The following is a 57671-nucleotide window of genomic DNA, read 5'->3' as shown; positions in this document are numbered from 1 at the left end:
GCCGCCCGACTTGATCGTGCCGGCGGAGGCGTCGGCGCCGCGCATGAAGGAGACCGGGCCCGAGGCGTTGCCGCCGGAGGAGAGGAGCTCCTTGGAGGAGCGGATACGGGACAGGTTCAGGCCCGCGCCCGAGCCGCCCTTGAAGATCATGCCCTCTTCCTTGTACCAGTCGAGGATCGACTCCATGGAGTCGTCGACGGACAGGATGAAGCAGGCCGAGACCTGCTGGGGCTGGGCGGTGCCCACGTTGAACCACACGGGCGAGTTGAAGCTGAACACCTGGTGCAGCAGGGCATAGGTGAGCTCGTGGTCGAACAGCTCGGCGTCCGCGGCGGAGCCGAAGTAGCCGTGCTCCTCGCCCGCCTTGCGGTACGTGCGCACGACCCGGTCGATGAGCTGCTTCAGGCTGTGCTCCCGCTGCGGGGTGCCCACCGCGCCGCGGAAGTACTTACTGGTGACGATGTTGACCGCGTTCACCGACCAGAAGTCGGGGAACTCCACGCCGCGCTGCTCGAAGTTGATCGAGCCGTCGCGCCAGTTGGTCATGACGACGTCACGGTGCTCCCAGACCACCTCGTCGTACGGATGCACGCCGGGAGTGGTGTGGATGCGCTCGCTGCGCAGGCCCTTACCCGCCTTCGACGCCTTGACGCGTGAAGCGCGTGCCGAGCCGCTCGTCGTCTCTGTCATTCCGCCTCCCTTTACGGGCGAAAACGCCCTGATGTGCCGGGTTCTTCCCTCGGCACGGTCTTGTTCTGCCGCCTCGGCGCCGCGAGGCGGCGCTCCGGCACATCCTTGTCCCGGCGGCCGCTCAGTCGGCTGCGGCGGTGGGCGCGGGGACCCCGAGGTCCTCGTCGAGCCCACCGGGAGCGGTGGGGGGCAACTGCTCACGCAGTTCTGTGATGGCCCCTTCGAAGTCCTCAAGGGAGTCGAAGGCCCGGTAGACGCTGGCGAAGCGGAGGTAGGCCACGAGATCGAGGTCCTGGAGCGGGCCGAGTATGGCCAGCCCCACGTCGTGGGTCGAGAGCTCGGCGCTGCCGGTGGCCCTGACCGCCTCCTCGACGCGCTGCCCGAGCTGCGCCAGTGCGTCCTCGGTGACCGGGCGCCCCTGGCACGCCTTGCGTACGCCGGCGATCACCTTGTTGCGGCTGAAGGGCTCGGTGACCCCGCTGCGCTTGATCACCATCAGTGACGCGGTCTCTACGGTGGTGAACCGGCGGCCGCAGTCCGGGCACTGCCGCCGGCGGCGGATCGAGGACCCGTCGTCGGTGGTGCGGCTGTCCACCACACGGCTGTCCGGGTGCCGGCAGAAGGGACAGTGCATGGGTCTTCCACTCCCTCCCTCACCGTCTGGTGAGCGCACGACAAAAGGCTCCGCGGGGCTTTCCACGGATCGCGCCCGATCTCGTGACGACCCTATGACCGTGCACGAGACCACAATTTGTGGTGCCCGGGTCCCATCTAACCACTAGATGTGGGGCTGGTGGACCAGAGGGGGCCCTTCCGCGTGTCGCGCGTGCGTTGACCGCGCGCCGCCCCTGAGCCGTCGCGACGGACCGGGCTCGGAGCGTCTCGGAGTGTAGGCGGCGACCCCGGACAACCCTCGATTGGACTCCCCTGAACGGGCCGGAGGGACACAATGGCAGAACCGGCGGGGCGCGGCACCCTGCGCCGGAGCCAGGTGGCGAGCGGCAATTTTGAGAATCGAACTTCCATTCGATCAATACACCCGGTACCTTGATCACGTCAGCGGATTTATGCAAATTCACTCGAACGTGTGTTTGGCGCAACCTTTCGAAACCCACTACCGTTGTACTAACTGCCCGTGCCGCGAAGCGGGCCGACCGCAGCCCATGCGGTGGAGAACATCTGGAAAGGGGCCGCCGTGACCGCCACCGCAGAGAGCGCCACAGCGACATTGACCGCACTTGACCGCTCCCCGGATCGAATCGGCCCGTTGGACGTGATGAACGAAGAGAACGCCCCGAAGCCCGCGCGCTCACTTCCCGGACGGCCCCCGGGTATTCGCGCCGACAGCTCGGGACTCACCGAACGCCAGCGCCGGGTTATCGAGGTCATCAGAGACTCGGTCCAGCGGCGCGGATATCCGCCGTCCATGCGGGAGATCGGCCAGGCGGTGGGGCTGTCCAGCACTTCCTCCGTGGCCCATCAGTTGATGGCACTGGAGCGGAAGGGCTTTCTGCGGCGCGATCCGCACCGGCCGCGCGCCTACGAGGTACGGGCTTCCGATGCCGGCCATCCGCAGCCCGCGGACACCACCGGCAAGCCCTCCGCGTCCTATGTGCCGCTGGTCGGCCGGATCGCGGCGGGCGCGCCGCTCCTCGCCGAGGAATCGGTCGAGGACGTCTTTCCGCTCCCCCGGCAACTGGTCGGCGACGGCGAGCTGTTCGTCCTCAAGGTCGTCGGTGACTCGATGATCGAGGCCGCCATCTGCGACGGCGACTGGGTGACCGTACGGCGTCAGCCCGTCGCGGAGAACGGCGACATCGTCGCGGCGATGCTCGACGGCGAGGCGACGGTGAAGCGCTTCAAGCGAGACGCCGGCCATGTGTGGCTGCTGCCGCACAACGCGGCCTATCAGCCCATCCCGGGTGACGACGCCACCATTCTCGGCAAGGTGGTGGCGGTGCTGCGCCGGATCTGACCCCCGGCCTCCCCATTCGGGCCCCGGAACCACTGCGCCGGTTCCGGGGCCCCTCTGTGTCAGCGGGCCCCGGATGCGGGACTGTACGGCCCAGGCAGCCCAGCGGGCCGACGCTGCCGGGACTGGCCGGCCCGGGGTGCGGCCTACTCAGACAGAGACGCCCAGGCAGCGGCGGTCAGACCGCCTGCCCAGCTTCCGCCGGCACCTCGCTCTTCCCCGTCCCGGGCTCCGTCCCCGGTGACTGCGCCGTTTCCGCCGTTTGCGCGGCCCGCGCCGTGGCATCGATCGCGGCGAGCGACTTCCGCACCTGATTGCGGTCCGTGGTGTACCAGAGATCGGGCATGGACGACCGGAGGAAGCTGCCGTAACGGGCCGTGGCGAGCCTCGGATCGAGTACGGCGACCACGCCCCTGTCCCCGGTCGCCCGGATCAGCCGACCGGCGCCCTGGGCCATCAACAGCGCCGCGTGGGTCGCCGCCACCGCCATGAATCCATTGCCGCCGTGTTCCTCCACCGATTTCTGCCGGGCGCTCATCAGCGGGTCGTCCGGGCGCGGGAAGGGAATGCGGTCCATCACCACCAGTTGGCAGTTGACGCCCGGCACATCCACTCCCTGCCACAGCGACAGCGTGCCGAAGAGACAGGTGGCCGCGTCATCGGCGAACCGATGGATCAGCTCGCCCAGGGTCTCCTCGCCCTGGAGCAGCACCGGGTGGGTCAGCCGCCCCCGCAGTGCCTCGGCGGCCGTCTGAGCGCCCCGCATGGACGAGAAGAGCCCGAGCGTACGACCCCCGGCCGCCTCGATCAGCTCGGCGAGTTCATCGAGCATGTCCTCGCGGGCACTGTCCCGGCCGGGCTGGGCCAGGTGCCGGGCGACGTAGAGGATGCCCTGCCTGCGGTAGTCGAAGGGCGAGCCGACATCGATGCCCTTCCACGGGGGCACGTCCTCGCCCTCGGTGCCCTCGGGCGCCAGCCCGAGCGAGGCCGCGACCCCGTTGAAGTCGCCGCCCAGTTTGAGTGTGGCGGAGGTCAGCACCACCGACCGGTCGGTGAAGAGCTTCTCGCGCAGCAGCCCGGACACGTTCAGCGGGGCCACCCGCAGCGAAGCCCCGTACCGGTCGTGGCGTTCGCACCACACCACGTCGTACTCCGAGCGCTGGATCAGCCGTTCGCTGACCTCATGGACGTGCTCCACCGAGGCCAGCGCCTGCTTGCGTACCGCGTCCTCGTCCTGCACGGACTTGTCACGGGTCTCGCCGAGGGCGGTGATCACCTGGCGGCAGGCATCGCGCAGCGCGGCCAGCGCGTAGCCGAGATCCTCGGGGATCTCCTCAAGGCGGCCGGGCAGTGCGAGTTCCATCAACCGCTCGAAGCCCTCGCCGGCGCTCAGCAGAGCGTCTGCGGCCTTTTCGTTCACCAATTTGGCAGCGCGCTTGACCGCCCGGTTGACGCCGATCGGCGTGAGTTCGCCGGTGGCGACGCCGGTGACCCGTGACACCAGCTCATGCGCCTCGTCGATGATCAGCACCTCGTGGCTGGGCAGCACCGGGGCGCCCTCGATCGCGTCGATGGCGAGCAGCGCGTGGTTGGTGACCACCACGTCGGCCAGCTTGGCCCGCTCCCGCGCCGCCTCGGCGAAGCACTCCGCGCCATAAGCGCACTTGGTGGCGCCCAGGCATTCGCGCGAGGTGACGGCCACCTGGCTCCAGGCGCGATCGGAGACGCCCGGCCGCAGCCCGTCCCGGTCACCGGTCTCGGTCTCGTCGGCCCAGTCCCGCAGCCGCAGCAGATCCTGGCCGAGCTTGCTGGTCGGCGCCGCCGCCTCGAACGGGTCGAAGAGGCCGTCCTCCTCGTCCTGCGGCACGCCCTCGTGCAGCCGGTGCAGGCACAGGTAGTTGGAGCGGCCCTTGAGCATGGCGTATTGCGGCTCCCGGCGGAGCAGCGGCTGGAGCGCCTGCACGGTGCGCGGCAGGTCCCGCTCGACCAGCTGCCGCTGCAGGGCCAGGGTCGCGGTGGCCACCACGACCGTTTCCCCGTGGGCGAGGGCGGGCACCAGGTAGCCCAGCGACTTTCCGGTGCCGGTGCCCGCCTGGACGAGCAGATGGGACTGGTCGTCCACGGCGGCCTCGACGGCTTGGGCCATGGTGACCTGACCGGCCCGCTCGGTCCCGCCGACGGCGGTGACGGCGGCGTGCAGCAGGTCGGTGAGTGCGGGTGAGGGCGTGGCAGTCATAGGGAGGCAAGCCTACGGTGAGCCACTGACAGCGCGGTCCTCGTGGCCGGTGCGAGAGCGCCGTTGATGCGGGGCACGCGGGACCCGGCGGCACCGCCGCCGTGGCCGGTCGGGGGTCGGCCGGTCAGGGGACGTACAGCGGATTGAGCACGGTGCCGTGGACGGCCGCGTGCGGGCGCTGGGCGCGGTCGCGGTATCCGTCCAGGTGAAGGCGGTTGCGGTTCAGACACAGCCGCTCGATTCTCGGCGTGAGCAGATCGAACATGGCGAAGCGCTCCTTCAGCTCGGGAAAGCGCTCCTGGTGACGCAGGATCTCGTCGCGCACCAGTGCCCAGAACTCCTCTTCGGGGACACCGAGCTGCCGCTCGCACAGGGGCGCGAGATAGCGCAGCACTCCGACGAAGAGACCCGAATGGATGAACTGGGTGAGGAATTCCGGCGGCTCGGTCAGCAGCACGGCGCGGACGTCGGCGGGCATCGTGGCGTGTTCCGGCAGCGCCTCGGAGGAGACGTTGATGTCGTCCACGAAGTCCTTGACCGCCAGGCGTACCGGAATGTCGTGCTCGTCGAAGACCACGATGGCGTTCTCGCCGTGCGGGGAGAACACGGTGCCGTAGCGGTAGAGGAAGTGCAGCAGCGGAGGCAGCAGCGTGGCGAAGAGGTGCCGCAGCCACACCTGTGGGGGCAGTCCGGAGCGTGCCACGAGTTCGGTGGTGAAGGCCCGGCCCCGCGGATCGGTGTGCAGCAGCGCGGCCAGAGTGCGGGCCCGCTCGCCGGTGTCGAGGTAGACGCCCAGCGGCTCGCGCCAGATACAGCCGAGCAGCTCCCGGTATTGGTAGGGGACGGTCGGCAGTTTGTCGTACTGCGGATGGGAGACGCTCACCGAGGCGACCTCGCCGAGCAGGATCACCCGGGCCTCGTCCCGCAGGAAGCGGTCATGGTCGCGCAGGCCGTGCACCCAGGAGGTGACGGCGGGGGCGGCGAGGGTGCGTTCGGTGGGCAGCCCCCGGTAGACGAGGGTGTTGAGAATCGACAGCGGCAGTTTCACGCTGTGCCGCAGCGGACGGCTGACGTTGAGAAACGTCCGGATCGACTGCTGCGGCAGCCGGAGGTCGCTGTCAGTGGTGAGGAGCATGATGGATCCGTCGGCGATCGCGGCTGCGAAGAGCGGGGCGACGGTCTGTTCCCACTGCCAGGGGTGCACGGGCAGCAGCAGATAGTCGTCCGGGTCGCGGTCCCGGCCGGTGATGGTGCGCCGGAAGGTGCTGAGCGTGGCGGGGGTGAGTTCCTCCGCGTAGAGGAGATCGGGGGTGGCCAGCATGGTGGTGCCGCGGTATCGCGCGAGGTCGCGGTGGACGGCGATCCAGGGAAGGCGCTGCTGCTCGCGGGCCTCCGGGGTCCAGCGGGCGGCGTCGGCGTCCGAGAATCCGATACGTCCTTTGTTGGCGACCAGCCAGGGGTGACCGGTCTGGTGCCCTTCGAGCTCCGCGTACCCCAGGTCGGCCAGCTCCGCCGCGGACAGCGCGCCTGAGGCGAGCCGTACGTCGGCGCGCAGCGTCGCCAGCAGTTCTCTGACGAGGTGGCCGAGGGTGTCGCCGGTCAGCCCGAGCACGGTGTCGTGGCCGTGCGCCAGGAAGTGCAGCGGGTCGCCGGTCGGCTCGATGCTGTCCGCGTCCACGTACCAGGAGCCGTAGCAGCCCCGGCGGGCGCGGAACCGGTAGGTGAGGTCCGCGCCGAGGGCGAGCCGGTAGGAGGTGGAACCGACCGAGGGGTCGAGTTCGGGCACGATCACCTCTTCGTAGGCGAACTCGGCGAGCATCTTGGCCAGCAGGCGGCGGGACGCCTGCTGCCAGGCCAGTGAGTCGGACGAGGACGACGGTGCGGCGATCACTGTGGGCTCCTGCGTGGGGGCGACGGGGAGGAGGCGGACGGTCAGATGAGGTGGCGCAGGGCGCGGTCCCGGACCATCAGGGCGGCCCGCTTGCCCGGGAGTTCGATCTCCGCGCGCAGCCGGAAGCCGGAGCTGAGGAATGCCGCGACCGAGGGGGTGTTGCGCAGATCGGGTTCGGCCACCACCCGGGTGCAGGCGGGCCGGTTGTCGAGCACCATCGTGGAGACGGCACGCAATAACGTGCTGCCCAAGCCTCGGGCGCGGTCCCCGGCGCCACCGATCAGCAGATGGATACCGGTGTCGTGCGGCCTGGCCGGGTAGTGCCGGGCCAGCGGGTCCAGGTCGGCGCGGTAGATCTCCCAGTAGCTCATCGGGTTGCCGTCGAGGACGCCGAGACAGGGCACACTGCGGCCGTCGCCGGTCAGTTGGGACCGCAAGTGCTCCTCGGTGACGCAGGGATCCCCGGCCAGCTCCCAGTAGTCGGCGACGGCCGGATCGTTCATCCAGCCGGCGATCAGGGCGAGGTCGCGGCCGAGCCGCACCGGGACGAGCCGGAAGGGCCCGGCGGAGGTCTCGGCGGCCGGCCAGTCGGCGACATGGTCGAGGAGGTCGGCCGGGGCGCGGGGCGGACCGAGCGGGCCAGGCGGCGTGGCGGCGAGGAGAGCGAGAACGTGCGGCGGCAGCTTCAGATCGAGGGTGTCTTCGGTACTGGAGTCGGTGGAGGGCATCATCGGGCCAGGGGATTGGGGATGGTCACGTACACGGACTGGGTGTCGACCGGGCCGACGAGTTCGTCCATGCCGTGCAGCCGGGTCAGCAGATTCGCCTTGCAGCGCAGCCGGGCGCTGTGCAGCAGCCGCTCCGGGAGGCTGCTGCCCTGACCGTCGGCCGCGAGGAAGCGCCGGAAGGCGGCGAGCAGCACCTGTTCGCCGACCAGGCCCTGGGAGCCGAAGGCGCCGATCAGGCCGAGGACGTTGTTGATGCCGAGGTAGTAGGCGAAGCGCTCGTCGGCCACCGCGTCCGCGACGAAGGTGTCGCTTGCCTCGCCGATGCCGGGCAGCAGCCCTTCGAGGGCGGCGCGGCGCGACTCCCGGAAGTAGTAGCCCTGGTTGTCGCGGTAGCGGCCGCCGCAGGGCCAGCCGTCCGCGTCGAGCAGCACCAGCGTGTTCTGCTGGTGTGCTTCCAGGGCGATGCCGGCTTGCCCGTCGAGCCAGAGCACCGGCCGCACCACCACATCGAGGTAGCGCAGGAACCACTCGGTGGCGACCGCCCCGGGCGGTCTACCCGTACGGCCGGCGAGGTCCGCGATGACGGCGGCCAGTCGGGAGCGCAGGGTGGGGGCCGGCACGCCGGGCCACGGCCGGGGCGAGGTGAGCCCGGCCACGCAGTGTGCCTGTGGGCCGGCGCCGAAGGGGTTGTGCCTGAGCATCACGTCCAGGCCGGGCAGCGGCACCCCGTCGGAGGTGTCCGCTCCGAGCCACGCCGGGTCGCGCACGATGTCGAAGCCGGGGTGGGCGGCGTGCCAGGCAGTGGCCAGTCCGGCGCGCAGCAAGCGGTGCACCTCGACGCCGCGAACAAGCTCCTTGCGGAGGTTCTCCCGGCGGGAGTTGGTGATGCGCAGTCCCAGCGAGAGCTTGAGCATCGCGGGCGCGTCCGGCCGGTAGACGGTCCGCACCGAGGAGGTCGGGAACCACGGCTCCCCGAGGGGGCCGAGATCGTGCAGCAGCCCGGCCTCGAAGAGAGCGCGTACGGCGGGTCGGTGGCGGATGTCGCCGGCCTGCCACGGATGCAGCGGCAGCGGCGCCGTTCCGGGCGGCAGGACGAGTCCGGGGCCGGCGAGCGCGGTCAGCAGGTCGACGGCCGGGACCGTACGGCCGCGTTCGGTCCAGGCGGAGTCACCGGTCGCCAGGGAGGCGTCCACCGCGAGCCAGTGCAGGGCGAACCGGCCGCGCAACTCCGGCGAGTAGGCGACGCTCTCCGCCTCACTGAGCCCCTCGCGTCCCTTGGGGGCCGGATGCAGTGGATGCCCGAGGATCAGGGCCTGCTCGGAGTCGAGGAAGGGCACCTCGGGCGCGACGGGTCCGGGCTGTTCGCGGCGCTCGGCGATGAAGACGGCGGTGCGCCGGACCGAATCGGCGACCCGGGCCACCAGATCGGCGCCCTCGGCGGGGTCGCCGCCCCCCTCGCGGGCCAGCAGCGCGGCCAGTTCCACCGCGCTGAGCGGGCGTTGGTCGGCTGTCGCCAGCAGGGCCGGGCCGAAGCGGTGATGTCCTGCCGCGGACCAGTGGTGGACGGCGGCCTGCGCCTCCGAACCGCTGGCCGGCAGGGGAATCCGCAGTAATCCGTCGGCGGGCTGGGTGAGTTCGGTCTCCCGGACCCAGCAGCGCAGCAGATTCTCGGTGCCGACCGCGTCGCCGGCGCGATACGGGTCGGGGTGCGACGGAGGTTCGATGCCGGGGGCGGTACGGGCGGCGCCGACCCGCTGGGACGGCACCTGATGATCGTGCGCGCGGGCTGCGGCCGGGGGCAGGGGTGCGGTCATACCGGGGCTCCACTTTTCGGTGCGGTGGGGGCGGCGGGTGCCGGGATCGGACGGGGTGTGGTGATCGGGCGAGGTATGGCGGTCGGGGGCGGCGCTGCCATCGGGATGGCCGCGCGGTGGTGCCCGGAGCCCGGGGTATCCGGGCTCTCCGGGATCTCCGGGCTATCCGGGGAACCCAACATCGCCAGGGCCCCGGATACCGGCGCGGAAGGCGGGCCGGCGACCGGCTCCGACATTCGCCCGTCGCCGATCCGGGCCCGCGGAGCGAACGGCGACACGGTCGGTCGGCGCTTCAGCGGCCGGCCGCGACGGCAGGGGCCCGCTGGCTGACCGGGGCCCCCGGGCCGGCCAAGACCCCCGGGACGGCCGGGACCACAGCGCCTCGGCTCCGGACTCACGCCGGGCCGCCGTCGGCGCCGGCCAGCGCCGCCTCGATGGCCGAGGCGAGCCGCTCAAGCACCGCCTCGGCCTGCTCGTCGGTGATGGTCAGCGGCGGCAGCAGCCGCACCACACTGGCGTGCCTGCCGCCGAGTTCCACGATCAGGCCGCGCCGCAGCGCCTCCTGCTGAACGCGGGCGGCGAGTCGCGGCGCGTTCGGCAGCGCCCCGAAGTCATCGGGCTCGGCCTCGGCATCGACGAGCTCGACACCGATCATCAGACCGCGGCCTCGGACATCCCCGATACAGGCGTGGTGGGCGGACAGTCCGCGCAGCCGGCACATGATGCGGTTGCCGAGGGTCTCGGCCCGCTCGTCCAGGGCGTTCTCCCGGACGAAGCGCAAGGTGGCGGCCCCGGCGGCCATCGCGAGCTGGTTGCCCCGGAAGGTGCCGGCGTGGGCACCGGGCTGCCAGACGTCCAGCTCGCCCCGGTAGACGATCACGGCGAGCGGCAGGCTGCCGCCGATCGCCTTGGACAGCACCATCACATCCGGCACGATCCCGCTGCGCTCGACGGCCCAGAAGGTGCCGGTGCGCCCGACCCCGGTCTGCACCTCGTCGACGATCAGCGGGATGCCCCGCGCGGCGGTGATCTCCCGCATCCGCCGCAGCCAGGTCTCGGGCGGGGGGATCACCCCGCCCTCGCCCTGCACCGCTTCGAGCAGCATCGCGGCCGGCGGCTGCACGCCACCCTTGGGATCGTCCAGCAGGTTCGCGGTCCAGCGCGCCGACAGCTCGGCGCCCCGTCCACCGCCGGTCCCGAACGGACAGCGGTAGTCGTACGGATACGGGAGCCGGGTGATCCGGGCGTCCATATCACCGGCCGCGGACCGTACCGCGACATCGCCGGTCGCCGCGAGGGCACCGGCGGTCATGCCGTGATAGCCGCCGGAGAAGGCGAGCAGTCCGCTCCGCCCGGTGGCGATCCGGGTCAGCTTGACCGCGGCTTCCACCGCGTCGGTGCCGGCCGGGCCGCAGAACTGGATCCGCCCGTGCTCGGCGAGCTCGGCCGGCAGCGTCTCGAAGAGCGCGGTGGTGAAGCGGTCCTTGACCGGTGTGGCGAGGTCGAGCACATGCAGGGGCGCCCCGGAATCCAGGACGGCTCTGATGGCTTCCAGCACCACCGGGTGGTTGTGTCCGAGGGCGAGGGTGCCCGCCCCGGACAGACAGTCCAGATAGCGGCGCCCGTCCGCGCCCTCCACGGTCATTCCCCGGGCCCGCACCGGTACCACCGGCAGCGAGCGGGCGTAGGTGCGCGCGGCGGATTCACGCTGCGCCTGCCTGCGGAGAATCCCCTCCCCCGCGGTGATGTCGTCCGCCGGTGCCGCCAGTTGTCCCGGCACGCTCGACAAGGCCGCCACGTGTTCTCTCCTCCGGATCGGCATACCGTCTCGTCGTCCCCCGTCCGTACTAACGACGCGGTGACAAACCGATCACGGGCGGTCGCCGGACTTTCGACTCCATCGAGGGCAAAAAGTAAGGACCCACCTCACTGAGGTGGGTCCTTACCTGTCCCGGCACAGGTCCGCGCTGCGAGCCGGTGACCGCCGCTACGAGCGCTGCGAGCGACAGGAGCGCTACGGGTACGTCACGCCCGCGCCGCCAGCGTGAACGGCGCCAGCTCCGCGGCCAGTTCCTCGTGCACCCGCACCTTGAGCAGGGTGCCGTCGCCGGTGTGCTCCTCGGAGAGCACCTCGCCGGCGCCGTGCACTCGGGAGACCAGTCCGCCATGGGTGTACGGCACGAGTGCCTCCACCTCGATGTCCGGCCTGGGCAGTTCGTCGTCGATGAGCGCGAGCAGCTCGTCGATGCCCTTGCCGGTGCGCGCGGAGACCGCGATGGCGTGCTTCTCGTTGCGCAGCAGGCGCTGAAGCACCACCGGGTCGGCGGCGTCGGCCTTGTTGATCACGACGATCTCGGGAACGTCGAGCGCGCCCACGTCCCGGAACACCTCGCGCACCGCGGCGAGCTGCTCCTCCGGCACCGGGTGCGAGCCGTCCACCACGTGCAGGATCAGATCGGCGTCGCCGACCTCCTCCATGGTGGAGCGGAACGCCTCGACCAGGTGGTGCGGCAGGTGCCGCACGAAGCCGACGGTGTCCGCCAGGGTGTAAAGCCGACCGCCCGGCGTCTCCGCCCGGCGCACGGTCGGGTCCAGGGTGGCGAACAGCGCGTTCTCCACCAGGACGCCGGCCCCGGTCAGCCGGTTGAGCAGCGAGGACTTGCCTGCGTTGGTGTAGCCGGCGATGGCCACGGAGGGCACCTTGTGGCGCTTGCGCTCCTGGCGCTTGAGATCGCGGCTGGTCTTCATCTCCGCGATCTCCCGGCGCATCTTCGCCATCTTCTCGCGGATCCGCCGCCGGTCGGTCTCGATCTTGGTCTCACCGGGACCACGGGTGGCCATGCCGCCGCCCGATGAGCCGGCGCCACCGCCACCCATCTGCCGGGACAGCGACTGGCCCCAGCCGCGCAGCCTGGGCAGCATGTACTGCATCTGGGCGAGCGAGACCTGCGCCTTGCCCTCCCGGGACTTGGCGTGCTGGGCGAAGATGTCCAGGATCAGCGCGGTCCGGTCGACCACCTTGACCTTGACGACGTCTTCCAGGTGGATCAGCTGTCCCGGGCTCAGCTCACCGTCGCAGACCACGGTGTCCGCGCCCGTCTCCAGCACGATGTCCCGCAGCTCCACCGCCTTGCCGGAACCGATGTACGTGGCCGGGTCGGGCTTGTCACGGCGCTGGATCACCCCGTCCAGCACGAGGGCGCCCGCGGTTTCCGCGAGTGCGGCGAGTTCGGCCAGGGAGTTCTCGGCGTCGTCCACGGTGCCGCTGGTCCAGACACCGACGAGCACCACCCGCTCCAGCCGGAGCTGCCGGTACTCGACCTCGGTGATGTCCTCGAGTTCGGTGGAGAGGCCCGCGACGCGTCGGAGTGAGGCACGGTCGGAGCGGTCGAACTGGTCGCCGTCCCGGTCGCCGTCGATCTCATGACTCCAGGCCACGTCCTCTTCCATCAGGGCGTCGGCCCGCAGGCTCTCCGGGAGGCGCTGGCGGTTGTCCGAGAAGTCCGAGGAGGAAGAAGAGATGGAGGTCATTGGATCCTTTGGTCGTACGGTTACGGTCCGGCGGCCGTTGGCGCGCCGTGTTCAGACGATGGTCGCACGCCCGGCAGACCCGGTCACGCGGGTTTTCCACAAGGCGTACCCGGTGGGCGGCAAAGAACACTCATCCGACGTATTAATGAACGAATGAGTCACCGGCGGCATTCCCCCACACGGGTTCGCCCACCGGGGTGCGGAGCCGTCCCGGCGAGCGCCGATCGCTGTCGGGCGCCGCGCCCTACTCCGGGTCGGGCCCCGCCACGGCCGACCGGGTCCGGTAGACGTCGTACACCCCGGGGACGGAGCGCATCGCCCGCATCAGGGCGCCCAGTGTCCGGGGGTCGCGCAGTTTCACGGTGTAGGTGTGCCGGACCCGGTGCTCCTGCGGGGGCTCCACCGCGGCGGAGACGATGCCGACGTCCTGCTCGGCGATGACCTCGGTGAGATCGGCGAGCAGTCGGGGCCGGCTGAGCGCCTCGGCGAGCACGGTGGCCCGGTAGCCGCCGACCGGGGCCCCGTCCCGCCATCGCACGGGCATCGGCTCGCGTCCGCTCCCGGTCATCCGGGCGGTGGACGGACACTCGACGCGGTGCACCGCCACGGTGCCGCCGCGGATGAGGAACCCGGTCACCCGGTCCGGCGGCACCGGCGTACAACAGCGGGCCAGCCGTACCGTCGCACCCGGCAGGTCGGAGACGGCGATCGGCTGGCCTCCGGGCACGGCGTCCGGGGCCGGGGCCGGCCGGGCCGCGGGGGTGGGCGCCGGCTGGGCCTCGCCGCCGGCCGGGTGCTGGGTGAGCCAGCGGGTGATCGCGATCCGGGCCGCGGGGGTGATGGCGTGCTCCAGCCAGCCGCGGTCGGGCCCTGAGATGGCGGAGTCGTCCATCACCAGCTGGACGGTGTCCCCGTCGCGGAGCCGGGTGCCCAGCGGGGCGAGCCGTCCGTTGACGCGGGCACCCACGCAGGCGTGCCCCGATCCGCCGTGCACCGCGTAGGCGGCGTCCACGCAGCTGGCGCCGGCGGGCAGCCGGATCGTGCCGGAGGCCTCGCCGCCTCGGCTGGCGAAGACGGTGATCTCCCGGTCCTGGGCGAGGTCGTCCCGCAGCGCCGTCCAGAAGGTGTCGGCGTCGGGCACGGCGCGCTGCCACTCCAGCAGGCGGGCGAGCCAGCCGGGCTGGGTGGGGTCGACCCGCACGCCGCCGTCGGGGCTTTCGCCGTGGTCGGTGTCCGCCGGTGCGGTCGCCTCGGCGCCGGCGTGCGGGTCGCCGAGGGCGATCACTCCGGCTTCTGCGACCCGGTGCATCCGGTGGGTGCGGACCAGGACCTCGGCGATCCGGCCCTGCTCGTCGGCGATCGCGGTGTGCAGCGACTGGTAGAGGTTGAACTTGGGTGCGGCGATGAAGTCCTTGAACTCGGCGATCACCGGGGTGAAACAGGTGTGCAGCTCGCCGAGGACGGCGTAGCAGTCGGCGTCCTCGGCGACCAGGACCAGCAGCCGGCCGAAGTCGCAGCCGCCGAGCCGGGCGCCGCCGCGTTTGAGCAGCAGCCGGTGGACGGAGACCGCGTGCCGGGGCCGGATGTCGATCTCGGCGGCGATGCCGGCCTCGTGCAGCACCCCGCGGAGTTCGTCGGCGACGGCCGCGAGCGGATCCGGGGCGGCGGCGTGCTCCTCGATCATGGCCCTGGTGCCGGCATGCTCCTCCGGATGAAGGATCGCGAAGACCAGATCTTCGAGCTCGGACTTGAGCGCCTGGACGCCGAGGCGTTCGGCCAGCGGGATGAGCACGTCACGGGTGACCTTGGCGATGCGCGCCTGCTTGTCGGGCCGCATCACCCCCAGCGTCCGCATGTTGTGCAGCCGGTCGGCGAGCTTGATGGACATCACCCGGACGTCGCTGCCGGTGGCGACGAGCATCTTGCGGAAGGTCTCGGGTTCGGCGGCGGCGCCGTGTTCGACCTTCTCCAGTTTGGTCACGCCGTCCACCAGGTAGGCGACGGACTTGCCGAACTCCCGCTCGACCTGATCGAGCGTCACCTCGGTGTCCTCGACCGTGTCGTGGAGGAGAGAGGCGGTCAGGGTGGTGGTCTCGGCGCCGAGTTCGGCCAGAATCAGGGTGACGGCGAGTGGGTGGGTGATGTACGGCTCGCCGCTCTTGCGCGTCTGGCCGCGGTGCGAGGACTCGGCCAGGACGTAGGCCCGCCGCAGTCGCTCGATGGCGTCGGGGCCGGCGCCGGGCTGCCGGGCGCGATGGACCTTGATCAGATGTTCGATGGCGTCGGGCAGCCGGTCCCGGCCGGAGCTGCCGAGCAGCGCGGCACGCCCCAGCAGTCGCAGGTCGAGGCGGCGAAGGCCGCGCTTGCGGTCCGCCGCGGTCCGTCCCACGTCGAGCGCGGGCCGTCCCGCGTTCACCGCGTTGTCTGCGCTCATCGGTCCTCCGCCAGCGTGGACCGGCCGCGGAGCCCTCCACGACCCGGGGGCCGCGCCGGTGATTGATGCTACCGAGCCCACCACGTGCGGCAGTCACGCTCTCGCCGAGAGTGATCCCCGTCACCCGTTCGAGCGAAGGTGTACGGGGTTCTCACCCCTATACGTCCTGTTACGCGCCCACCGGCCGCCGGCCGCCTCATCCGGCCAGCCACGCCGGGTCGATGACGCCTTCGGCGACGATCACCGCCGGCCCGGTCATCTCGATCTCGCCGTCGGTGCCCTCGCTGATCACCAGTCGGCCGCCGGGCACGTCCACGGTGTACGTGACGGGCCGACCGGTCAGCGCCGGGTCCAGGCCGTCCCGGCGGGCAGCGGCCACCATCACCGCGCAGGCACCGGTTCCGCAGGAGCGGGTCTCACCGGAGCCGCGTTCGTGCACCCGCAGCGCGACGTGGCGCGGGCCCCGGTCCACCACGAACTCCACATTGGTGCCCGCCGGATAGGCCTCGGCCGGAGCGACGGCGGGCGCCCGCAGCAGATCTCCGGCGTCCTCGAGATCGTCGACGAAGGCGACGGCGTGCGGATTTCCCATGTTGACGTGCAGAGCCGGCCAGCCGTGCCCGTCCACACCGACGGACACCGCGCCGCCGGGGAGGGCGGCGCGGCCCATCCGCACCGTGACCTCGCCCGGAGCGCCGTCCTCGGTGTCCTTGGCGATGTGTATCCGGCGCACTCCGGCGCGGGTGGCGACGGCCAGGTCGCCGGCGTCGGCGAGGCCGGCCCGCTGAAGATATCGGGCGAAGACCCGGATCCCGTTGCCGCACATCTCGGCGATGCTGCCGTCACCGTTGCGATAGTCCATGAACCACTCGGCCTCGGCGGCGAGCGCGGCGGCCTCGGGGTGGGCGGCCGAGCGGACCACCCGCAGCATCCCGTCGCCGCCGATGCCGGCCCGTCGGTCGCACAGCCGGGCCACATCGGCCGCGGACAGGTCGAGCAGACCGTCCGGGTCGGGGACGATCACGAAGTCGTTCTCCGTGCCGTGGCCCTTGAGGAAGGCCAGGGGCGGGGAAGCGGCGGTGCCGGGGCGCGAGTCAGTCACATGTCCGATCGTACGCGGGGGGCGGCGATCGGCGCGGGACCGCCGTGGGCGCCCTGTGGACAACCCCGGCACGGACCACTCCCGGGAGGGTGGGCCTCCGGCTCAGCGGAGCCGGGCGACCCGCCAGACCGCGAGGACCGCGAGCAGCGCGATGGCGACGGCGTATCCGCCGACGAAACGCCAGTCGGGCCGGGCGCCCGATCCCTGGGCTGGCAGTCCGGGCCAGGTCTGGCCGAGCCGCCGGGCGGCCGTGAGCCCCCAGCCGGCGGCGCAGCAGCACAGCAGGAGGCCGAGCATGGCGACCACCGGGCCGGCGTCGCCGGATTCGAAGGCGAGGGGGAAGGCGAACATCAGTGAGCCGCCGACGGCCAGCGCGATGATCGGGGCGAGCTGCCAGAGCCGCAGTCGACGCTGGGGCCGCAGTTCGCCGAAGGACTGCCCTTCCTCGATGGGCGGCAGCGGGTCAGCGGATCCCAGGGGCTCAAGGGGCCCGAGAGCGTCAAGAGGCTCCAGCTCATCGAGAGGGTGCAGTGACCTGGGTGAAGCCAGAGTCTCCCCTGATTCCAGTGATTCCAGGGGTTCGCGTCGATCGAGAGGTTCCCCTGCTTCAAGGGAATCCAGTGATTCGCGGTGCGAACGAGAGTCAGGTGCCCTGCGTTCCTCGGGTGACGCATGGGGCATGCCTGAGTCCGCCGCTGTGTCGCGTCCCGGTGGGATGTCGCGTGGGCCGACCGCCATCGCCACGCGCCCTCCAGAATCTCCGACACCGTAGCTGCCTCGAAGCTCGATGATGGCACGGGCAGGGGGCCGCTCCTTGACGCCGGAGCGTCCCGATGCCATCACGTGATCAGGCTGTGACCGCTTCTTGGAGCAACATCAGCGCCTGGTCGGCGAGTTCCGGGCCTCGGGCGGTCAGCCAACTCACCCTCGGGTCGCGCCGGAACCACGAGTCCTGGCGGCGCGCGAAGCGTTTGGTGGCACGTACGGTCTCGGCGCGCGCCTCCTGCTCGGTGCGTTCGCCGACCAGCGCGCCGAGCACCTGCTGGTAGCCGAGCGCGCGCGAGGCGGTCCGCCCCTCGCGCAGGCCCACCGCCTCCAGGGCGCGGACTTCGGCGACCAGCCCGGCCTCCCACATGCGGTCGACCCGCAGGGTGATGCGCTCGTCCAGTTCGGGCCTGGGGACGTCCACCCCGATCTGCACGGTGTCGTAAACCGACTCGTGGCTCGGCAGGTTGGCGGTGAAGGGGCGCCCGGTGATCTCCACCACCTCAAGGGCGCGGACGATCCGGCGGCCGTTGCTCGGCAGGATGGCGCGGCCTGCCTCCGGGTCGACGGCGGCCAGTCGGGCGTGCAGCGCGCCAGGTCCGCGCAGGTCGAGTTCGGCCTCCAGCCGGGCCCGTACGGCGGGGTCGGTGCCGGGGAAGTCCAGGACGTCGATGGCGGCCCGTACGTAGAGGCCGGAGCCGCCGACCAGGACCGGGACGCGGCCGGCCGCGTGCAGCCGGTCGATCTCGGCGCGGGCCAGCCGCTGGTAGTCGGCGACGTTGGCCGCCTCGGTCACGTGCCAGATGTCCAGCAGGTGGTGTGGGACGCCCTGGCGTTCCTCGGGAGTGAGCTTGGCGGTGCCGATGTCCATGCCGCGGTAGAGCTGCATGGAATCGGCGTTGACCACCTCGCCTCCCAGCGCCTGGGCGAGGGCCACGCCCAGGTCGGACTTCCCGGCCGCGGTGGGTCCGACGACGGCGATCACACGGTTCTTCACGGGGTCAGTCTCGCAAAGTTCCGGGGCGCGCCTCGATCGAACGGTGGTTGCCGTCCGGATCGGACGACGGCCCCGGTCCGTGACGCGGCGGCGGCTCCGGCCCGGCAGGGCGGAATACGGGCAGCGCGCGTATGGTCGACGGAGGAGAGGGCGTCTTGTGATGGTTTGAGCGCCCGTCGGCCTTGCGGACCCAAGGGCGCGAGCCGCCCGTCCGTGGCCGCCGTCTTCAAGGGAAGGTGCCCTGATGAGCTTCATGAACACGCTCAAGGACAAGCTCGGCATGTCGAAGGACAAGGCGGACGGACTGGCGAGCGAGCACGGGGACCGGATGGAGTCCGGCGCCGAGAAGGCGAGGGACAGGATCGACGACCACCGCGGCGAGGACGGCCGGAACGACGACGGCCGGAATCAGGGCAACGATCCCGCCTGACCGGACCGGATCCGCCGCGTGCGGGCACCGAGCCACCTGAACCGGACGGCCGCGGATTTCCACCATCCGCGGCCTGTCCATCTGCCCATACGGGGGGCGACCGGGATTCGGGTCCTGCGGGCGACCGGGATCAGGTCCAGGTCGCGACGTAATAGGCCACCCCGTAGGGCGCCGTCTCGTGGAGCAGATCGCCGCCCAGTCCGGCTCCGTCGGCGGCGCCGGCCAGCACCTGCCAGGGCGCCCGGCCCGCCACCTTGAGGGCGCCGGCGAGTTCCGGGTCGAGGGCGGCCAGGGCGCGGGTGTCCGCGGCGGCGAGGGCGGCGGCCACGACCGTGTCGAAGGGCTCGGCGCGCTCGTCCAGATAACCGGGGGCCTTGACCGTACGACAGGCGCTGCCGTCCCCCATCACCAGTAGCGCGACCCGCGCCGCGGATCCGGCGACGGCCTGCCCGGTGGCGGCGCAGCGCTCCTGCTCCCACCGCTCCCCCACGCCGAGGCCCTCCACGGGGGCGGCGCTCCATCCGCGCAGCAGCCAGCCGGCGATCGCCAGGGACTGCGGCAGCGGGCGGTCGCCGTCCGCTGTCACCGCGTCCTCCGGGCCTGCCGCCGTCGGGGCAACGGCCTCAAGCCCGCCGGCGGACGTGTCGGGGGGCCTTCCGAGCGTCACGTCCAGCGGCACGCCGAAGGAGCGGAAGGATCCGGCCGAGCCCTGTGCGAAGACGCCGTGACCCGACCGCTCCACCGGGCCGACGACCACCAGTCGCTCCGGCCGGGAGGCGGCCAGCACGCCTATCGCGTCCGCGCAGGCCGCCCGCAGCGTGTCCAGTTCGGCCGAGGCACCCGTGGCGACCTCAGGGACCAAGAGCGGCGGACAGGGGCAGACAGCGGCGGCAACGAGCATGATCGGAACCCTACCGGGGGCCTACGACAGCGGGACCTACCCGCAGGCGCAGCCGTCCGCCGCCGCGTTTGAGGCCATCGCCGGCGCCGCGGCGGGCGCGCCGATGGTCGGAATGCCCAGCATCACACCGGCCGGCTGCGGCGCGGGGGCCGCGGTGCGGCGCTCCCAGGCGTCGCCGGCCCGGGTCCGGCGTACCGCGAGCGGCGTGCGCTGCGCGAGCAGGTGGTGCGGCGCCGCGTAGGTGACCTCGACCGTCACCAGGTCGCCCGGCCTGACCGTTTCCGCGGGCCGCTCGAAGTGCACGAGGCGGTTGTCGGGGGCCCGGCCGGAGAGCCGGCGGGTCGCGTCGTCCTTGCGTCCTTCGCCCTCCGCGACGAGCACCTCCAGGGTGCGGCCGACCTGTTTCTTGTTCTCCGCCCAGGAGATCTCCTCCTGGAGCGCGACCAGCCGCTCGTACCGCTCCTGCACGACGGCCTTGGGGATCTGCCCGTCCATCTCGGCGGCCGGCGTCCCAGGGCGCTTGCTGTACTGGAAGGTGAACGCCTGGGCGAAGCGGGCCTCCCGCACCACGTGCAGCGTCGCCTCGAAGTCGGCCTCGGTCTCACCGGGGAAGCCCACGATGATGTCGGTCGTGATGGCGGCGTCCGGCATCGCGGCGCGCACCTTCTCGATGATGCCGAGGTAGCGGTCCTGCCGGTAGGAGCGCCGCATGGCCTTCAGCACCTGGTCGGAGCCGGACTGGAGCGGCATGTGCAGTTGGTGCATCACGTTGGGCGTATCGGCCATCGCGGCGATCACGTCGTCGGTGAAGTCACGCGGGTGCGGCGAGGTGAAGCGGACGCGTTCGAGTCCCTCGATGCCGCCGGTGGCCCGCAGCAGCTTGCCGAACGCCTCGCGGTCGCCGATGTCCGAGCCGTAGGCGTTGACGTTCTGCCCGAGCAGGGTGACCTCGATGACACCCTCGGCGACCAGGGCCTCGACCTCGGCGAGCACGTCGCCGGGACGGCGGTCCTTCTCCTTGCCGCGCAGCGCGGGCACGATGCAGAAGGTGCAGGTGTTGTTGCAGCCGACCGAGATCGCGACCCAGGCGGCGTACGCGGACTCCCGGCGGGACGGCAGCGTCGAGGGGAAGGTCTCCAGCGACTCGACGATCTCGACCTGTGCCTCGTCCGCGATCCTGGCCCGCTCCAGCAGCACCGGCAGTTGGCCGATGTTGTGAGTGCCGAAGACCACGTCGACCCAGGGGGCCCGCTTGACGATGGTGTCGCGGTCCTTCTGCGCCAGGCAGCCGCCGACCGCGATCTGCATGCCGGGGCGCGCGGCCTTCTTGGGCACGAGCTGCCCGAGGTTGCCGTAGAGCCGGTTGTCGGCGTTCTCGCGCACCGCGCAGGTGTTGAAAACGACGACGTCCGCGCCGTCGGCGCCCTCGGGGGCGCGGACGTACCCCGCCTGCTCCAGCAGGCCGGAGAGCCGTTCGGAGTCGTGGACGTTCATCTGACATCCATAGGTGCGGATCTCGTAGCTGCGGTGAAGGGTGTCCTGCGCGGTCATGCCTCCAGGGTAGGCGCTTCCCGGGTGTCCCCCGAACGGAGTTGTCCGCGGCCGGCGGCTGACGCCTTCCGCGGAGCGATCCCGGCTGGCAGGATCGCGGTGCATGGACCTCCCGCGCCTCGGCGGACGACTGCGGACGACGCTGGGCGGCTGGTCGCCGGGGCGGCGGCGGGCCGTACAGGCGGTGCTGGCGGCGGCCTCCGCCCTGGCGCTGCTGCTCTGGTGGCTATTGCCGTCGAACGGCCCCTCGTATCCCAGGAGGCCGATCTCCTTCGCGACCGGGGTCGCCACCGGTGTGTACGAGACCTACGGGGTGATGCTCAAGAGCGATCTGCGGACCGCTCTCCCCGGGGTTCAGGTGAACCTGACGCACACCGAGGGCTCGGTGGACAACATCAAGCGTCTGGTGTCCGGCCGCGCCGACTTCACCATCGCCGCGGCGGACGCGGTGGCGAACTACCAGGGCCCCGGCAAGTCCGATCTGCGCGCCTGCGCGCGGCTCTACGACGACTACATGCAGCTTGTCGTACCGCGGGACTCGCCGGTTCGGTCGGCTGTCGGCCTGCGGGGTCTGCGGGTCGGCGTCGGGCAGGCGGGCTCCGGGGTGAACCTGATCACCCGTCGGCTGCTCATGGCGGCCGGTCTGAACATCGACCACGACATCAAGGCGTTCCCGGTCGGTATCGACACAGCGCCCGCGATGCTGCTCAGCGGGAAGCTGGACGCCTTCTTCTGGTCGGGGGGGCTGCCGACCGCCGCGGTGACCGCGCTGGCCGCCCCGGTCGACCGGATCAAGCTGGTGCAGCTCGGCGACCTTGTCGAGAAACTGCACACGATGGGGCCGGCGATGCAGTACTACCGGCAGGCGGTGATGCCCGCCGACGCGTATCCGCTGGCGCAGGACCATCAGCCGGTCGCCACCATCGCGGTGGCCAACCTGCTGGTCACCACCGCGCACGCCGACCCCGGTCTGGTGGAGCGGCTGACCCGGGCGGTGATCGACAGCAGGGACGAGATCGGCAAGCAGGTGCACGCGGCGCAGTTGGTGGATCTGCGGACCGCCGTCTTCACCGATCCGCTGCCGCTGCATGCGGGAGCCGAGCGCTACTACCGGTCGGTCAAGCCCTGATGTGCCGCCAGGAGGGCGGCACGCGTCCGTGCCGCCCGCGGCTGTGGGTCAGGCTGATCGCGGACCGGCGTCATCCCGCCGTCACTTCGGCGGCTCGCGGCACTGTCAAGGTGACCTCAAGTCCGTGCGGGTGGCGCCGTCCATAGGCGACCGTGCCGCCGCCCTGGTTGAGCAGCGCGTGCGCGATGGACAAACCGAGGCCGGAGCCGTGCACGTTCTGGTGGCGGGCGCTGCGCCAGAAGCGGTCGCCGATCCGGGCCAGTTCGTCGTCGTTCAGGCCGGGGCCGCCGTCGGCCACGGTGATGGCGGCCCGGTCGCCGTCCGCCCAGACCCGCACGCCCACCGCCTCGCCGCGCGGCGTGAACTTGAACGCGTTGTCGAGCACCGCGTCCAGCGCGCTGGAGAGCGCCACCGCGTCCGCCCAGCCCAGCACCGCCTCGCCGTCCGGGGACCCGGCGAACTCCATCGCCACGCTGGCCCGGTCGGCGACCGCCCGCCAGGCGGTGGTCCTGACACGGGTCAGCTCGAAGATGTCGGTCAGACCGGCATGGCGGCCGGAACTCTCGGCGACCGCGAGTCCGAGCAGGTCGTCGAGGACCTGGGCGAGCCGGTGGCCCTCCTCCTTCACCGACTCCGCCTCGGTGTTGCCGTCGGGCAGCGCCAGGCCGAGGAGTTCGATGCGCAGCAGCAGCGCGGAGAGCGGGTTGCGCAACTGGTGCGAGGCGTCGGCGACGAAGGCCCGCTGCTGTTCGAGCACCGCCTCCACGTTGTCGGCCATCTCGTTGAACGAACGGACCAGCCGGCGCAGTTCCGGCGGTCCGCCGGCCGCCTCGACCCGGGACTTCATCCGGCCGGTGGCGATCTCGTGGGTCACCCGGTCCAGCGTCGCGACCGGCAGCATCACCCAGCCGGTCAGCCGCACGGCGAGCAGGACCGCGATGGCCATCGCGGCGAACTCCCCCGCCGCCAGCAGCAGCCAGCCGTGCAGGATCCGCGAGCGCAGCGCTCCGGTCGGCGAATCGGTGACGACGACCGCCACCACATCCCCGTCCCGCACGATGGGCGAGGAGATGGCGAGGGTACGGGACTGCCAGGGCAGCACCTGCCGTGGATTGTGCGCGCGGCGGCCGAGCAGTGCCGAGTAGTACGAGTCGTAGAGTTCGCCCGCGCGCGGTATCCGCCACCCCGCTGGGGCGGCGGCCATGACGGTGCCGTCGCGATAGAAGACGCCGACGCTGATGCGGTAGAGCTGCTGGTAGCGGGCGAGTTCGGTGTGCAGGGCGTGCAGGCGCTCGTCATCGGCTGGGTCCAGGGCGTCGGTCCCCTCGTCCCGGGCGGTGACGAACTGGGCGAGAGCGGCGAACCGTGTCGTGTCATCGATTCGGTCGACCACGACACGCTGCTGCTGCGCGGCGGCCTGGCTGGCGGCCAGCGGGAAGCCGAGCGCCAGCAGCACACCTGCCATCAGCACGATCAGCAGCGAGAGCAGTCGGGAGCGCAAGCCGCGGTCCTCTTTCCCGGCCGCCCGGCCGTCAGCGAACCGGGACGACGAGCCGGTAGCCGACGCCGCGAACCGTCTCGATCATGGCCGGGGTACGGAGCTTGGCGCGCAGGGACGCCACATGCACCTCCAGGGTGCGGCCGGTGCCCTCCCACGCCGTACGCCACACCTCGCTGATGATCTGCTCCCGGCGGAAGACCACGCCGGGCCGCTGGGCGAGCAGCGCCAGCAGATCGAACTCCTTGCGGGTGAGCGCGATCGCCTCGCCGTCGACGGTGACCCGGCGGGTCGGCAGGTCGATGGCGATCGGCCCGAGCAGCAGGGCGTCTCCGGCCTCCCCGGCGCCGGGGCCCGGCGCGCCGGGCGGTGTGGCGGGGCCGGTTCCGGAACCGGCGTCGTACGGTCCGCGCAGCGGCGGGCGGCGGCTCACCGCGTGGATGCGGGCGAGGAGTTCGCCCGTGTCGTACGGCTTCACCACATAGTCGTCCGCGCCGAGGTTGAGGCCGTGGATACGGGACCGTACGTCAGCCCGGGCGGTGACCATGATCACCGGGATGGCGCACCGGCGGATGATCTTGCCGCACACCTCGAAGCCGTCCTGGTCGGGCAGGCCCAGGTCGAGCAACACGCAGTCGAAGCCGGGACCTTCGTCGGGCAGCAGCGCCTGGATGGCCTCCTCGCCGCTGCGGGCGTGCCGGACCTCGAAGCCGTGCTTGCCGAGTACGGCGGACAGGGCGGCGGCGACCCGGTCGTCGTCCTCCACGAGCAGCAGTCGCACGCGTCACCTCCGCCCGTCGATCGTGGGGACCGCCACGCGGTCCTCCCGACCGAATCCACGCGGATACGGCGGGGGTGCGTCAAGGGGGTACCGGCTCACCAGGGCGACCGTTACCGAGCCGGTACGCTTCGCGGGCGCCATCCGATGCGCGTCATGTGCGCCCGGCATGCCGACACCGCACCGCGCCGAGCGGTGACCCTCGCTTGACGTGGGCAGGCGCAATAGGTTGCATACGCTTTGTGACCGCACTTCTTCCGGGGGCTGCTGCGTGGACCCGGTGATCGTCGCGGGGGCGGGTCCTACGGGCCTCGCCCTCGCCCTCGCGCTGGCCCGCCGCGATGTCCCCGTCATCCTCCTCGACGAGGCGGAGGTACTGGGCGACGCCGACGGACTGCGGCGGGCACGCACCGCTGTGCTCGGCCCGGCGACGACGGCGCTGGTCGAACGGCTCGGCTTCGCGACCCTTCGGCAGGAGGCGACCACCCTGGCGTCCTGGCGCACCTTGCGCCGCCGCGCCGAAGTGCTGCGCGTCGATTTCGGAGCCGATACGGCGCAGGCCCCGGTCCATATCGCCCAGCACCGGCTGGAGCGCGGGCTGCGGGATGCCCTGCTGACCTGCGGGTCGGTACGGATCGTGGCCGGCTGCCGGGTGGACGCGGTCGAGCAGGACACACGCGGCGTCAGTGTGCACACCCGGGGCGCCCACGACACCTGGTGGCGGGGCAGCTTCCTGGTGGGCTGCGACGGCTCGCGCTCAACGGTCCGCAAGTTGCTGGGGGTCCGCTTCCCCGGCCGCACGGCGGTCGACCGGTACGCGGTGGTGGTGCTGCGGACCGAACTCCCCGAACCCGGCGTGTCCTTGCTGCACCGCGACCCGCCGGGCACCCCGGCCGGGCAGGAGATCACCGCCCGGCCGCTGCCCGACGGAATGTGGCGGCTGGACTGGCTGCTGCCCCCGCAGGGACGGCAGTTGACCTCCGACGCCCTGGTCGAGCGGCTGCGCGCCGCACTCACCGCCTGGGCCGGCCAGGTGGTGCCCTATGAGCTGATCGGGTCGGCGGAGTATCCGGTGCATCAGCGGCTGGCCAGGCGATGGCGGGTCGGGCGGGCGTTCCTCGCCGGGGACGCGGCCCACCTCATGGGCGCGCTCGGTGCGCAGAGCGTCGAGGAGGGGTTGCGCGACGCGGAGAACCTGGCCTGGAAGCTGGCGCTGGCCTGGCACGACGGTGCCTCCAAACTTCTGCTGAACAGCTATGAGGCGGAGCGGCGGGGCGCGGTCGGTGCCCGGCTGCGGGCCACCGATCAGGTACTGCCACTGCTGCGTGCGAGTGGTGCCTGGCAGAGCGTGCGGCAGACCCTGCTCTCCGGGTCGGCTCGCGGCCAGGCGGAGTTGCTGACCGACAGCCATCTCGGGCGGGGCGCCTCGGCCACGTCCGAGGTGTACGGCCGCTCTCCGCTGTCCCTGCCGGCGCCGCGGGTCGGCGCCGGCGGCAAGACGGCGAACCCGTCACCGGCCGCCGGGTGCGATACGCCCATCGGTGGCGTGATCAGCGATGTGCCGGTCACGGCGATGGACGGCACGGTCGGGCGGCTGCGGGACCGGCTCGGGCGGGGGCTTGTCGTGCTCCTGGTCGCCCCGGGCACCGGGGTGTGGGAGTCGCGGCACTGGCTGACCGCCGGGCTGATGCCGAGGCTGGCCTCCGCGGTCGCCGCGCTGCCCACCCGCGCCGAACTTCTGGTCACCGAGACCTACCCGGGTGCCACCGCGCACAGCGTCCTGCTCATCCGGCCCGACGGACGCCTGGTGACGGCCATGATCGGCTGCCGCCCCGCCGAGCTCTACTCCTACGCCGACCTGGCCCGCGGCGGCCCTCCGATGGCAGCCGGGGAAGCCCTTCAGGACGACGACTCGGACGGCCCGGACGGCCCGGACGCGGCTGACGACGGTGGGACCGGCTCCTCCAACCGCACCGGCCGCCGAGAACGCGGCGGCCAAGGCCACGGCGGCGGCCGCTCCGGCGGCGGCGCGGCAGGCCGCCGAGTCGGCGGCCCCGTCCGCTAGGGCGTGTTTTAGAACGGGCCGGCGATGGCCCGATGCCGCAGGGGGTGGCCGGGGACGGGCGTCGGCACCCGGCGGCGCGCTATTCGTTCTCCCACAGCCATGGCTCCTCCTCGCCCTCCTCGGTGGCGCTTTCCGCGGTGAGGGCCTCGCGTACCACTCTGAGGGCCATCCCCTCGGGGTAACCCTTGCGGGCCAGCATCCCGGCGAGGCGGCGGATGCGCTTGTCCCGCTCCAGGCCGCGGGTGCCGGGGAGCCGACGCCGGACCAGTTCGCGGGCGGTCTGCTCCTCTTGTCCGGAGTCGAGCAGCCCGACCGCCTCGTTCACCAACTCCGCTTCCACGCCGCGGTGTTGGAGCTCCCTGGCGAGGGCCCGGCGGGCGAGGCCGCGGCCTCGGTGCCGTGATTCCACCCAGGCGTTGGCGAAGGCCTGGTCATCGATGAGGCCGACATCCTGGAACCGCTCCAGGACGTGCTCGGCGACATCGTCGGGGATCTCCCGCTTCCGCATGGCGTCGGCGAGCTGCCTGCGGGTGCGCGGTGTCCCGGTGAGCAGGCGCAGACACAGGGCCCGCGCCTGCTCCTCGGGATCGAGCGGCGGCTCTCGCGAGGCCCTCGACTCGGAAGAGCCGCCGCGCTTGTGGGAACTGAACGCCATCGCGTCAGCTCTTGACGGCGGTGGCCTTGGTCACCTTCTTGGGTGCCGGGACCTCCACTTTGGCCGGCTCGGCCGGTGCGGCCGTGTCGGCGGCCGGCTGCGCGCCCGGCGCCTCGGCCTGCTTCTTCGGCACCCCCACGCCCAGCTTCTCCTTGATCCGCTTCTCGATCTCGTCGGCCAGATCGGGGTTGTCCCGGAGGAAGTTGCGGACGTTTTCCTTGCCCTGGCCGAGCTGGTCGCCCTCATAGGTGTACCAGGCACCGGACTTGCGGACGAATCCCTGCTCGACACCCATGTCGATCAGACCGCCCTCGCGGCTGATGCCATGGCCGTAGAGGATATCGAACTCGGCCTGCTTGAAGGGGGGCGCGACCTTGTTCTTGACCACCTTCACCCGGGTGCGGTTGCCGACCGCGTCGGTGCCGTCCTTGAGCGTCTCGATCCGGCGGATGTCGAGCCGGACGGAGGCGTAGAACTTCAGCGCGCGGCCACCGGTGGTGGTCTCCGGCGAGCCGAACATCACACCGATCTTCTCGCGGAGCTGGTTGATGAAGATGGCGGTGGTCTTCGTCTGGTTGAGCGCGCTGGTGATCTTGCGCAGCGCCTGGCTCATCAGCCGGGCCTGAAGACCCACGTGCGAGTCGCCCATCTCGCCCTCGATCTCGGCCCGTGGCACGAGGGCTGCCACGGAGTCGATCACGATCAGGTCGATCGCGCCGGAGCGGACCAGCATGTCGACGATCTCCAGCGCCTGCTCACCGGTGTCCGGCTGGGACAGGATGAGGTTGTCCGTGTCGACGCCGAGAGCCTTGGCGTAGTCGGGGTCGAGCGCGTGCTCGGCGTCAATGAACGCCACCGCGCCGCCGGCCTTCTGGGCATTGGCCACCGCGTGCAGGGTCAGGGTGGTCTTGCCCGAGGACTCCGGGCCGTAGACCTCCACCACCCGGCCGCGCGGCAGTCCGCCGACGCCGAGGGCCACGTCCAGGGCGGTCGACCCGGTGGGGATGACCTCGATGGGCTCGTTCGGCCGGTCGCCGAGACGCATGACGGCGCCCTTGCCGAACTGCCGTTCAATCTGTGCGAGCGCGGCGTCGAGCGCCTTCTCGCGGTCGTTTCCTGCCATGGGTTCCACCCGGGATGTCTGGTTCGATCGCTTCACGTCCACGACGCTAGCGTGTGCCACTGACAATGCGCCCGGACGTCGGTTCCGGGCTGTGGACAACTCTCGTGACTCGGGCGGAATCCCCGTGTCCCGACGGGAAAAGCCGTCTGTTTCCCCATAAGAATGCATGTTCGATTTTGATGTCAAGCCGCGCCGCCGGGCCCTCGCCGGAGAGTACGGAACCTCATCCGTCCTTCGGATCGTTCACCTCGTAACGCCGGACGTAGGTGCTGAAGAACCCCTGGAGTGTGGCGGTGGCGGGGATCGCGATGAGGGCGCCGACCACACCGAGCAGGGCGGTTCCGGCGATGACCGAGCCGAAGGCGACCGCCGCGTGGATGTCCACCGTCCGCGCGGTGATCCGCGGTTGCAGCAGGTAGTTCTCGAACTGCTGGTAGACCACGACGAAGACCAGCACCCACAACGCGTCCAACGGGCCTTCGGTGAAGGCGATGAGGACCGGCAGCGCGCCGGCCAGGTAGGTGCCGACCGTCGGGATGAACTGTGAGACCAGACCCACCCAGACCGCGAGCGCGGGCGCGTAGGGCACGCCGAGCAGTTGGAGCAGGACGTAGTGCGCGACACCCGAGATCACCGCCATCAGCGCGCGGGAGTAGAGGTAGCCCCCGGTCTTGGAGACCGCGATGTCCCACGCGCGCAGCATCTCGGCCTGCCGGGCCGGGGGCAGCATCGAGCACAGGGTCCGCCGCAGCCGGGGTCCGTCGGCGGAGAGATAGAAGGTGAAGAGCAGCACCGTGAAGAGCCGGAAGAGGGTGCCGACGACGGTGGTCGAGATGCCCACCACGCTGGTCGGGCCGTGGAGCAGATAGGTGCGCAGCCAGTCCGAGTGCAGCACTCTGTTCCGCAGGTCCCCGGTGTTGAGGTGGGTGTCGAACGTCCGGTTGATCCAGCGGATCACCTCGTCCAGGTAGTGCGGCAGGTTGTGGACGATCGTGCCGACCTGGTCGACGAGCAGGGAGCCCAGCGCCGCCAGGAAGCCGGCCGCGGCGAGCAGCACCCCGAGCATCACCAGTCCGGTGGCCAGTCCGCGGCGTATCCGGTGGGCGGTCAGCCAGTCCACCGCCGGTTCGATGGCCAGGGCGGCGAAGAACGAGATCAGAAGGGTGATGAACAGGCCGACCAGCCGGTCGAAGACCCAGTGGGCGAATTGGAAGCAGGCGAGGAGCGCCAGGGCCAGCACCAGCGCCCGGGGCAGCCAGCGCGGCATCCGGGAGCGCGATCCGCCCGGCTCACTCCGGGGCGCACGCGCCGCCGGGTCCGGGGTCTCGTCGCTGCCTGCCACACCGCAAGTCTGGGTGGTCTCCGATGGTTAGTCCTGATATCAACCCATTCGCACTAGCGCGAGCCGGGCGGGCGCGGGAGCAGGCGGCGGGGGTGCGGGACCAGGCGGCCGGGTTGCCGGGTTGCCGGAGCCTCAGCGATGGGAGGCGGGCACCTCCATCGCCGCGCACACCGCGCGCCAGACGTCCTTGGCCTCCCAGCCGTCCTCCAGCGCTTGGCGCACCGTACGGCCGCCCAGCTCGGACATCACATGATCACGCGCGAAGGTGTCGGCGTAGCTCTCGCCGAAATGCGCGTGCATCCGTTCCCAGAAAATCGTCAACCGCATGGGTTCCATTATCGCGCGGGCGGTACCGCCGCCACGAGGAAGGGGCCTGGGGAACGCGAGGAGGAGTCCGCTCCATCGGCATGACGCCGTGGCCATGACGTGACGTGGCCACGCCATAAGTTTTCCACAGGTCGCGGGCCGGGTCCGGCGCGATGTCGGTGCGGCGAGGGAGGATGGATGGCATGTCCAGAAACGACAGTCTCGCCGCCTTCTCCCCCGCCACCCGCGCGTGGTTCACGGGGGCGTTCCGCGAGCCGACCACGGCCCAGGCGGGCGCGTGGTCGGCCATCGCGGAGGGCTCCGACGTGCTCGTCGTCGCGCCGACCGGCTCGGGCAAGACGCTGGCCGCGTTCCTGGCCTCGCTGGACCGGCTGGCGGCCGTCCCACCGCCGGCCGAGGCCCGCCGCCGCTGCCGGGTGCTGTACGTCTCGCCGCTGAAGGCCCTCGCGGTGGACGTCGAGCGCAACCTGCGCAGCCCGCTCGCGGGCCTGCGGCAGGAATCCGTCCGGCTCGGCCTGCCCGAGCCGGAGGTGCGGGTGGGCATCCGTTCGGGGGACACCCCCGCCGCCGAGCGGCGCGCGCTGGTCACCCGGCCGCCGGACATCCTGATCACCACCCCGGAATCCCTCTTCCTGATGCTCACCTCCGCTGCCCGGGAGGCGCTCAGCGGGGTGGAGACGGTGATCCTGGACGAGGTGCACGCGGTGGCGGGCACCAAGCGCGGCGCCCATCTCGCGCTGTCCCTGGAGCGGCTGGATCAGCTATTGGAGCGGCCCGCCCGGCGGATCGGGCTGTCCGCGACCGTCCGCCCGGTGGACGAGATCGCCCGTTACCTCTCGCCGCAGCGGCGGGTGCGGATCGTGCAGCCGCCGTCGGAGAAGAAGTTCCACCTCTCGGTGGTGGTGCCGGTGGAGGACATGGGCGAGCTGGCCGGGTCCCCGGTGGCCGAGCACAGCGGAGCCGCGGCCGGTCCCGCCGAGCGGGCCTCGATCTGGCCGCATGTGGAGGAGCGGATCACCGACCTGGTGCAGGCGCACCGCTCCACCATCGTCTTCGCCAACTCCCGCCGCCTCGCCGAGCGGCTGTGCAACCGGCTCAACGAGATCGCCTACGAGCGGGCCGAGGGGCAGCCGCTGCCCGAGGCGCACTCCCCCGCCGAGATCATGGCCGAGTCGGGTGCGGCCAGAGGCGCGCCGCCGGTGCTGGCCAGAGCCCACCACGGGTCGGTCTCCAAGGAGCAGCGGGCCCTGGTCGAGGAGGATCTGAAGGCGGGACGGCTGCCGGCCGTGGTCGCCACGTCCAGTCTGGAGCTGGGCATCGACATGGGAGCTGTCGATCTCGTCGTGCAGGTCGAGTCACCGCCGTCGGTCGCCTCCGGTCTCCAGCGGGTCGGCCGGGCCGGCCACCAGGTCGGGGCGGTGTCCACCGGCGTGGTCTTCCCCAAGTACCGCGGGGACCTCGTGCAGTCCGCGGTGGTCACCGAGCGGATGCGCGAGGGCGCGATCGAGGCGCTGCGCGTGCCGGCGAACCCGCTCGACGTGCTGGCGCAGCAGATCGTCGCCATGACCGCCATGGAGAGCTGGGACGTGGACGAGCTGCTGGCCGTGGTGCGCCGGGCGGCGCCCTTCGCCTCACTGCCGCACTCGGCGTACGTGGCGGTGCTCGACATGCTGGCCGGCCGTTACCCCTCCGATGCCTTCGCCGAGCTGCGCCCGCGTCTGGTCTGGGACCGGGTGGCGAACACGTTGACGGCCAGGCCCGGCGCCCAGCGGCTCGCCGTGACGTCCGGGGGCACCATCCCGGACCGGGGCCTGTTCGGGGTGTTCCTCGCCGGGGCCGACCCGAAGAAGGGCGGCGGACGGGTCGGCGAGCTGGACGAGGAGATGGTCTACGAGTCGCGGATCGGCGATGTCTTCACCCTGGGCACCACCTCCTGGCGGATCGAGGACATCACCCGGGACCGGGTGCTGGTCTCGCCCGCGCCCGGGGTGCCGGGCCGGCTGCCCTTCTGGAAGGGCGACCAACTGGGCCGTCCGCTGGAGCTGGGGCGGGCGCTGGGGGCGTGGCTGCGGGAGATCGGGGCGCTGACCCCGGCGGCGGCCAGGGAACGTCTGTCGGCGGCGGGCCTGGACACCTGGGCGGCCGACAACGTGCTGTCCTATCTGGCGGAGCAGCGCGAGGCGTGCGGGCACGTGCCGGATGACCGGACCATCGTGGTCGAGCGGTTCAGGGACGAGCTGGGCGACTGGCGGGTGATCATCCACTCCCCGTTCGGCGCTCAGGTGCACGCCCCATGGGCGCTCGCGCTGGGTGCCCGGCTCCAGGAGCGGTACGGCCTGGACGCCCAGGCGATGCACGCCGACGACGGCATCGTGCTGCGGTTGCCGGACGCCGATCTGCTGGGCCTGGACCTGCTGGACGCCGATCCGGGTCGGCGGGGCAACGAGTTCGATTCGGGACAGTCGCCGGTGGGGGCCGGGGACGTCACCTTCGACAAGGGTGAGGTCGAGCAGTTGGTCACCGACCAGGTGGGTGGCTCCGCGCTCTTCGCCTCACGGTTCCGGGAGTGCGCCGCGCGGGCCCTGCTGCTGCCGCGCCGCACCCCCGGCCAGCGGACCCCGCTGTGGCAGCAGCGTCAGCGTGCCTCCCAATTGCTCCAGGTCGCCTCGGAGTTCGGGTCCTTTCCGATCGTGCTCGAGGCGATCCGCGAGTGCCTCCAGGACGTGTTCGACGTGCCGGGCCTGGTGGAGCTGATGGGTGACATCGAGTCGCGCCGGGTGCGTCTGGTGGAAGTCACCACGGCGGCGCCGTCGCCCTTCGCCCGTTCACTGCTCTTCGGGTATGTGGCGCAGTTCCTCTACGAGGGGGACTCGCCCCTCGCCGAACGCCGGGCGGCCGCGCTGTCACTGGACTCGCGGCTGCTGGCGGAGCTGTTGGGCCAGGCGGAGCTGCGTGAGCTGCTGGATCCCGATGTGCTGGCCGAGCTCGACCAGGAGTTGCAGTGGCTCACCGAGGACCGCCGGGTCAAGGACTCGGAAGGTGTCGCGGATCTGCTGCGGCTGCTCGGGCCGCTCACCACCGAGGAGTTGACGGCCCGGGGCGCGGACCCGGCCTGGGCGGTCGAGCTGGAGACGGCGCGGCGGGCGATCAGGGTGCGGATCGCGGGGGTCGAGCACTGGGCGGCGGTCGAGGACGCCGGGCGGCTGCGGGACGCGCTGGGCACGGCGCTGCCGGTGGGCGTACCGGTGGCGTTCACCGAGCCGGTGAAGGACCCGCTGGGCGATCTGGTGGCGCGATACGCCCGTACGCATGGGCCGTTCACCACCGCTGACGCCGCCGACAGGTTCGGTCTCGGGGCGGCCGTGGCGGACGGTGTGCTGCATCGGCTGGCGGCGGCCGGGCGGGTGGCCCAGGGCGAGTTCCGCCCGGGCGGTGCGGGCCAGGAGTGGTGTGACGCCGGGGTGCTGCGCCGGTTGCGGCGCCGTTCGCTGGCGGCGCTGCGGCAGGAGCTGGAGCCGGTGCCGCCCGCGACGCTCGGCATGTTCCTGCCCCAGTGGCAGCACGTGGGCACCCACAGCCTGCGCGGTATGGCCGGGCTGGCGCGCGCGGTGGAGCAGTTGCAGGGCGCGGCGGTCCCCGCCTCCGCCCTGGAGAAGCTGGTGCTGCCGTCCCGCGTCGCCGGGTACAGCCCGGCGATGCTGGACGAGCTGACCTCCTCCGGTGAGGTGCTGTGGGCCGGGGCGGGGGCGTTGCCGGGCAAGGACGGCTGGGTCTCGCTCTATCTGGCGGACAGCGCGCCGCTGCTGCTGCCCGCGGCGCAGCCGCTGGAACTCGGGCCGTTGCACCAGGCGGTGCTCGAAGCGCTGGACGGCGGGTACGGACTGTTCTTCCGGCAGATCGCCGACCGGGTGCGCGCGGCCGGCCACGAGGTGAACGACCCTCAGCTCGCCGACGCGGTCTGGGATCTGGCTTGGTCGGGCCGGCTCACCAACGACACCCTGGCGCCGCTGCGCGCGCTGCTCGGCTCGGGGCGTACCGCGGGGTCCACCGCGCATCGGGCGGCGCGGTCGGCGCCGCGCGGGCGGTACAGCTCCTTGACCGCCCGGGTCCCGCGCGGCACCGCGTCCCGGGGCGGGCCGCCCACCACCGCGGGACGCTGGTCGCTGGTGCCCGTCGCCGAGCCCGACCCCACGCTGCGGGCGCACGCGCTGACCCACACCCTGCTGGACCGGCACGGTGTGGTCACCCGCGGCGCGGTCGCCGCGGAAGGAGTGGCGGGCGGCTTCGCCGCGGCCTACCGGGTACTGGCGGCGTTCGAGGAGACCGGCCAGGCCCGGCGCGGCTATGTGGTGGAGGGGCTGGGTGCGGCCCAGTTCGCGATGGACGGCGCCGTGGACCGGCTGCGGGCGCTGAATACGGCACGGGAACGGGAGGAGGAGCAGCACGGCAAGTCCCGCACGGTGGTGCTGGCCGCCGCGGATCCGGCCAACCCGTACGGTGCGGCGCTGCCCTGGCCCGAGCAGCCCGCGGGCGTCACCCACAAGCCAGGCAGGAAGGCGGGCGCGCTGGTCGTCCTCACCGACGGGGAACTGGTCCTCTATGTGGAGCGGGGCGGCAAAACGCTGCTGTCCTGGCCGGTGGACGAGATACGGGTACAGGCCGCCGCGGACGCGCTGGCGCTGGCGGTCAGGGACGGAGCGCTGGGCCGGCTCACGGTGGAGCGGACCAACGGGGAGTCGTCCCTGACCTCCCCGCTGGGCCACGCACTGGAGGCGGCGGGCTTCCACGCCACTCCCCGCGGCCTCCGGCTCCGCGAGGGCCACTGACGGCGCCGGCCGCGGGGCCGACCCGGCAGACGGCAACCACCCGCGGGCCGACCCGGCGGGCGGCGTACAGCCCTCCCGGTTGAGCCGGTCGGTGGACGGCCGTCGCCCCTGGACTCCCGGGCACCCCGGTGGCCGGACGGGGAGCGCACACTGCGGCGCCGGTCGGCGGACGGCCGTCACCCCTAAATTCCCGGGCACCGCGGTGGCCGGACGGGGAGCGCACACTGCGGCCTTCCGTTCCCCAGCGCCGGACGGTGGGGACGCCGTCCGGCGGTCAGCCGGCCGGCCGTCGGGTCGGCCGCCCCGGCCGGCGGGCATCCGCTTGGTCGCCGGTCGGGGAGAATGGGGGGATGCCTGAAGGAGACACGATCTGGCTGACCGCGCGGCGGCTGGACGCCGCCTTGGCCGGGGAGCCGTTGGTGCGGGCGGACCTGCGGGTGCCGAAGCTGGCGACCGTTGAGCTGGGCGGTCGGCAGGTGCTGGGGGTCGTGTCGCGCGGCAAGCATCTGATGACGCGGCTGGCGGGCGGGCTGACCCTCCACTCGCATCTCCAGATGGACGGGTCATGGCACCTCTACGCCCCCGGGGAGCGCTGGCGCGGCGGGCCGACGCATCAGGTGCGGGCGGTGCTGGAGACGGCGGGGCGGGTCGCGGTCGGCTATCGGCTGCCGGTGCTCGAACTGCTGCCGACCGCCGAGGAGGACGAGGTGGTCGGGCATCTCGGGCCCGATCTGCTCGGCCCCGACTGGGATCCGGCGCGGGCGCTGGAGCGGATGGCGGGTGCTCCGGAGGTGCCGCTCGGGGAGGCACTGCTCGACCAGCGCAATCTCGCCGGGATCGGCAACGTCTATGTGTCGGAGCTGTGCTTTCTGCGCGGGGTGACGCCGTGGACGCCGTTCGGGGACGTCAAGGCGCCGGAGAAACTGGTGCTGCTGGCGAAGCGGCTGCTGGAGGCGAACAAGTCCCGGCCCGGCCATATCACCACCGGGGACACCCGGCGGGGCCGTACGCACTGGGTGTACGGGCGGGAGCGGCAGCCGTGTCTGCGCTGCGGCACCCCGGTCAGGATGGAAGAGCACGGTCCCGAGGGCCGGCGTCGGGTGGCGTACTGGTGTCCTCGCTGCCAGCCGGGGCCGGCGCCTGCCGGGGGCTGACCCTCGTCGCCGCCTTCGCGGAGCGGCGGCGGGAAGCGGGCGGGCCAGGAGCGGGCACCGCGTGCACGGGTATCAGGCCCAGAGTCCAGCCCGCCGTGACCGCGGCGCCTTCCCAGGGGCCGGGGGCCTCGGGCTGGAGGGCCAGCCGTATCGCCGCCCACCACCACAACAGTCCGGCCGCGACCGCCAGCACCCGCCGGGCCGTCCGCCGGCGCGGCCGAAGTGCACCCATGCCGTCTCCTTATCGGCCGCCGGTGCCCCGAAGGACACCGGCGGCCGTCCCGGCCCCGAGGTCAGGTCGTTCCGCGCCGTACCACCGCGTCGGGTCAGACGTTCTCCGCCTGGAACATCCAGTGCTGCTTCTCAAGAACGCGGGTGATGCCGATCAGGAGATCCTGGGTCACCGGGTCGGGGACATCGGTCGCCTCGATGCGTTCGCGCATCCGGGTGATGACCGCGCCCAGGGCCGCCACCATAATCTCGACGACCTCGGTGTCCTTGACCCAGCCGTCGGTCACCGTGTCGAGCCCGCTGGTCTTGGCAACCGTCCCGGCGCGCCCGTCGGGGGACATCCCGAGGGCGGCGGCCCGCTCGGCCACATCGTCGGACCCGGTCCTGGCGGTGGCGACCACCTCGTCCAACTGGAGGTGGATGGAGCGGAAACGCGCTCCGATGATGTTCCAGTGCACCTGCTTGCCCAGCAGTGACAGGTCCACCAGGTCGACCAGAGCGCCCTGCAAGGCCTCCGCGACGGTCTTCCTGGACTGCTCGGGCAGGGGGCTCTTCACGACAGTCATGCGCTGTTCTCCTCGCGGATCGACGCGTTCAGGTCCGGTTCATCCCCCGCTGACCCTCTTCGCCTACCCTGCCCTGACCCCGTACACATGGCAAAAGCGCGGCGGCCCGTCCGGATTTCCGGGACGGGCCGCCGCGCGAAGCGACAGAACTGACAGAACTGAAGGGACTGACTGAACTGCCAGAAGCCCTGAAGAACTGAGAGCCGGCAGCGGCAGCCTGGGGAGCCGGCCTAGGCGGCGACGACGTCGACGGCCTCGCTGGACTTCTTGGGCGCCTTGATGGTGATCCGCTCATCCGTGGCGGAGGCCACGGAGGTGACGGAAGTGACGGACGTGACCGCGCCCAGCAGGGGCCGCATCGGCGCGGCAGTGGTCTCGGAAGCCGCCGACTGCGAGAGCTCGGCGAGCGACAGATCGTCGCTGACCTCGCGCATCACCTCGGACATCGGCACGCTCAGGGCTTCGCAGATCGCCGAGAGCAGCTCGGAGGACGCCTCCTTCTGCCCCCGCTCGACCTCGGACAGATAGCCGAGCGAGACCCGGGCTGATGAGGAGACCTCACGCAGGGTGCGGCCCTGGCGCTGGCGCTGCCGACGCAGCACGTCACCAAGCAGGCGACGGAGCAGAATCATCGGTGGCTCCCTCCTCGGACCGCGAAACCGCATCTTCCTCGCCCCACCGTACCGCCTCGGGCACCGGCCGTGCGGGGAGCTAAGTCGTGTTCACTCAGGGCTGCAAACATCCCTTCCCCCCGTCTTCTTCCCCATCCTCGGCCTCCGGACTCGCGCCAGGAGCGTTATCCGGGAGTCTGGCTGAATCCCGGACCCGCAACCGTACTCCTCCTCAGCCGCGCCGCGAGCAGTTCCAGCACGGCGGTCACCGAGGCGGTGCGGATCGCGGTACGGTCGCCGGTCAGCCGCAACGCGGCGGTCTCCACCTCGGCGCCCGCCGAGCGGTCCGCGCCGGGCCCCGCGACGGGGCCCGCCACGGCGACGAAGACGGTGCCGACCGGCTGCCCGTCCTGCGGGTCGGGACCCGCTACTCCGGTGGTGGAGATGCCCCAGTCCGCGCCGAGCCGCTCCCGTACCCCCGCCGCCATCTGCCGGGCGACTTCGGCGTCCACGGCGCCGCGCGCGGCCAGCAGGCCCGCGTCCACACCGAGAAGCTCGTGCTTGAGCGCGGTCGCGTAAGCCGTCACGGAGCCGCGGAAGGTCCGGGAGGCGCCGGGCACTCCGGCGAGCTCCGCGGCCACCAGACCGCCCGTGAGGGATTCCGCGACCGCCAGGGTCCAGCCATGACCGTCCAGCAGCCGGAGCACGTCGGCCGCCGCCCGCCCCGCCGCACCGGCCTCCGCCTGCTCCGCCGGTTGACCGGCCGCCCCCGGCTCCGCCGCGGCCCCCGCCGCACCGGCCGCCCAAGCCTCGCCGCCGCTCACGACCGCCGTGCCCGCCGCGCCGCCAGTCCCGCGCGGCGCAGCACGATCGCCTGCCGTACGTAGTCGAGGCCGGTCACCACGGTGAGGATCACCGCGACCGCCATCAGCCAGGCCCGGATCGTGGCCAGCGGGCCGGTCAGCACGAGGATGTACATACCGACCGCCACGCCCTGCGCCAGCGTCTTGAGCTTGCCGCCCCGGCTCGCCGGGATGACCCCGTGCCGGATCACCCAGAACCGCATCAGCGTGATGCCCAGCTCCCTGACCAGGATCACCACCGTCACCCACCAGGGCAGATCGCCCAGCGCGGAGAGTCCGACGAGCGCGGCCCCCATGATCGCCTTGTCGGCGATCGGGTCGGCGATCTTGCCGAAGTCGGTGACCAGGCCGTAGCGCCGGGCCAGCTCACCGTCGAAGAGGTCGGTGATCATGGCCACGGCGAAGGCCGCCCAGGCGAACGCCCGCCACACCGGATCGTGCCCGTCGCCGTGCACCAGTACCAGGAGGAAGCCGGGGACCAGCACCAGTCTGACCATCGTCAGCAGATTGGCGACGTTCAGCAGTCCGGCCTGGGGTGCCTTCGGATCCCCCATGTGGTCGGAGCGGGTGGAACCGGGTGCCGGCCCGGACCCGGGCGGCGGCTCCGATCCCGGCGGCGGTCCGGAGACCCGGGCCACGATGATCGGGGCGGCGGCCTCCGCGGAGGCCGGGGCGAGCACCGATTCGGCCGGCGGAACCGCTGACGAGGCCACCCCCGTCAGCGGAGAGCCCGTGGACCGGGACGGTGGCGTCGGCACGGACGCGGGCGTGGCAGCTCCGCTCATCTGCCCACCCCGTCCCCGTGGTCCCCGTGGCCGGTGCCCTGCACCCCGAGCGGTTCTGCGATCAGGTCCACGCCCTCCGTCCCGGTCACCTTCGCGGTGACGAACATGCCGGGCGCCGGCTCCCACCAGCCACCGGCCGGTGTCAGCACGACCTGGCCGTCGGTCTCCGGCGCCTGGTGGTCGGCCCGTCCGGTGACCTCACCGGTCTCCTCGTCCACCGCCTCGACCAGCACCGTGACCGTGGCGCCCAGCCGTTCCTCGGCGCGCTGCGCGGTCAGCTCCTCGGCGAGCCGGGAGACCCGGGCCAGCCGGGCGGCCACCACGTCCTCGTCGAGCTTGCCGTCATAGCCGGCCGCCTCGGTGCCGTCCTCGTCGGAGTAGCCGAAGACGCCGATGGCGTCCAACCGGGCCGCCCCCAGGAAGCGTTCGAGCTCGGCCAGGTCCTCGGCCGTCTCGCCCGGGAACCCGACGATGAAGTTGGACCGCACGCCCGCCTCGGGGGCCTTGGCGCGGATGGTGTCGAGCAGGTCCAGGAAGCGGTCGGTGTCCCCGAAGCGGCGCATGGCCCGCAGCACGGCGGGCGCCGAGTGCTGGAAGGAGAGGTCGAAGTAGGGGACGACGCCGGGTGTCGAGGTGAGCACGTCGATCAGGCCGGGGCGCATCTCGGCCGGCTGGAGGTAGCTGACCCGGATCCGCTCGATGCCGTCGACCGCGGCCAGTTCGGGCAGCAGCGTCTCCAGCAGCCGGATGTCGCCGAGATCCTTGCCGTAGGACGTGTTGTTCTCGCTGACCAGCATCACCTCCCTGACGCCCTGTTCGGCGAGCCATCGGGTCTCACCGAGGACGTCGGAAGGCCGGCGGGAGATGAACGAGCCGCGGAAGGAGGGGATCGCGCAGAAACTGCACCGGCGGTCGCAGCCCGAGGCGAGCTTCACCGAGGCGACCGGACCGTCGCCCAGCCGGTGGCGCAGCGGGGCGCGCGGCCCGGACGCGGGGGCGATGCCCGCCGGCAGATCGGTGAGGTCGGCCGGCGGTCCCTGCGGAGCGTCCTGGCCGTGCCCCGGCAGTGCCACGCTCGCGGTCTGCCGCTCCGCCGGGGTGACCGGCAGCAGCTTGCGCCGGTCACGCGGGGTGTGCGGGGCGTGGACGCCGCCGGCCAGGATGGTCCGCAGCCGGTCGGAGATGTCGGCGTAGTCGTCGAAGCCGAGCACGCCGTCGGCTTCCGGCAGGGCGTCGGCCAGTTCCTTGCCGTACCGCTCGGCCATGCAGCCGACCGCCACCACGGCCTGGGTACGGCCCTGGCTCTTGAGGTCGTTGGCCTCCAGCAGGGCGTCCACCGAGTCCTTCTTGGCCGCGTCGACGAAGCCGCAGGTGTTCACCACCGCCACGTCGGCGTCGGACGCGTCGTCCACCAGCCGCCAGCCGTCCGCCGCCAGCCGGCCGGCGAGTTCCTCTGAGTCGACCTCATTACGGGCGCAGCCGAGCGTGACAAGAGCGACGGTACGGGGTTCTGGCATGAGCCCAAGACTACCGGGTGGCCCTTCGCCGACTTCCCCGTGCGGCCGGCGGAGCGGATACCCCCGCCGGGCCGGCGGTGTACTCATCCCTGGGTGGGATCGCCCGGGGTGTAGGTGAGATGGGCGACCTCGCCCTTGCCGCCGGCGCGGCCGATGTCCTTGCCGTTGACGAAGAGCTGTACGGCGCCGGCGTTGCCCACGATGAGCTTGATCTTCTTGTCGTCGGTCCAGGTCACCGACTGGCCCTTCTTCAACGAGTCCTGGTAGAGCTGCTTGCCGTTGCTGTCGGTGGCCTGGATCCAGCTCGCGCCGCTCGCCGCGCTGGCCTTGACGGTGACCTTGCCGGGCGGCGCCGCGGCGATGGCGCTGCCGGACGCCTGCGGGGGTTTGGGCACGCCGTTGCCGCGCGGTGTGGCGCCCGGCTTGGTGGTGGTGGCGGCCGGGCTGGTGGGGGTGGATTTCGCGGTCACCCCGCTGTCGCCGCCGCCTTTGACGGCGGTGTAGCCGACGAAGCCCACCACGGCGACGATCGCCGCGATCATGGCCGCGGTCCAGTTGGGCCGGCGCGGTTCGGAACGGATCCGCTCGGCCTCGTAGAGCGGGGCAACCGGCGCAAGGTCGGATGCGGGGACGTGTTCGGCCACATAGCGTTCGACGAGCGGCTCGGGATCGATTCCGACGACGCGGGCGATCGTACGGATGTGCCCACGCGCGTACACATCACCACCGCAGCGGGAGAAGTCGTCCTGTTCGATCGCCTGGAGGATCGGGACGCGGACCCGGGTGGTGGTGCTGACCTCGTCGATGGAGAGTCCCGCCGCGATACGGGCCTGGGCGAGGGCGCGACCGACCGAAGGACGGTCGTCGGATGGCGAGTTGCCGATGGACACGAGGGCGCCTTTCGAGCGTGCAGCCACCTGCTGGAAGTTCAGTCTAGGGGGGGTCGAAAACGCGAGGGCAAGCGGACGGCCGCTTTTTGTCCGCCACTCGGGCTGTCGCCCGCGGTTCCTCCGTAACGACGTGACGTACGACGTTCGCGGGAGAGAAACGGTTGCTCGAAATCTGCCCCGAGTTGCCGAAGGCATACGTCCGACGGTCCGCGGCGGGGCGGAGCGTGGTTACGACGGCGCGTCTCCGCCACGGATCACCGCGAGTACGCCGTCCAGCTCGTCGCCCTTGACCAGGACATCGCGCGCCTTGGACCCCTCGCTGGGGCCGACGATGCCGCGCGACTCCATCAGGTCCATCAGCCGGCCTGCCTTGGCGAAGCCGACCCTGAGCTTGCGCTGGAGCATCGAGGTGGAGCCGAATTGAGTGGAAACCACCAGTTCAGCGGCTTGACAGAGCAGATCGAGATCGTCGCCGATCTCCTCGTCGATCTCCTTCTTCGGACCGCTGCCGACCGTGACGTCGGACCGGTAGGCCGGGGTGAGCTGCGCCTTGCAGTGGTCGACCACCTTGGCGACCTCGTCCTCGGTGACGAAGGCGCCCTGCATACGAATCGGCTTGTTCGCGCCCATCGGCAGGAACAGACCGTCACCTTTTCCGATGAGCTTTTCGGCCCCCGGCTGATCGAGGATGACCCGGCTGTCGGCGAGCGACGAGGTGGCGAAGGCGAGCCGCGACGGCACATTGGCTTTGATCAGACCGGTGACGACGTCGACGCTGGGCCGCTGGGTGGCGAGGACCAGGTGAATTCCGGCGGCACGGGCCAACTGGGTGATACGGACGATGGAATCCTCCACATCGCGTGGCGCGACCATCATCAGATCGGCGAGCTCGTCGACGATCACCAGCAGATAGGGATAGGGCGTCAGCTCGCGTTCGCTGCCCTCGGGGGTCCTCGCCCGGCCGGAGCGCACGGCGGCGTTGAAGTCGTCGATGTGCCGGAAGCCGTACGCGGCGAGGTCGTCGTACCGCAGGTCCATCTCGCGCACCACCCACTGGAGGGCCTCGGCGGCCCGCTTGGGGTTGGTGATGATCGGGGTGATCAGATGCGGAATGCCCTCGTAAGCGGTCAGCTCGACCCGCTTGGGGTCGACCAGCACCATCCGCACCTCGTCGGGGGTGGCCCGGGCCATCACCGAGGTGATCAGGCAGTTGATGCAGGACGACTTGCCGGAGCCGGTGGCGCCGGCCACCAGGACGTGCGGCATCTTGGCGAGGTTGGCCATCACATAGCCGCCCTCGACGTCCTTGCCGAGCGCGACGGTCATCGGGTGGTCCTCGCCGGCCGCTTCCGCGGAGCGCAGTACGTCGCCGAGGTTGACCATCTCGCGGTCGCTGTTGGGGATCTCGATACCGACCGCGGACTTGCCGGGGATCGGGCTGATGATCCGCACATCGGGGCTGGCCACCGAGTAGGCGATGTTCTTGGCGAGCGCGGTGATCCGCTCCACCTTCACCGCGGCGCCCAGCTCGATCTCGTAGCGGGTGACCGTCGGGCCGCGGGTGAAGCCGGTGACGGTCGCGTCGACCCTGAACTCCTTGAAGACCTGGGTCAGCGAGGCCACCACGATGTCGTTGGCGGCGCTGCGGGTACGGCCGGGGCCGCCGCGCTCCAGCAGGTCCAGTGCGGGCAGGGCGTAGGTGATGTCGCCGGAGAGCTGGAGCTGCTCGGCGCGGGGCGGCAGCGGCGCGCCGGCGTCGGCGGTCTGCTTGGTCAGATCGGGCACGGCGCCGCCGGCGGTGGATCCCGCGCCCGGGGCGGCGCCGGAGCCCGGGGCGGCGCCGGTCAGGCCGTCCTCGGCGTCCTCCGCCCGGGCGGCCGGCACCGGCTTTCTGACCCGGCTGGTCAGGTCGGCGACCAGCGGTGAGGGCTGCACCCCGTGCAGCACCGCGCCGTCGAGCGCGGTGGCAGCGGCGGCGGCCACATCCACCGCGTCGGGGCCGTCCCCCGGCCCGGCGCGGCGCCTGGGCCGGCGGCGCGGCTTGGGCTCCTCACCGTCGAGCGCGCTGTCGCGGTCCACGTCGTACGGCTCCGCGCCCGGGTCGGCCGGCTGCTTGGTGAAGCGCAGCGGAATCCGCCGGACCGGGGACTCCTCGACCGGCTCGGCCCGCTCTCCGTCCTCCTCGAAGAAGTCCTCGAGCGGTACGGCGTCGGGATCCGCCACCGGCGCGTAGAGGCCGAGCTTCGTGCCGGCGTACCGGAGCCGCTGCGGGATGGCGTTGACCGGGGTGGCGGTGACCACCAGCAGCCCGAAGAGGGTGAAGAGCAGCAGCAGCGGCACGGCGAGGGCGGCGCCGACCGTGTAGAGGAAGGGGGAGGCGGCGACCCAGCCGATGAGCCCGCCGGCGTCCCGCAGCGCCTGGGCGCCCTGGTCGCGGCTGGGCGAGCCGCAGGCGATGTGGATCAGGCCGAGCATGCCGATGACCAGTGCCGACAGGCCGATCACGATCCGGCCGTTGGCCTCGGTCTGCTCGGGGTGGCGCATCAGCCGGACGGCCACCGCGCCGAGCAGGAAGGGCACCAGGATGTCCAGGCGGCCGAAGGCGCCGGTGATCAGCATCGTCACCAGATCGCCGACCGGCCCGTGCAGATCGGACCAGGTGCCGGCCGCCACCACCAGGGTGAGACCGATCAGCAGCAGCGCCAGGCCGTCCTTGCGGTGCGCGGGGTCGAGGCCGCGGGCGCCGCGTCCTATGCCGCGGAAGATCGCCCCGATGCTGTGGGCCACGCCGAGCCAGACGGCCCGCACCAGGCGGAAGAGCGGGTTCATCGATGACGCCGGCACCGGGGCGGCCTTGGGCGCGGGTCTGCCCACCGCGGCGGCCTTCTTGGCGGGTGCCTTGGTGGGAGCGCTCTTGGCCGCGGGTCTCTTGGCCGCGGTCTTCTTCGCCACAGGCTTCGCCGGGGCTTTCTTGGCGGTGCCGGACGTACGGGGGGCCATGGTGCGAGGTTACCGCCCTTGTGATCGGGGGACACGCCTGCCTGTGGATACGCCCGTTCGTGTCGCCATCCGCCGATAAGACGATTGACGCCGGGTCAGCGGTGCTCAGAGGGACCGGGACTCATGGGCGGTCTCAGACGGGCTCGCCCCGGCTTCGCCTCGGATTCACCCGGACCGGCGGGGTGGGGTCAGGTCGACCACCACCCCGTCGTCCGTCCCATCGGCCTGAGTGAGCCTCACCCGGCGGCGCCGAACCGCCCTAGTCGCCGTTCTGCTGCTTGCCGATCCCGCTTCCGGTGCCCGGCTCCAGCGCGTCCAACGCCCGCCGCAGCCCGTTGAGTTTGCGGTCCAGATGAGCTGCGGTGGCCACGGCCGCCGCGTCCCCCGACTCGTTGAGCTGCTTGCCGAGCGTCTCGGCCTGCTCCTCCACGGCCGCCAGACGGGCCGACAGCTCGGCGATGATGCCCACCGATTCCTTGCCGCCGCCACCGGACGGGCCGCCCGACGGCATACCCTGCTCCAGTTGGAGCCGCAGCAGCGCGGCCTGTTCCCGTAGCTGGCAGTTCTTCATGTAGAGGTCCACGAAGACCGACACCTTGGCGCGCAGCACCCACGGGTCGAACGGCTTGGAGATGTAGTCGACCGCACCGGCCGCGTACCCGCGGAAGGTGTGGTGCGGTCCGTGGTTGATCGCGGTCAGGAAGATGATCGGGATGTCCCGGGTCCGCTCCCGCCGCTTGATGTGCGCCGCGGTCTCGAATCCGTCCATGCCCGGCATCTGGACATCGAGCAGGATCACCGCGAAGTCGTCGGTCAGCAGCGCTTTGAGCGCTTCCTCCCCGGACGATGCCCTGACCAGGGTCTGATCGAGCGCCGAGAGGATCGCCTCCAGCGCCAGCAGATTCTCCGGCCGGTCATCGACCAGGAGGATCTTGGCCTTCTGCACCATGGCCCGCCCTCCTCGCCCCGGCCCTGTGCCGGTCGCCGCCCCCGGGGACAGCTCCGTCATGCCGCCCGTCCTTGTGCCGGTCATGGTAGCCGCACCCCGTCGTTCGCCACACCCAGTCACCGCCAGGTCACTCAACACGCATCGGAAACGTAGGCGGGGACCAGAAGGTTCCCGCATTCCTCAAGCCTCACACCTGATCCGACCGACAGGTCGGCAAAGATACGCCTCCCCGCGCTCCGGCCGCACTACCGGCGCACGTGCCGGCCGTTCGGCCCTCCCGACCGACCACTCCGGTAGGTCGTCCGACGGCCCGCCCGTATCGGCCGGGCCGTCAGGCGGGACTGCCGCACCGTCAGCGTGCGTGCATCCACTGTTCCATGAGGGTCAGCAGCGCGTCGGTGTCCACCGGCTTCGTCACATAATCCGACGCTCCTGAGTCGATGGCCTTCTCCCGGTCGCCCTTCATCGCCTTCGCGGTGAGCGCGATGATCGGCAACCCGGCGAACTGCGGCATCTTGCGGATCGCGGTCGTCGTGGCGTATCCGTCCATCTCCGGCATCATGATGTCCATCAGCACGACCGCGATGTCGTCGTACTGCTCGAGCACCTCGATGCCCTCACGGCCGTTCTCCGCGTAGAGGACGGTGAGCCCGTACTGTTCCAGCACGCTGGTCAGCGCGAAGACGTTACGGATGTCGTCGTCGACGATCAGCACCTTCTCACCGCTGAAGCCGCCGGCGAAGCCGGGGTACGCCTCGCCCGCGCCGTCCTCCGCCCACGGCTCGGGGACGGTGCTCGCGCCCCGGCCGCCGTGCCCGTTCTGGCCCGGGTGCCCGATCTGGCCCGGCCCGTTCTGACCGGCGTGGCCGTGCTGGCTCCCCTGGCCGCCGCCGTGCCCGTCGTGACCGCCCGCGTGGCCGTTGGCGCCGGCCGGGTGCGGGGCGGGCTGGGCGGAGCGGCGGCGCAGCCGGGCCAGGCTGCTGCCCGGGCTGCGGGTCCGGCCGGGGAAGCCCGAGGCCGCCTCCTCGTACTCCCCGCCGTAGCCTCCGGCCGGGAGCTGCGGCAGTCCCGGCAGCGTCTCGCCGAGGCTGAGCGGCAGATAGAGGGTGAAGGTCGAGCCGCGGCCGGGCTGGCTGTCGGCGTGGATCTCGCCGCCGAGCAGCCGGGCGATCTCGCGGCTGATCGACAGACCGAGGCCGGTACCGCCGTACTTGCGGCTGGTGGTGCCGTCGGCCTGCTTGAACGCCTCGAAGATCACCCGCATCTTCCCGGCCGCGATCCCGATTCCGGTGTCGGTGACCGAGAACGCGATCAGCGGCTGGTCGGGCTCGCGCAGGGTGCCGGCCTCCAGGAGCTGCTCGCGGATGGTCTGCGGGACCTCGGGCCCCGCCGGGCGGATCACCAGCTCCACCGAGCCGCTGTCGGTGAACTTCACCGCGTTGGAGAGCAGGTTGCGCAGCACCTGGAGCAGCCGCTGCTCGTCGGTGTGCAGGGTCACCGGCAGTTCCGGCGAGACCCGTACCGAGAAGTCCAGGCCCTTCTCCGCGGTGAGCGGCCGGAAGGTCGCCTCGACGTAGTCGACGAGCTGCACCAGCGCGATCCGGGTCGGCGAGACGTCCATCTTGCCGGCCTCGACCTTGGACAGGTCCAGGATGTCGTTGATGAGTTGCAGCAGGTCGGACCCGGCGCCGTGGATGGTCTGGGAGAACTCGACCTGCTTGGGCGACAGATTGCCGTCGGCGTTGTCGGCGAGCAGCTTGGCCAGGATGAGCAGCGAGTTGAGCGGTGTGCGCAGCTCGTGCGACATGTTGGCGAGGAACTCGGACTTGTAGCGCATCGAGACCGCCAACTGCTCGGCGCGCTCTTCGAGCACCTGCCGGGCTTCCTCGATCTCGGTGTTCTTCACCTCGATGTCGCGGTTCTGCCGGGCCAGCAGCTCGGCCTTGTCCTCCAGTTCGGCGTTGGACATCTCCAGCGCGCGCTGCCGGCTCTCCAACTCGGCCGACCGCTCCTGGAGTTGTTCGGTCAGCTCCTGCGACTGCTTCAGCAGCCCCTCGGTCTTGGTGTTGACCGAGATGGTGTTGACGCTGATCGCGATGATGTCGGTGATCTGGTCGAGGAAGTCCTTCTGGATCTGGGTGAACGGCTGGAACGCGGCCAGTTCGATCACGCCGAGCACCCGGCCCTCGAAGAGCACCGGCAGCACGATCACATGCGACGGGGGCGCGTCGCCCAGCCCCGAGGTGATCTTCAGGTAACCCGGCGGCACATGTTCGATCAGGATGTTCCGCTTCTCCACCGCGGCCTGGCCGATCAGCCCTTCGCCCGGCAGGAAGACCGTGGTCCGCGAGCGCCGCGAGAAGCCGTAGCTGCCGACCAGCCGCAGCTCGTACTCCTCGCCGGGCTCCACGGTGTCCTCGGCGAGGAAGAACGCGCCGTGCTGCGCCGACACCACCGGTGTCAGCTCGCTCATGATCAGCGCGGCCACGTCACCGAGGTCGCGGCGCCCCTGCATCAGCCCGGAGATCCGCGCCAGGTTGCCCTTGAGCCAGTCCTGCTCCTTGTTGGCCAGGGTGGTCTCGCGCAGCCGGACGATCATCGTGTTGATGTAGTCCTGGAGCTCCAGGATCTCGCCGGCCGCGTCCACGTCGATCCGCAGGTTCAGATCGCCGCGGGTCACCGCGGTGGCGACCTGGGCGATGTTGCGGACCTGCGAGGTGAGGTTGTTCGCCATCAGGTTCACCGACTCGGTGAGGTCCTTCCAGATGCCGGAGACGTCCGGCACCCGCGCCTGACCGCCCAGCCGGCCCTCGGTGCCCACCTCGCGGGCCACCCGGGTCACCTCGTCACCGAAGGCGGAGAGCTGCCCGACCATGGTGTTGATGGTGGTCTTGAGCTCCAGGATCTCGCCGCGCGCGTCCACGTCGATCTTCTTCGACAGGTCGCCGCGGGCGACCGCCGTGGTGACCTGCGCGATCTGCCGCACCTGGCCGGTGAGGTTCGAGGCCATGCCGTTGACGGACTCGGTGAGGTCCTTCCAGGTGCCCGCCACACCCGGCACCCGCGCCTGACCGCCCAGGATGCCTTCCGTACCGACCTCGCGGGCGACCCGGGTCACCTCGTCACCGAAGGCCGACAGCGTGTCCACCATGGTGTTGATGGTGTTCTTCAGCTCCAGGATCTCGCCCCGCGCGTCCACGTCGATCTTCTTGGTCAGATCGCCGTTGGCGACCGCGGTGGCCACCGAGGAGATCGACCGCACCTGGCTGGTCAGGTTGTTCGCCATCAGGTTGACGTTGTCGGTGAGGTCCTTCCAGATCCCGGAGGCGTCCCGCACCCGCGCCTGACCGCCGAGCTGGCCCTCGGTACCGACCTCGCGGGCCACCCGCGTCACCTCGTCGGCGAACGCCGACAGCGTGTCCACCATGGTGTTGACGGTGGTGACCAGGGCAAGGATCTCGCCCTTGGCGTCCACGGTGATCTTCCGCGACAGATCGCCCTGGGCGACCGCGTTGGTCACATCGGCGATGTTGCGGACCTGGCTGGTCAGATTGTTGGCCATGCCGTTGACGGACTGGGTGAGGTCCTTCCAGGTGCCCGAGACGCCCTTGACCTCGGCCTGCCCGCCCAGAATGCCCTCGGTACCGACCTCGCGGGCCACCCGGGTCACCTGCTCGGCGAAGGACGACAACTGGTCGACCATCGTGTTCAGGGTGTTCTTCAGTTCGAGGATCTCGCCCTTGGCGTCCACGTCGATCTTCTGCGACAGGTCACCGCGCGCCACCGCCGTGGCGACCTGCGCGATGTTGCGGACCTGGCCGGTCAGGTTGCCGGCCATGAAATTCACCGAGTCGGTGAGATCACGCCACACACCGGCGACACCGGGCACCTGCGCCTGGCCGCCCAGCCGCCCGTCGGTGCCCACCTCGCGGGCCACCCGGGTCACCTGGTCGGCGAAGGACGACAACTGGTCGACCATCGTGTTGATGGTGTTCTTCAGTTCGAGGATCTCGCCGCGCGCGTCCACGTCGATCTTCTGCGACAGGTCACCGCGCGCCACCGCCGTGGTGACCTGGGCGATCTGCCGCACCTGGGACGTCAGGTTGCCGGCCATGAAGTTGACGGAGTCCGTCAGGTCCTTCCAGGTGCCGGAGACCCCGTCCACCCTGGCCTGACCGCCCAGCCGCCCCTCGGTGCCCACATCGGTCGCCATCCGGGTGACCTGCGCGGAGAAGGAGCCGAGCTGGTCCACCATCCGGTTCACGGTGTTCTTCAGCTCCAGCATCTCGCCGGAGACGTCCACCGTGACCTTCTGCGTCAGATCGCCGTTGGCGACCGCCGTGGTGACCTGCGCGATGTTACGGACCTGGCCGGTCAGGTTGCGGAAGGCGGTGTTCACCGAGTCCGTCAGGTCCTTCCAGGTGCCGGCCGCGCCGGACACCTGCGCCTGACCGCCGAGGATGCCCTCGACGCCCACCTCGCGGGCCACCCGCGTCACCTCGTCACCGAACGAGGAGAGCTGGCCCACCATCGAGTTGACGGTGTTCTTCAGCTCCAGCATCTCGCCGGAGACGTCCACCGTGACCTTCTGGGACAGGTCGCCGCCCGCCACCGCCGTGGTGACCTGCGCGATGTCCCGCACCTGGGCGGTGAGGTTGCGGAAGGCGGTGTTCACCGAGTCGGTGAGGTCCTTCCAGGTGCCGGCCGCGCCCGGCACCTGGGCCTGGCCGCCGAGCTGGCCCTTGGCGCCGACCTCGCCGGCCACCCGGGTCACCTCGTCGGCGAAGGTCCGCAGCGTCTCGGTCATCGCGTTGATCGTCTCGGCGAGCTGCGCGACCTCGCCGCGCGCGCCGATGGTGATCTTCTGCGTCAGATCGCCGTTGGCGACCGCCATGGTGACCTGCGCGATGTCCCGGACCTGGGCCGTCAGATTGCCGGCCATGCCGTTGACGGACTCGGTGAGGTCCTTCCAGACACCGGCCACACCGGGCACCTGCGCCTGGCCGCCCAGCTCACCCTCGGTACCGACCTCCCGGGCGACCCGGGTGACCTCCGAGGAGAAGGACGAGAGCTGGTCCACCATCGAATTGACGGTGTTCTTCAGCTCCAGCATCTCGCCGGCCACATGCACGGTGACCTTGCGCGACAGATCGCCCTTGAGCACCGCCTGGGTGACCAGCGCGATGTCCCGGACCTGCGCGGTCAGCCGGTAGGCCATGGTGTTGACGGAGTCCGTCAGGTCCTTCCAGGACCCGGACATCCCCCGCACCTTGGCCTGGCCGCCCAGCTTGCCCTCGGTGCCGACCTCGCTCGCCACCCGCGTCACCTCGTCGGTGAACGCGGAGAGCTGGTCGACGAGACCGTTGACCGTACGGCCGACCTTCAGGAACTCCCCACGCAGCGGATGCGCCGACCCGTCGGCGTTCTGCGCCCGCAGATCCATCCGCTGCACCAGGTCGCCCTCGGCCACCGCGGACAGCACCCGGCCGACCTCGGAGACCGGCCGCACCAGATCGTCCACCAGCGCGTTGGACGCCTCGATCGCCGCCGCCCAGGCGCCCTCGCAGACACCCGTCTCCAGCCGCTCGTTGAGCTTGCCCTCGCGGCCGACCACCCGCCGGACCCGCGCCAGCTCCCCGGTAAGGTGCTGATTACGGTCCGCGACCTCGTTGAAGACCGCCGCGATCTCGGCCAGCGGACCGTCGCCGGACACTTGGAGCCGCTTGCGGAAGTTACCGTCCCGCATCGCCGAGAGCGCCCCCAGCAGCTTGGTGAGAGCGGCCGAGTCGACCTCCACGGTCCCGCTGCCACGGGATCGCCCGTTCTTCGTACGCGTGACTGCGCCCCGCGCCGATGCGCCAGACTCCACCGTGTCCCTCCCGGAGGGTCGACCGAACTGCAGATGAGCAAACTTGCTTCCATACGATGCAAGCCCAGTGTTTCACCCCCGCCCGGCCCGGCCATAACAGTTCGGCAGCATCGCATATGTCACCCGGCACGTTTCCGGGTGGAAACACCCGCAACCGGAGCACGCACGGTCCCCCAGGGTCAGTAACCTGGCTCTGTTGTCGGGGCCCGCCTTCTCGGCGGGCCCACACCTCTGGGGAGCCGCCGATGAGGATTCAGCAGCGCGGCGGCACACCGACGGACGCAGGCGCGCCCGTCCCGCCACCAGCAACAGCAAGGAGATCGGTGATCACGGCGCGGGCAGCGGCCAGCTTCGAACCCGTGGGACGGTCGGTCGCCTTCGCACGGGCGTTCGTCCGCGACACCCTGCACGGCTGGGGCTTCGCCGACGTGGTGGACGACGCCGTCGTCCTCACCAGCGAGCTGGTCACCAATGCCGTGGTGCACGCGGGCACCGCCGCCGACGTGATCTGCCTGCGGTACGAGACGGCGGTCCGGGTCGAGGTCTCCGACCACTATCCGGAACGGGAGATCCCGATACAGTCCCGCAGCCGGCAGTTCCGCGACGCCGACAACGAGGGCGGCCGCGGCCTGCTGCTCTGCGGCGCGCTGGCCAGCCGCTGGGGCGTGGAGTACACCGCCGCGGGCAAGAACGTCTGGTTCCAGCTCGACCTGCCGGAACGTCCCGCCGGCACCCGCGCCTCCGGCCCCGTGGTGCCCCTCGACGAACTGCCCGTCGCCGACGAACGGGTCCGGGTCGCCGTCGTCCAGGCCGACGGCCGCGCCACCATCACCCGCTGGAACGCCGACGCCGCCGACCTCTTCGGCCACGCCCCCGAGGACATAGTCGGCAAGTCCCTCGCCGACATCACCGCCTGGCCCCAGACCCCCGGCACCGGCATCGGCCTCGCCGAGGCCCTCCAGCTCTCCCGCTGGGAGGGCACCTACGGCCTCCGCGCCGCCGACGGCCGGGTGCTGCCCGTCTACGGCTCCCACCTGCGGGTCAGGGACAGCGCGGGCGAGCCCTCCACCGTCTGCCTGCTGGTACGCGCCGAGGAGCGCGCCGTCCTCCAGTCTCCTTCGCGTGGCGCGGCCCACTCCGACTCCGGCCTGGCCCAGCGCGGCAAGAGCAGCGACGCCTTCGAGGTCTTCATCGGCTCCCCGGCCCCGGACGACCTCGACGGCCTGCTCCAGCGCACCGTGGAACGCGCCCGCGACATGCTCGACGGCGACGCCGCCTACCTGCTGCTCGCCACCGACGACGAGACCGAGCTCGAAGTACGCGCCTCCACCGGCCTGCCCTCGGCCCGGCAGCGGTTCGCCCGGGTCCCCGTCGAGGCCGGCACCGGCCGGTACGGCAGCGCCAGGATGCCCGCCGTGCACGAGGACCTCACCGCGGTCCCCGGCGCCGTCCCGCTGCTGTCCGGCACCGGCATGCGCTCGGTCGTCACCGTGCCGCTCAAGGTCGAGGGCCGCCTCACCGGCTCCATCGGGGTCGCCGCTGAAGCCCCGGGACGCTACAGCAACCAGGAGGCCCTCCGGTTGCAGTTCGCCGCCGACCGGATCGCCCTGGCGGTGGAGAGCGCGCGGCTCACCGAGCTGGAACGGCTCCGCCGCGGCTCACTCTCCTTCCTCGTCGAGGCGTCCGACCTGCTGGCCGGCACGCTGGAACGCGACCAGACGCTTGCCCTGATGGCGCAGATGACCGTCCCGACCCTGGCGAGCTGGTGCGCCGTCTACACCATCGCCGAGCAGTCAGAGCCGGAGCTGGCCTTCGTCCTGCACGAGGACGAGGACCGCATCGACGGCATCAAGGCGCTGCTCTCCCAGGTGCGGCCGCCCGACCCGGATCCGACCCCGGGCGCCCGGGTGTGGACCGACCCCTCGGACGTGGCCCACTCCAGCGCCCTGCGGGCCTCCCTGCGCAGCCTCGGCGTCGGCTCGGCCGCGTCGGCCGCCACCAGCAGGGCGAGCACCCCCGGCATCCAGCTCGCCACGGCCGCCGCGGTCGGCGGCGAGACCGTCGTGCTGCCGCTGGTGGCCCGCAACCGGGTCATCGGGATGCTCACCCTCGGCAAGCCCACCGACGAGCGCTTCCGCCAGGAGATCCTGGAACTCGCCGAGGATCTCTCCCGACGAGCCGCCCTCGCCCTCGACAACGCCCGCCTCTACAGCGAGCGCACCGCCATCAGCCAGGCCCTCCAGCGCAGCCTGCTGCCGCCGGAACTGCCCAGGGTGCCCGGTGTCGAGGTGGAGGTCGTCTACCGGGCGGCCGGCGAGGGCAACGAGGTCGGCGGCGACTTCTACGACCTCTTCCCGATCCGCGACGGCTGCTGGGGCTTCGCCATCGGCGACGTCTGCGGTACGGGACCGGAAGCCGCCGCGGTCACCGGCCTGGCCCGGCACGCCCTACGGCTGCTGGCCCGCGAGGGCTTCGGCGGGCCCGCGGTGCTGGAGCGCCTCAACGCCGCCATCCTGGACGAGGGCGCCCGCAGCCGCTTCCTCACCCTGCTCTACGGCGAGCTCTGGCCGCAGCAGGACGGGAGCGCCGTGCTCCGGATGGTCTGCGCGGGACATCCGCTGCCGCTGCGGCTGCGCCCCGACGGCACGGTGGAGCCGGCCGCGGAACCCCAGCCGCTGCTGGGCGTGATGGAGGATCTGGACCTCTTCGAGCAGGCCATGACGCTCGACCCGGGCGATGTCCTGCTCTGCGTCACCGACGGTGTCACCGAACGCCGCGAGGGTTCCCGGATGCTCGGCGACGACGGACTCGCGGACGTGCTGGCCACCTGCACCGGGCTGACCGCGGGCGCGGTCGCGTCGCGCGTGCAGCGTGCCGTGGAACGTTTCGCCTCCGACGCTCCCTCGGACGACATGGCGATCCTGGTCATGCGGGTGCCGAAGTAGAAGAAATTAGAAGAAAGTAGAAGAAGGAACCCGCACATGAGAAAGGCCCCCGCCGGGAGGCGGGGGCCTTTCTTGTCAGAGCCCCAATACGGAATCGAACCGTAGACCTTCTCCTTACCATGGAGACGCTCTACCGACTGAGCTATTGGGGCGCGTCGACGGGACGATCTTAGCCCATGAACTGGGGTGCGGTGAAACCCTGTTCGGGTCCCGGCCGACTACCGGCCCACTCCCGGCGGACTCCCAGCCAACGGAGCACCGCGGTTACCTCCGGCCCACGGTCACACGGGCGGTCACCCGTGCGGCCGGACGTCCGGTCAGAGCAGGCCGCCGAGCGCGTTGCAGGCCCCGGCGATATGAGTCAACTCCCGCTGGGTGATGGCGGGATGCACCGGCAGGGACAGCGCGTCCCCCGCCACCATCTCGGTGTGCGGCAGAAACGTTTCCGAGCGGTGCGCGGGCATCCGATGCACCGGCACCGGGACGCTGACCGTGGCCTTGACGCCACGCATGGCCAGCGCCCGGGCGAAGGTGTCCCGGTCAGGCCGGCCGTTGCCCGGCACCCGCACGGTGTACTGGTGGTACAGATGGTGGGCGCCCGGCTCGACGAACGGCACGATCACCTTGGTGAGAGCAGAGTCCAGGAAGCGCGCGTGCGCCCGCCGCCGGGCCACCTCACCAACGTCCTCGGCGGACTCCTCCGCAGCCACCAGGGCCAGGGCGCGACGGTCGGCCAGCTCGCCCAGCCGGGCCAGCGGCGCGGGGTGCCCGAATACGCTCACCGGCAGGATCGCGGCCGTGCGGGAGGTGACGCCGGCGGCCACCGCTTCGGGGTCGAGGCAGAAAGTCCGCGGGTCGATGTCGGCGAACACCGGCACGGCGCCGGCCAGCCGTACCGCGTCGGCGGGGGCGCTGGGACCGAAGGAAGGGACGATGACCTCGTCGCCCCGGCCGATCCGCAGCTCGACCAGCGCATCGCGCAGCGCGGTGGCCGCTGAGCCGGATGCGATCCTGTGCCGCCGTTCGGCAGTCGTCATCTGCTGCACGTCTCCACACCTCCGCCTATCGGGAGGCCAGAGTCTCGACCCGATATGAACGCAAGGTAACGGACAGCAAAAATGCCTCAGCCCCCGAGACAAAGCTCGGGGGCTGAGGCATTTTCTCAATATTTGTTCGGCGGTGTCCTACTCTCCCACAGGGTCCCCCCTGCAGTACCATCGGCGCTGAAAGGCTTAGCTTCCGGGTTCGGAATGTAACCGGGCGTTTCCCTAACGCTATGACCACCGAAACACCATGAAACACACACCAACCCCGGAGAGAATCCCTCACAGGGGGGTGGTGGCTGATTGTTTCAGAACCACACAGTGGACGCGAGCAAACATGGACAAGCCCTCGGCCTATTAGTACCGGTCAGCTCCACCCATTACTGGGCTTCCACATCCGGCCTATCAACCCAGTCGTCTACTGGGAGCCTTACCCCATCAAGTGGGTGGGAGTCCTCATCTCGAAGCAGGCTTCCCGCTTAGATGCTTTCAGCGGTTATCCCTCCCGAACGTAGCCAACCAGCCATGCCCTTGGCAGAACAACTGGCACACCAGAGGTCCGTCCGTCCCGGTCCTCTCGTACTAGGGACAGCCCTTCTCAAGACTCCAACGCGCGCAGCGGATAGGGACCGAACTGTCTCACGACGTTCTAAACCCAGCTCGCGTACCGCTTTAATGGGCGAACAGCCCAACCCTTGGGACCGACTCCAGCCCCAGGATGCGACGAGCCGACATCGAGGTGCCAAACCATCCCGTCGATATGGACTCTTGGGGAAGATCAGCCTGTTATCCCCGGGGTACCTTTTATCCGTTGAGCGACGGCGCTTCCACAAGCCACCGCCGGATCACTAGTCCCTACTTTCGTACCTGCTCGACCCGTCAGTCTCACAGTCAAGCTCCCTTGTGCACTTACACTCAACACCTGATTGCCAACCAGGCTGAGGGAACCTTTGGGCGCCTCCGTTACCCTTTAGGAGGCAACCGCCCCAGTTAAACTACCCACCAGACACTGTCCCTGATCCGGATCACGGACCGAGGTTAGACATCCAGCACGACCAGAGTGGTATTTCAACGATGACTCCACCACGGCTGGCGCCGCGACTTCACAGTCTCCCACCTATCCTACACAAGCCGAACCGAACACCAATATCAAGCTATAGTAAAGGTCCCGGGGTCTTTCCGTCCTGCTGCGCGAAACGAGCATCTTTACTCGTAGTGCAATTTCACCGGGCCTATGGTTGAGACAGTCGAGAAGTCGTTACGCCATTCGTGCAGGTCGGAACTTACCCGACAAGGAATTTCGCTACCTTAGGATGGTTATAGTTACCACCGCCGTTTACTGGCGCTTAAGTTCTCAGCCTCGCCACACCGAAATGTGACTAACCGGTCCCCTTAACGTTCCAGCACCGGGCAGGCGTCAGTCCGTATACATCGCCTTACGGCTTCGCACGGACCTGTGTTTTTAGTAAACAGTCGCTTCTCGCTGGTCTCTGCGGCCACCCCCAGCTCACACCGTAAAGATGATCACCGGACGTGGCCCCCCTTCTCCCGAAGTTACGGGGGCATTTTGCCGAGTTCCTTAACCATAGTTCACCCGAACGCCTCGGTATTCTCTACCTGACCACCTGAGTCGGTTTAGGGTACGGGCCGCCATGAAACTCGCTAGAGGCTTTTCTCGACAGCATAGGATCATCCACTTCACCACAATCGGCTCGGCATCAGGTCTCAGACTTCATGTCATCCGGATTTACCTGGACAACGCCCTACACCCTTACCCCGGGACAACCACCGCCCGGGCTGGACTACCTTCCTGCGTCACCCCATCGCTTACCTACTACCCCATCGGGTCAGCGGCTCCACCACTCCCCATCACTCCGAAGAGATCAAAGGCGGCTTCACGGCCTTAGCATCAGAAGATTCAGTACTGGGCGTTCCAAAGCGGGTACCGGAATATCAACCGGTTGTCCATCGACTACGCCTGTCGGCCTCGCCTTAGGTCCCGACTTACCCTGGGCAGATCAGCTTGACCCAGGAACCCTTAGTCAATCGGCGCAAGAGTTTCCCACTCTTGTATCGCTACTCATGCCTGCATTCTCACTCGTGAACCGTCCACCACTCGCTTACGCGGCGGCTTCACCCGGCACACGACGCTCCCCTACCCATCCGTACACCCGTTGGGGCTTAACATACGAATGACACGACTTCGGCGGTACGCTTGAGCCCCGCTACATTGTCGGCGCGGAATCACTTGACCAGTGAGCTATTACGCACTCTTTCAAGGGTGGCTGCTTCTAAGCCAACCTCCTGGTTGTCTCTGCGACTCCACATCCTTTCCCACTTAGCGTACGCTTAGGGGCCTTAGTCGATGCTCTGGGCTGTTTCCCTCTCGACCATGGAGCTTATCCCCCACAGTCTCACTGCCGCGCTCTCACTTACCGGCATTCGGAGTTTGGCTAAGGTCAG

37 protein-coding genes, 1 tRNA gene and 2 rRNA genes (2 of these 40 cut by a window edge) are annotated in these 57671 nt (G+C 71.0%); 7 read left to right on the top strand and 33 right to left on the bottom strand.

What is annotated here, in order from left to right; all coding sequences use genetic code 11:
• Positions 1 to 690 carry the beginning of a vitamin B12-dependent ribonucleotide reductase gene (locus OG519_RS26475; protein ID WP_405588756.1) on the bottom strand. 2256 nt of this gene lie to the left of the window's left edge, so the window shows 690 of its 2946 coding nt (coding positions 1–690); the start codon lies at positions 688 to 690; its stop codon lies beyond the left edge, outside the window.
• A 121-nt stretch (positions 691 to 811) separates the two neighbouring features.
• Positions 812 to 1324, bottom strand: a complete 513-nt coding sequence (gene nrdR, locus OG519_RS26470; protein ID WP_405588753.1) for a transcriptional regulator NrdR — start codon at positions 1322 to 1324, stop codon at positions 812 to 814.
• 561 nt (positions 1325 to 1885) lie between these two features.
• Here nrdR and lexA point away from each other — a divergent pair.
• A complete protein-coding gene (lexA, locus tag OG519_RS26465; RefSeq protein WP_405588750.1) occupies positions 1886 to 2665 on the top strand; it encodes a transcriptional repressor LexA in 780 nt (259 codons plus the stop codon).
• A 175-nt stretch (positions 2666 to 2840) separates the two neighbouring features.
• Here lexA and OG519_RS26460 read toward each other — a convergent pair whose 3' ends face one another.
• The 10 genes from OG519_RS26460 to miaA all read right to left on the bottom strand — a co-directional run bounded on the left by OG519_RS26460 (position 2841) and on the right by miaA (position 18160).
• A complete protein-coding gene (locus tag OG519_RS26460; RefSeq protein WP_405588747.1) occupies positions 2841 to 4898 on the bottom strand; it encodes an ATP-dependent DNA helicase in 2058 nt (685 codons plus the stop codon).
• Positions 4899 to 5022: 124 nt separating this feature from the next.
• A complete protein-coding gene (locus OG519_RS26455; protein WP_405588744.1) occupies positions 5023 to 6789 on the bottom strand; it encodes an IucA/IucC family protein in 1767 nt (588 codons plus the stop codon).
• 41 nt (positions 6790 to 6830) lie between these two features.
• Entirely contained in the window at positions 6831 to 7517 is a 687-nt protein-coding gene (locus OG519_RS26450) for a GNAT family N-acetyltransferase (protein ID WP_405593017.1), read from the bottom strand.
• A complete protein-coding gene (locus OG519_RS26445) occupies positions 7517 to 9331 on the bottom strand; it encodes an IucA/IucC family protein (protein ID WP_405588741.1) in 1815 nt (604 codons plus the stop codon). The genes OG519_RS26450 and OG519_RS26445 overlap by 1 nt, the downstream gene beginning before the upstream one ends.
• Positions 9332 to 9725: 394 nt before the next feature.
• Entirely contained in the window at positions 9726 to 11129 is a 1404-nt protein-coding gene (locus tag OG519_RS26440) for a diaminobutyrate--2-oxoglutarate transaminase (RefSeq protein WP_405588738.1), read from the bottom strand.
• 227 nt (positions 11130 to 11356) lie between these two features.
• The gene (gene hflX, locus OG519_RS26435; protein ID WP_405588735.1) at positions 11357 to 12862 is read right to left on the bottom strand and encodes a GTPase HflX; all 1506 of its coding nucleotides are present in this window, start codon (positions 12860 to 12862) and stop codon (positions 11357 to 11359) included.
• Positions 12863 to 13106: 244 nt separating this feature from the next.
• Positions 13107 to 15296 carry a RelA/SpoT family protein gene (locus OG519_RS26430; protein WP_405588732.1) on the bottom strand — a complete coding sequence of 730 codons (2190 nt, stop codon included), beginning with the start codon at positions 15294 to 15296 and terminating at the stop codon, positions 13107 to 13109.
• A 196-nt stretch (positions 15297 to 15492) separates the two neighbouring features.
• On the bottom strand, positions 15493 to 16398 hold the full coding sequence (gene dapF, locus OG519_RS26425; protein ID WP_405588730.1) for a diaminopimelate epimerase: 906 nt from the start codon (positions 16396 to 16398) through the stop codon (positions 15493 to 15495).
• A 102-nt stretch (positions 16399 to 16500) separates the two neighbouring features.
• Positions 16501 to 16965, bottom strand: a complete 465-nt coding sequence (locus OG519_RS26420) for a hypothetical protein (protein WP_405593015.1) — start codon at positions 16963 to 16965, stop codon at positions 16501 to 16503.
• Positions 16966 to 17245: 280 nt separating this feature from the next.
• A complete protein-coding gene (miaA, locus tag OG519_RS26415; RefSeq protein WP_405588727.1) occupies positions 17246 to 18160 on the bottom strand; it encodes a tRNA (adenosine(37)-N6)-dimethylallyltransferase MiaA in 915 nt (304 codons plus the stop codon).
• 244 nt (positions 18161 to 18404) lie between these two features.
• On the opposite strand from miaA, the gene OG519_RS26410 reads away from it, so the two are divergent.
• On the top strand, positions 18405 to 18590 hold the full coding sequence (locus OG519_RS26410; RefSeq protein WP_405588724.1) for a hypothetical protein: 186 nt from the start codon (positions 18405 to 18407) through the stop codon (positions 18588 to 18590).
• 130 nt (positions 18591 to 18720) lie between these two features.
• Here OG519_RS26410 and OG519_RS26405 read toward each other — a convergent pair whose 3' ends face one another.
• Positions 18721 to 19491 carry a hypothetical protein gene (locus tag OG519_RS26405; RefSeq protein WP_405588722.1) on the bottom strand — a complete coding sequence of 257 codons (771 nt, stop codon included), beginning with the start codon at positions 19489 to 19491 and terminating at the stop codon, positions 18721 to 18723.
• Positions 19492 to 19527: 36 nt separating this feature from the next.
• On the bottom strand, positions 19528 to 21042 hold the full coding sequence (gene miaB / locus OG519_RS26400; protein ID WP_405588719.1) for a tRNA (N6-isopentenyl adenosine(37)-C2)-methylthiotransferase MiaB: 1515 nt from the start codon (positions 21040 to 21042) through the stop codon (positions 19528 to 19530).
• 103 nt (positions 21043 to 21145) lie between these two features.
• Here miaB and OG519_RS26395 point away from each other — a divergent pair, with 103 nt between their 5' ends.
• Positions 21146 to 22171 (top strand): TAXI family TRAP transporter solute-binding subunit, encoded by a 1026-nt coding sequence (locus OG519_RS26395; RefSeq protein ID WP_405588716.1) that lies wholly within the window; start codon positions 21146 to 21148, stop codon positions 22169 to 22171.
• A gap of 70 nt (positions 22172 to 22241) precedes the next feature.
• Here the strand turns inward: OG519_RS26395 and OG519_RS26390 are convergent, their stop codons facing one another.
• Positions 22242 to 23672: a sensor histidine kinase gene (locus OG519_RS26390; protein WP_405588714.1), complete on the bottom strand. Its 1431-nt coding sequence runs from the start codon at positions 23670 to 23672 to the stop codon at positions 22242 to 22244.
• Positions 23673 to 23703: 31 nt separating this feature from the next.
• A complete protein-coding gene (locus OG519_RS26385) occupies positions 23704 to 24450 on the bottom strand; it encodes a response regulator transcription factor (protein WP_405588712.1) in 747 nt (248 codons plus the stop codon).
• 268 nt (positions 24451 to 24718) lie between these two features.
• Here OG519_RS26385 and OG519_RS26380 point away from each other — a divergent pair, with 268 nt between their 5' ends.
• Positions 24719 to 26512 (top strand): FAD-dependent monooxygenase, encoded by a 1794-nt coding sequence (locus OG519_RS26380; protein WP_405588710.1) that lies wholly within the window; start codon positions 24719 to 24721, stop codon positions 26510 to 26512.
• Between the two features lie 79 nt (positions 26513 to 26591).
• Here OG519_RS26380 and recX read toward each other — a convergent pair whose 3' ends face one another.
• From recX to OG519_RS26360, 4 genes are all read right to left on the bottom strand, one after another.
• A complete protein-coding gene (gene recX, locus OG519_RS26375) occupies positions 26592 to 27167 on the bottom strand; it encodes a recombination regulator RecX (RefSeq protein ID WP_405588707.1) in 576 nt (191 codons plus the stop codon).
• 4 nt (positions 27168 to 27171) lie between these two features.
• Positions 27172 to 28290 (bottom strand): recombinase RecA, encoded by a 1119-nt coding sequence (gene recA / locus OG519_RS26370; RefSeq protein WP_405588704.1) that lies wholly within the window; start codon positions 28288 to 28290, stop codon positions 27172 to 27174.
• Between the two features lie 223 nt (positions 28291 to 28513).
• Positions 28514 to 29632 carry an AI-2E family transporter gene (locus tag OG519_RS26365; RefSeq protein WP_405588701.1) on the bottom strand — a complete coding sequence of 373 codons (1119 nt, stop codon included), beginning with the start codon at positions 29630 to 29632 and terminating at the stop codon, positions 28514 to 28516.
• 132 nt (positions 29633 to 29764) lie between these two features.
• A complete protein-coding gene (locus OG519_RS26360) occupies positions 29765 to 29959 on the bottom strand; it encodes a DUF3046 domain-containing protein (protein ID WP_405588698.1) in 195 nt (64 codons plus the stop codon).
• A gap of 182 nt (positions 29960 to 30141) precedes the next feature.
• Here OG519_RS26360 and OG519_RS26355 point away from each other — a divergent pair, with 182 nt between their 5' ends.
• Entirely contained in the window at positions 30142 to 34785 is a 4644-nt protein-coding gene (locus OG519_RS26355; protein ID WP_405588696.1) for an ATP-dependent helicase, read from the top strand.
• A gap of 350 nt (positions 34786 to 35135) precedes the next feature.
• Complete coding sequence (locus OG519_RS26350) at positions 35136 to 35939, top strand: Fpg/Nei family DNA glycosylase (protein WP_405588693.1); 804 nt, start codon at positions 35136 to 35138, stop codon at positions 35937 to 35939.
• A gap of 326 nt (positions 35940 to 36265) precedes the next feature.
• Here the strand turns inward: OG519_RS26350 and OG519_RS26345 are convergent, their stop codons facing one another.
• The 9 genes from OG519_RS26345 to OG519_RS26305 all read right to left on the bottom strand — a co-directional run bounded on the left by OG519_RS26345 (position 36266) and on the right by OG519_RS26305 (position 51220).
• Positions 36266 to 36736, bottom strand: a complete 471-nt coding sequence (locus OG519_RS26345; protein WP_405588690.1) for a Dps family protein — start codon at positions 36734 to 36736, stop codon at positions 36266 to 36268.
• Between the two features lie 230 nt (positions 36737 to 36966).
• Positions 36967 to 37368: a helix-turn-helix domain-containing protein gene (locus OG519_RS26340; RefSeq protein ID WP_405588687.1), complete on the bottom strand. Its 402-nt coding sequence runs from the start codon at positions 37366 to 37368 to the stop codon at positions 36967 to 36969.
• Between the two features lie 164 nt (positions 37369 to 37532).
• A complete protein-coding gene (locus OG519_RS26335; RefSeq protein ID WP_405593013.1) occupies positions 37533 to 38054 on the bottom strand; it encodes a CinA family protein in 522 nt (173 codons plus the stop codon).
• Between the two features lie 113 nt (positions 38055 to 38167).
• A complete protein-coding gene (gene pgsA, locus OG519_RS26330; RefSeq protein ID WP_405593011.1) occupies positions 38168 to 38764 on the bottom strand; it encodes a CDP-diacylglycerol--glycerol-3-phosphate 3-phosphatidyltransferase in 597 nt (198 codons plus the stop codon).
• A 227-nt stretch (positions 38765 to 38991) separates the two neighbouring features.
• Complete coding sequence (rimO, locus tag OG519_RS26325) at positions 38992 to 40512, bottom strand: 30S ribosomal protein S12 methylthiotransferase RimO (protein ID WP_405588685.1); 1521 nt, start codon at positions 40510 to 40512, stop codon at positions 38992 to 38994.
• An 83-nt stretch (positions 40513 to 40595) separates the two neighbouring features.
• Positions 40596 to 41402, bottom strand: a complete 807-nt coding sequence (locus tag OG519_RS26320) for a helix-turn-helix domain-containing protein (RefSeq protein WP_405588682.1) — start codon at positions 41400 to 41402, stop codon at positions 40596 to 40598.
• A 228-nt stretch (positions 41403 to 41630) separates the two neighbouring features.
• On the bottom strand, positions 41631 to 44402 hold the full coding sequence (locus OG519_RS26315; RefSeq protein ID WP_405588680.1) for a DNA translocase FtsK: 2772 nt from the start codon (positions 44400 to 44402) through the stop codon (positions 41631 to 41633).
• 259 nt (positions 44403 to 44661) lie between these two features.
• Entirely contained in the window at positions 44662 to 45351 is a 690-nt protein-coding gene (locus tag OG519_RS26310; protein ID WP_405588677.1) for a two-component system response regulator, read from the bottom strand.
• A gap of 352 nt (positions 45352 to 45703) precedes the next feature.
• The gene (locus OG519_RS26305; protein ID WP_405588675.1) at positions 45704 to 51220 is read right to left on the bottom strand and encodes a HAMP domain-containing protein; all 5517 of its coding nucleotides are present in this window, start codon (positions 51218 to 51220) and stop codon (positions 45704 to 45706) included.
• 323 nt (positions 51221 to 51543) lie between these two features.
• Between OG519_RS26305 and OG519_RS26300 the strand changes: the two genes are divergently transcribed.
• Positions 51544 to 54165, top strand: a complete 2622-nt coding sequence (locus tag OG519_RS26300; RefSeq protein ID WP_405588673.1) for a SpoIIE family protein phosphatase — start codon at positions 51544 to 51546, stop codon at positions 54163 to 54165.
• A 79-nt stretch (positions 54166 to 54244) separates the two neighbouring features.
• On the opposite strand, the gene OG519_RS26295 is transcribed toward OG519_RS26300, so the two are convergent.
• The 4 genes from OG519_RS26295 to OG519_RS26280 all read right to left on the bottom strand — a co-directional run.
• Positions 54245 to 54317 (bottom strand) — tRNA-Thr (locus OG519_RS26295).
• Between the two features lie 165 nt (positions 54318 to 54482).
• Positions 54483 to 55202 carry a DegT/DnrJ/EryC1/StrS family aminotransferase gene (locus tag OG519_RS26290; protein WP_405588671.1) on the bottom strand — a complete coding sequence of 240 codons (720 nt, stop codon included), beginning with the start codon at positions 55200 to 55202 and terminating at the stop codon, positions 54483 to 54485.
• Between the two features lie 134 nt (positions 55203 to 55336).
• Positions 55337 to 55453, bottom strand: a 5S ribosomal RNA gene (rrf, locus tag OG519_RS26285).
• Between the two features lie 92 nt (positions 55454 to 55545).
• A 23S ribosomal RNA gene (locus OG519_RS26280) occupies positions 55546 to 57671 on the bottom strand (it continues 1003 nt past the right edge of the window).

The sequence above is a fragment of the Streptomyces sp. NBC_01190 genome (assembly GCF_045039895.1).
In the GTDB taxonomy this organism is placed as follows: domain Bacteria; phylum Actinomycetota; class Actinomycetes; order Streptomycetales; family Streptomycetaceae; genus Actinacidiphila.
This window is presented reverse-complemented; position numbering and strand designations above follow the sequence as displayed.

Bases quoted from the DNA above. Each gene is read 5' to 3' on its own strand.
- hflX (WP_405588735.1), bottom strand. From the start codon at position 12,862: ATGACCTCCATCTCTTCTTCCTCCTCGGACTTCTCGGACAACCGCCAG.
- OG519_RS26310 (WP_405588677.1), bottom strand. From the start codon at position 45,351: ATGGTGCAGAAGGCCAAGATCCTCCTGGTCGATGACCGGCCGGAGAAT.
- OG519_RS26395 (WP_405588716.1), top strand. From the start codon at position 21,146: ATGGACCTCCCGCGCCTCGGCGGACGACTGCGGACGACGCTGGGCGGC.
- OG519_RS26430 (WP_405588732.1), bottom strand. From the start codon at position 15,296: ATGAGCGCAGACAACGCGGTGAACGCGGGACGGCCCGCGCTCGACGTG.
- OG519_RS26360 (WP_405588698.1), bottom strand. From the start codon at position 29,959: ATGCGGTTGACGATTTTCTGGGAACGGATGCACGCGCATTTCGGCGAG.
- miaB (WP_405588719.1), bottom strand. From the start codon at position 21,042: ATGACCGCGCAGGACACCCTTCACCGCAGCTACGAGATCCGCACCTAT.
- OG519_RS26410 (WP_405588724.1), top strand. From the start codon at position 18,405: ATGAGCTTCATGAACACGCTCAAGGACAAGCTCGGCATGTCGAAGGAC.
- OG519_RS26405 (WP_405588722.1), bottom strand. From the start codon at position 19,491: ATGCTCGTTGCCGCCGCTGTCTGCCCCTGTCCGCCGCTCTTGGTCCCT.
- OG519_RS26355 (WP_405588696.1), top strand. From the start codon at position 30,142: ATGTCCAGAAACGACAGTCTCGCCGCCTTCTCCCCCGCCACCCGCGCG.
- OG519_RS26450 (WP_405593017.1), bottom strand. From the start codon at position 7,517: ATGCCCTCCACCGACTCCAGTACCGAAGACACCCTCGATCTGAAGCTG.
- recX (WP_405588707.1), bottom strand. From the start codon at position 27,167: ATGGCGTTCAGTTCCCACAAGCGCGGCGGCTCTTCCGAGTCGAGGGCC.
- OG519_RS26350 (WP_405588693.1), top strand. From the start codon at position 35,136: ATGCCTGAAGGAGACACGATCTGGCTGACCGCGCGGCGGCTGGACGCC.
- pgsA (WP_405593011.1), bottom strand. From the start codon at position 38,764: ATGGGGGATCCGAAGGCACCCCAGGCCGGACTGCTGAACGTCGCCAAT.
- rimO (WP_405588685.1), bottom strand. From the start codon at position 40,512: ATGCCAGAACCCCGTACCGTCGCTCTTGTCACGCTCGGCTGCGCCCGT.
- OG519_RS26340 (WP_405588687.1), bottom strand. From the start codon at position 37,368: ATGATTCTGCTCCGTCGCCTGCTTGGTGACGTGCTGCGTCGGCAGCGC.
- OG519_RS26460 (WP_405588747.1), bottom strand. From the start codon at position 4,898: ATGACTGCCACGCCCTCACCCGCACTCACCGACCTGCTGCACGCCGCC.
- OG519_RS26345 (WP_405588690.1), bottom strand. From the start codon at position 36,736: ATGACTGTCGTGAAGAGCCCCCTGCCCGAGCAGTCCAGGAAGACCGTC.
- recA (WP_405588704.1), bottom strand. From the start codon at position 28,290: ATGGCAGGAAACGACCGCGAGAAGGCGCTCGACGCCGCGCTCGCACAG.
- OG519_RS26445 (WP_405588741.1), bottom strand. From the start codon at position 9,331: ATGACCGCACCCCTGCCCCCGGCCGCAGCCCGCGCGCACGATCATCAG.
- OG519_RS26315 (WP_405588680.1), bottom strand. From the start codon at position 44,402: ATGGCCCCCCGTACGTCCGGCACCGCCAAGAAAGCCCCGGCGAAGCCT.
- OG519_RS26290 (WP_405588671.1), bottom strand. From the start codon at position 55,202: ATGACGACTGCCGAACGGCGGCACAGGATCGCATCCGGCTCAGCGGCC.
- nrdR (WP_405588753.1), bottom strand. From the start codon at position 1,324: ATGCACTGTCCCTTCTGCCGGCACCCGGACAGCCGTGTGGTGGACAGC.